Here is a 56299-nt window from a genome sequence, read left to right on the forward strand (position 1 = left end):
GCGGACGGGCGGGTCGTTCGACGTGCTCACGCCCCCACCCCACCACACCGCCGAGGGGTTTCTGCACCACCCGCGAGGGGGTTCCGCACCACCCGCGAGGGGGTTCCGCACCTCCCGCGAGGGGGTTCCGCACCTCCCACGCCCGGCTCTACGGTGACCCCCATGACCGCGATGACGCCGTACCTCCACCTGCCCGGCACCGCCCGCGACGCGCTCACCTTCTACGGCGAGGTGTTCGGTGCCGACGTCCAGCTCCACACGTTCGCGGACTTCAGCCGCACCGACGGCCCGTCCGACGCGATCGCCCACGGCGAGCTGACCGGCGGCCCCGTCACCCTGTTCGCCGCGGACGTCGCCGGCGACGAGGCTCCGCTGCGCTGCGAGGGCCTCCGGTTCGCGCTCCTCGGCACGGCCGACGCCACGACCCTGCGGCGCTGGTTCGCCGCGCTCTCCGAGGACGGCGAGGTCCTCGACGAGCTGCAGCAGCGCCCGTGGGGTGCCTGGGACGGGCGCGTCGCCGACCGGTTCGGGCTCGAGTGGCTGATCGGCTTCGAGGTCGACGACGCCGCCTGAGAACGAAATCAGGTGGCGAGCCGTCGCGCCCCGGGTCAGGATCGAACGCATGACCAGTGATGAGACCCCCACCCTGGCCGAGGCGATCGAGACCGCCACCACCGAGCCGAGCGCCGGCGTCGTGCGCATCGACGAGGCCGGAACCACCGTGACCGAGCAGGCCTGGGGTCTGGCCGACCGCCGCCACGCCGTCGCCATGACCCCCGCCCACCGCGTCGCCGTCGCGAGCGGCGCGAAGGGCTTCACGGCGCTCGCCGTGCTCAGCCTCGTCGCCGACGGCACCCTCACCCTCGACACGACGGCGCGCTCCCTCCTCGGCGAGGACCTCCCCCTGATCGCCGACGACGTGACGATCGAGCACCTGCTCGCGCACCGCTCCGGCATCGGTGACTACCTCGACGACGACGCCGACACCGCCGAGTACCTGCTGCCGGGCGCGATGAGCGGCTACGTCGGGCCCGAGGACTACCTCCCGGTGCTCGCCGGCCACGAGGGCCTGTTCCCCGCCGGCTCCGCGTTCTCCTACTGCAACGGCGGCTTCGTCGTGCTGGCGCTGCTCGCTGAGCGCGCGAGCGGCACGCCGTTCCACGAGCTCGTGCGCACGCGCGTGATCGAGCCGGCGGGCCTGACCGCGACGGCCTACCTGCGCAGCGACGAGCTCCCGGCCGACGCCGCGGTGGGGTACGTGGAGGTCGACGGCGTGTGGCGCACCAACGTCCACCACCTCCCTGTGGTCGGTGGGGGCGACGGCGGGATCTACACGACCGCGGCCGACCTGGTGACCTTCTGGGACGCGCTGCTCGCGGGCCGGATCGTGCCGGGCGACCTCGTGGACGAGCTGCTGCGCGAGCGGTCCGACGACGAGGCGACCGACGGCGAGGGTGGCTACGGGCTCGGGTTCTGGCTGCCGAACCCGGGCGAGGTCATGCTCGTGGGCCAGGACGCCGGGTCGTCGTTCGTCTCCCGCCGCCACATCGCCGACCACCGCACCGTCTCGGTGCTGGCCACGACGGCGGACGCCGCGTGGGACGTGGAGGGCGCCGCGCGCTGAGGGCGGGCGGCTCCGCCGCGGGCCCCCGCGCCTACGCTGGGAGGAACGCGAGGAGCGAGGATGCATCCCAACGATCGAGGCGACGGCGAGCGCCGCGTCCCCCAGACCGACGAGTCCCGCCTCACCGTGGGCGAGGTGCCGTCGCGCGCGGCGGGGATCCCCGGCGTCGTGCACGCGCTCGAGCACACGCTCGGCGAGCTCGGTGCGGTGCGCACCACCCGCACGCTCGCGCGCCTCAACCAGAAGCACGGCTTCGACTGCCCCGGCTGCGCCTGGCCCGATCCCGAGCACCGCAGCGCCGCGGAGTTCTGCGAGAACGGGGCGAAGGCCGTCGCCGAGGAGGCGACCCGCGCCGTCGCGGGCCCGGAGTTCTTCGCGGCGCACAGCGTCGCGGAGCTGCGCACCTGGGACGACCACTCGCTCGGCCGCCAGGGCCGCCTCACGCACCCGATGCTGCTGGAGGCCGGCGCCACGCACTACCGGCCGGTCACCTGGGACGAGGCGCTCGACGTCGTCGCCTCCGAGCTCCTGGCCCTCGCCTCGCCCGACGAGGCCATCTTCTACACCTCCGGCCGCACGTCCAACGAGGCGGCCTTCGCCTATCAGCTGCTGGTGCGCGGGTTCGGCACCAACAACCTGCCGGACTGCTCGAACATGTGCCACGAGTCGTCGGGCTCGGCGCTGACCGAGACGATCGGGATCGGCAAGGGCAGCGTCAGCCTGGCGGACGTCGCGGGGGCGGACGTCATCGTCGTCGCCGGGCAGAACCCGGGCACCAACCATCCCCGCATGCTCTCCACGCTGGAAAAGGCGGCCAGGCGCGGGGCGCGGATCATCGCCGTCAACCCGCTGCGCGAGGTCGGGCTGGAGAAGTTCGCCAACCCGCAGGAGGTCGGCTCGCTCGCGCGGGGCGGCACGCAGCTGGCCACGGACCACCTGCAGATCCGGATCGGCGGCGACCAGGCGCTGTTCCAGGCGTGGGGTCGGGTGCTGCTCGAGGCGGAGGAGGCCGCACCCGGGACGGTGTTCGACCACGAGTTCCTGGCGTCGTCGACCCGTGGGCTCGAGCCGTACCTCGAGCACCTGCGCGCGCTGGACTGGGCCGAGGTGGAGACGGCGACCGGGCTCACGGAGGCGGAGATCCGCTCGACGGCGGAGGCCCTGATCGGCTCGCGGCGCACGGTGTTCTGCTGGGCGATGGGGCTGACGCAGCACCCGCACGCCGTCGCGACGCTGCGCGACGCCGTCAACGTGCTGCTGCTGCAGGGGAACATCGGCCGGCCGGGCGCCGGGGTGTGCCCGGTGCGCGGGCACTCGAACGTGCAGGGCGACCGCACGATGGGGATCTTCGAACGGATGCCCGCGGCCTTCCACGATGCGCTCGACGCCGAGTTCGCGTTCGCCTCGCCCCGCGCGCACGGGCTGGACACGGTCGGGGCGATCGCGGCGATGCGCGACGGCGAGGCTCGCGTCTTCGTGGGGCTCGGCGGGAACTTCGTGCGCGCGACGCCGGACTCGGCGGTCACGGAGGCGGCCCTGGCGCGGATGTCGCTCACCGTGCAGATCTCGACGAAGCCGAACCGGTCGCACGTCGTGAGCGGTCGGCGCGCGCTGATCCTGCCGGCGCTCGGGCGGACCGAGGAGGACGTGCAGGCCGGCGGCCCGCAGCGCGTGAGCGTCGAGGACTCGATGAGCGAGGTGCACGCCTCGCGCGGGCGGCTGGACCCGGCGAGCCCGCACCTGCGCAGCGAGATGTGGATCGTGACGTCGCTGGCCGAGAAGGTGCTGGCCGGGCGGTCGGGAACGCCGCGCGTGGACTGGGCAGGCTGGCGCGGTGACTACCGGCGCGTGCGCGCGGCGATCGCGCGCGTGGTGCCCGGCTTCGCCGACTACGAGGCCCGGCTGGACGTGCCGGGTGGGTTCGTGCTGCCGCACCCGCCGCGCGACACGCGATCGTTCGCGACGGCGTCGGGGCTGGCCGAGCTCACCGTCAACACGTTGACCTACCCGCGCGTGCGCCCCGGACGGTTGCTGCTGCAGACGATCCGCTCGCACGACCAGTTCAACACCACGATCTACGGCCTCGACGACCGCTACCGCGGCATCCGGGGCGGGCGGCGCGTGGTGTTCGTCAACGCCGGCGACCTCGCGGAGCTCGGGCTGGCCGACGGCGATCGCGTGGACCTGGTCTCGGAGTGGTCCGACGCGGTGGACCGGCGGGCGGAGGACTTCCGCGTCGTCGCGTACGACACCCCGCGCGGGTGCGCGGCGGCCTACTTCCCCGAGACGAACGTGCTCGTGCCCCTGGACTCGGTCGCGCTGGGGAGCCGGACGCCGACGTCGAAGTCGATCGAGGTGCGGCTGGAGAAGCGGGGCTGACTGACGGTCAGTCGGTGAAAAATGCTAGGAAGTCAGGCATGAGCGACGACTCCACCGCCCACGACCTCGGCCGCGTCGACGTCGCCACCCTCGCGGACACCCCGGCCCTGAGCCGCGACGTGGCGCTCGACATCGCGGCGGTGCAGGCGGCCTGGCCCGCGTTCGAGGGCGCGTTCGACTCGCTGCAGGGACGCCGGATGATGGGGCTCGCCTACGGCGGGACCGGGATCTACCGGATGTCGTCCGCGCGACTCGAGCGCGATGCCGACAACCCGCTCGACCTGGACGAGACCGTCATCCCGGGGGGCGACTACCTGCGGCTCCGTCTGCGCGGCGCGGCACCCGAGGTCTACGGCCGGATCGGCGACGCGTTCGACGCGCTGTTCGCCCGGGCGGGTGACGACCACGACGAGTCGCGTCCCCACATCGAGCACTACCGCCGGGAGGGCGAGATCGACTGCCTGGTGCCGGTGCGGCCGCTCGCCTGAGCGAGAACGCGACGCCCCGCGACCGCCGCTCCAGGGTGTGGTTGCGGCCCCTCACGGGGGTACTTGCGGTCCCTCGAGGGGGTGGTTGCGGCCCCTCGAGGGGGTGGTTGCGGTCCCTCCAGGGGGTGGTTGCCTCGATCAGCTCAGGGCGCGCCTGAAAAGCAGCTGCGGCGCCTCGGCCGAGCCCGTGCCGGCACCGATCCTGTCGACCTTGCGCTCACCGGTCGCCCGCCAGCCGAGCGCCTCGTAGAAGGCGATCGCGCGGTCGTTGCCCTCGAGCACCCACAGCTTCGCGTCCGTGCAGCCCAGGTCTCCGAAGCGCTCGTCGGCTGCCGCGAGCAGTGCGCGCCCGGCGCCCGTGCGCCACGCGGACGGGTCGACGTTGATGAAGAGCTCCCCCGTCGTCGCACTCTCGTCCTGCCCCAGGGTGGGGCCGGTCCCGACGAAGCCGATGACGACGCCGTCGCGCTCCGCCACGTGCGTGGCCCACCGGCTCGCGCGGTCGCCGTCGCCCTTCGACACCGCCTCTGCCGCCTCCGAGGTGAGCACGCCGCGCCACCCGTCGGACCGCGCTGCGGGGTCGAGACCGTCGAGGAACTCCTGCGGGAGCAGTCCGACGTAGGCGTGCCGCCACGCGCTGACGTGGATCTCGCCGAGCCGATCGGCGTCGTCGGGGAGGGCTCGGCGCACGGTGAGACTCACGGCGTCATCGTGGCACGCCGTCGCGATTCCGGTGCGCAAAACCCCTCGCCGGTGGTGCGCAACCCCCTCGCGGGCTGTGCAGAAGCCCCTCGCGGGTGGTGCAGAAACCCCTCGCGGGGGAGCGGTCAGGCCTCGCCGACCAGACCCGCCACGATCTCCGCCGACAGCGTGACGAGCGGCAGCCCGCCGCCCGGGTGCGAGGACCCGCCCACCAGGTAGAGCCCGCGCAGCGGGCCGGCGTTCGACGGGCGCTGGAACGCCGAGCTCGACCCGTTCGAGGAGGTTCCGTAGATCGAGCCGCCGGGCGCGAGCGTCGCGCGCTCGAGGTCGGCCGGGGACCGCGTCTCCATCCAGCGCACGTGCGGCCGGACGTCCAGCCCGCGCTCGGCCATCACGGCCAGGATGCGCCGTGCGTACGCGTCCGCGAGGCCCGGGGCGTCCCAGTCGGCACCAGCCGACGGATCGTGCCGCGGCGCGTTGACCAGGACGAACCACGCACCCTCGCCGCGCTCGAGGCCCGCGGAACCACCCGGCACGATCGCCGGGTCCTGCGGCGCGGTCACGTACACGGTCGGCGACTCGACGGGTCGCGGACCACCGCCCCGGGGCCCCGCCCAGCCGTACCGCCCGACGCCGAACACGGAGTCGAACTCGTCGTCGTAGTCCGCCGGGAACAGCACGCGATGGTGCGCAGCCCTTTCCCGCAGCTCGGCCGGCAGCCCCTCGAGCGCGAGCAGCAGCACGAAGCCCGACAGCGACGGCGTCGCGCGCCGCAGCGAGCGGAGCTCGGCCCGCGCCGCCGCGCCGTCGAGCAGCTCGCCGTAGACGTGGCTCGCGTCCGCGTTCGCGACGACGACGTCCGCCTCGATCCACTCGCCGTCGGCCGTCACGACGCCCCGCACACCGCCGCCCGCGTGCACGATCCGCGCCACCCGCACCCCGGTCCGGATCTCCGCCCCGCGCTCCACCGCGCGCCGTGCGACCGCCTCGCCCAGCCCCCGCAGCCCTCCCGGCACGTACCAGGAGCCGTACTCCTGCTCGGCGTACGGCACGGTCGCCAGCGCCGACGGCGCCCGCCGCGGATCGCTGCCCGTGTAGGTCGCGTAGCGGTCGAGCATCATCCGCAACCGCGGGTCGCGCAGGTGCCGCGCGCCGAACGCGCGCAGGCTCAGCCACGGCGCGATCGTCATCAGGGTCGACGGCGACGCCGCCAGCTCCGCGATCGTCGCCGAGTCGATGGGCGAGCGAAGGAACGGTCCCTCCGCCACCTCCCAGACCTTCTCGGCCTCGGCGAGGAACGCCGTCCACTGCGCTCCGGCGCCGTCGCCGAGCGCGGCGTCCAGCGCCCCCGCCAGCTCCTCGCGGCGGCCCGGCAGGTCCAGCACCGTGCCGTCGGGGAACGTGTACCGGCACGCGACCTCGAGCCGCTCCAGCTCGAGCCCCACCTCCGGCCCCAGAGGCTCGCCGGTCGCGGCGAACAGGTCCGCCACCACCTGCGGCATCGTCACGAGGGAGGGTCCGGTGTCGAACGTGTACCCGTCGCGTCGGTAGATGCCGAGCTTGCCGCCCACCACGTCCGACGCCTCGAGCACCAGCACCTCGTGCCCGAGCGCCGCCAGGCGCGCCGCGCTCGCGAGCCCGCCGACGCCCGTCCCGATCACCACGACACGACTCATGACCGCCACCCGCTCTCCGTCGCGACGTACACCCGGCCGCGCCACCGCAGCCGACCGCTCACCGCCTTCGCGTAGGCGGGAAGCACGGCGAGGGGACTGACGGGGCCCAAGAACGTCTCGACCAGATCGGCCGGGCGGCGCCGGCCGGTCATGACGTTGACGACGCCGCGATCCAGCAGCCCGACCGTGCGGACCACGCGCAGCAGGGGGGTCGTCGGGAGCAGCCACGGCAGCGTGTACGTCATCAGGAACCACAGGGCCGACCCCGCCATCACCAGCCTCGACTCCATGTGCAGGCCCGGCATGCTCTTGGCCAGCCCCTCGACGGCGGCGCCGTAGGACGTGTACATCCGCACCCCGATCGCCTCGCCCCGAGCACGGCGTCGAAGCGCGCACCTGCGTCGCGCGCGGCCCGCGCCAGCCGGATGTCCTCCACCAGCTCGCCGCGCACGGCGGCGTGCCCCCCGGCCCGCTCGTAGGCCTGGCGTCGGAACGCCATCACCTGACCGTTGGCCGCGACCGCCCCGCGGCGTCGCGACCGGATGACCGGGACCGGCGCGTGCCCGATGAACGCGGCGTCGACCAGCGGCACCACGAGCCGTTCCCCGAACGAGCCCACCCGCTGCTTGGGGAAGACGGTCAGCAGGTCCGTGCCGCGGCGCTGCATCTCGGCCACGAGCGCGGCGAGGGCGCCGGGGTGCCAGGTCACGTCCGCGTCGGTGAAGATCAGCAGGTGCTCGCGGGGGGTCGCGCCCGCGGCGGCGCCGGCGGCGCCCGCCGCGCCCGCCGCGTCGCCGTCGACGGCGTCCTCCCCGAGCACCGCCGCCGCCAGCTGGTGGCAGGCCCACGGCTTGCCGACCCAGCCCTCCGGCAGGTTCGCGCCCGAGATCACGCGCGCGCCGGCGTCGCGGGCCACCCTGGCCGTGGCGTCCGTGGAGTGGTCGTCGAGGACCACGACGTCGTCAGCGCCCTGCGCGAGCAGCGCGGGCAGCGTGGTGACCAGGGTGTCCTCCTCGTCCCGCGCGGGGACGAGGAGGCTGACGCGGAGCCCGGGCGCCGTCGCGCCCGCCGCCGAACCCGCCGCCTCACCCGTCGAGTCCCGCCCCGGCCGCAGCCGGACCAGTCCGCCGGCGTTCGAGAGGATCGAGAAGACGCGGTAGGAGAGGTAACCCAGCGCGAGGGGGCCGGCGACGGCGGTGACGAGTCGCGTCGTCGGGCTCCGGTCACGGCCGGCGCGGCCTCCCAGGACGAAGCGGTCGAGGGCCTCGACGAGGCGCGCGCCCCTCATCGACGCACGCTGGGCACGCCGCTGAACCAGGCCAGCGCCCGCACCTGGAGGCCGACGTCGTCGCGCCGTCCCGCGCTCCCGCGCAGCAGCACGCGGTAACCGACCAGGTCGTGCTCGGGATCGGCTGCGGCGAGGTCGGCGTCGAGCCGCTCGAGCTCGGCCTCGAGCCGGGCCGCGAGCACGACCGTGGCCTCCGGGGCGCGGAGCGTCGCGACGTCGATCGGCTCGCCGAAGCGGACGACCGCCTCGGGCTGCGGCGCCCCCCGCAGCACGAACCGGACCGCGACCGGCACGAGCGGCACCCCGGCCGTGCGCGCGATCCAGGCGGCACCGGGGTGCAGCGGGGCGAGCGCCGGCCCGGCCTGCAGGTCGCCCTCCGGGAAGACGACGACCCAGCGGCCGTCGGTCGCGGAGCGCACGAGCGCGCGCGAGCCGTCCGTGCCGACCGCGCCGACGAGACGCAGGAACGGGAACGTCGCGAGCTGGTGGGCCGTCATCATCGTGCTCGAGCGACGACCGACCGCGCCGGCCAGCCCGCCGAGCAGGTAGCCGTCCCACCACGAGCCGTGGTTGGCGGCGATCACGGCGCCACGGCGCGGCAGCTCACCCGCCACGGCGACCGAGGCGAGCGAGTGCCGCAGGCTGCGTCCGATGCTGCGCAGCACGAACCACCGGGCCAACCACTCCGGCATCAGGGCCGGCATCAGTGCTCGCGTCGGCGACCGGCGTCGAGACCGGCGTCGAGGCCGGCGTCGGGGGCGGGCGTCGTCGTGACCCCCGCCCGTCCGCGTCGGAGCACGAGGACCAGCGGGACCGCGACGAGCCCCATCAGGATGCCGCCCGCGACGGCGACCGACGGGCGCTCCCAGAACGAGGCGTTGCCGATGATGCAGGAGACGTAGGTCCACAGGTAGACGGCGTACGGCACGCGGTCGGCGCGCTGGCGGTCCGGCGCCCCGAGCGGGGCGGCGTCCCAGGCGCGGCGCGCGTGCGTGTGCCAGGCGTCCAGGACGCAGGCGATGAGCACGGCCGTCAGCAGCCAGCCGCCGTAGTTCGTCAGCGGGATGCCGGGCGTGCCGGGCAGCGACGGCTCCGGGTTCGCCCAGCCCCAGTTGCCCGCCTCCACCATCTGGGGGTCGAGGAAGACGTCCCAGGCGGTGAGCGCGAAGCCGGCGAGCCCGATCCGCGCGGCCTTGCGCCAGCCCGTGCCCGGGCCGACGAGCCGGTTCGCGACGACGTAGGACGGGTAGGCGAGCGTCAGCCACGCGAGCAGCACGAGCAGCGAGACGCCCGCGATCTCCGGACCGAGCGAGCCGGTGTAGGCGTACTCGCCGAACGGGAACCCGGTCGCGATGCCGACCGCCTCGGCGGCCCAGGTGAGCACCGCGACGATCCCGAGCATCCCGAGCGCGAACTTCCAGCCACCCACCGAGGTGGCGTGCAGCGTGGCGGTCGCCGTCAGGAGGACGACGCTCGCGACCGTGAGCGGGATGTTCCCGCCGTTCAGGGCGAAGGACAGCTGGACGACGACGGCGCCCGCGAACGTCACCCACGCGGCGCGACCCGCGAGGGCGCGCCCGGGGTGCGACGACGGCGCCGCCGTCGTCGCGCTGCTGGAGGTGGACGTGGAGGTGCCGGTCACGCGGGCACCGCCCCGTCCTGCGGCACCGGCGCCGGGATCGGGATCGGTCCCGCCGAGGTGTCGCCCCGCACGGACTTGAGCACGAGCTCGGCCGAGATGAGGCACATCGGCACCCCGACGCCGGGCGCGGCCGTCCCGCCGGCGTAGTACAGGCCGTCGACGCGGCGCGAGGCCGGGCCGCGGCGGAACATCGCCGACTGGCGGAGCACGTGCGAGGGGCCGAGCATGCCGTCCTTCCAGGAGTGGTAGTCGGCGCCGAAGTCTCCGGGGCCGAGCGTGTGGCGCACGCGGATACGGTCCGCGAGGTCGGGGATCCCGGCCCAGCGCGCGACCTGCGCGATCGCGGCGTCCGCGATGTGCTCGACGGCGGGGTCGGGCTCGCGGGCCGGCTCGCCGTCGTCCGCCGCGTCCCCCCGCGGGTAGCCGGTGCCGCGGCCCAGCCCGATCTCGCCCGAGACGGGCACGAGCAGGAACACGTTCTCGGCGCCCTCGGGGGCCACGCCGTCGTCGCTCGCGGACGGCTTGCACACGTACAGCGAGGTGACCTCGGGCGTCGGGGACCCCTCGAAGACGGCGTCGAGCCCGGCCTCCCAGTCGCGCGTGAGGAGGAGGGTGTGGTGCGGCAGCGACGGCAGCTCGCCGTCGACGCCGAGCATCACGAGCACGCTCGAGGGTCCGGGGACCGCGTTGGTCCAGGCGCGCTCGGGGTAGGTGCGCAGGTCGGGCGCGAGCAGCTCGGTCTCGGTGTGGTGGAGATCCGCGGCCGAGACGACGACGTCGGCGCGCGTGCGGCGCTCCCGGCCGTCGGCGTCGGTCCAGCGCACGCCGCGCACCTCGCCGCTCGCCCCGAGGAGACCGCCGAGCGAGCCGCCGCGGCGTGCCGCGACGATCTCGGAGACCTCCGCGTTCAGCGTGATGCGCGCGCCGGCCTCGAGGGCGAGGAGGTGCAACGACTCGACGAACGCCGTGAAACCGCCCTTCGGGTAGCGGACGCCCTCGACCAGGTCGATGTGGCTCATCAGGTGGTAGATCGCCGGCGCCTTGCGGGGGTCGGCGCCGAGGAAGATCGCGTTGTACTGCAGCATCTGGCGCAGCAGCGGGTGGGTGAACCGCTTCCCCGACCAGGAGCTGAGCGACGTCGACAGCCAGCGCGCGAGATCGGGCGCCGCGCCGAGCACGCGCGGGTTCACCACGGCGCCGACGGCGGAGTAGGGGTTGTAGAGGAACTCCTCCAGCGCCAGGCCGAGCGCGCTGCGCGCCGAGGCGAGGTACCGCCCGAGCTCCTCACCCGCGCCTGGCTCGAGGCTCTCGGCGAGCGCCGTGACCGCCTCCTCCCCGCGCGGGACGTCGAGGCGCTCGACGGCGGGGGCCGCGCCGGTCGTGTCGGCCGAGTCGCCGGCGAGGATCGTGTAGCCGTCCAGCACCTGCAGGTCGACCAGCTCGTCCATCGTGGTGCCGAGCATCTCGGCGAAGTGCTCGTAGACGTCGGCCATGAGGTACCAGGAGGGGCCGGTGTCGAAGCGGAAGCCGGCGTCGTCGATCCAGCCGGCTCGCCCTCCCACCCGGCTCCCGCGCTCCAGCACCTCGACGTCGTGGCCGTCCCTGGCGAGCAGGGCTGCACTCGCCAGTCCGGCGATTCCTGCCCCGATCACGACTACCCGCGCCACGGCGCCTCCTTCATCAGTGTCGAGGCCACGATGCGGGCCTTGACGGGGGCGGGGACGGAGATCCGTCGCCGCGCGAGCTCCGCCGCCGGGGTGGCGGCGATGCGTCGGTTGAGCTCCTCGAAGAGCCCGCACGCCACCGCGACACCGACCCGGCAGTCGCCGGGCAGCAGGGCGATGCCGCGCTTGGCGGCCCGCACGTCGGCGGCCACCTTCTCGACCCAGGCGCGTTTGGCGGCCTCGTCGAACGGGCCGTCGTGCGCCGTGGGCGCCCCGTCGGTGGGCAGGTAGCCCCGGCCGAGCGCGGTGTCCGCGGCGAGATCACGCAGGAAGTTGACGTTCTGGAACGCGGCACCCAGCGCACGGGCGCCCGCCGTCATCACCTCGAGCTCGTCCGGGTGCGGGGTGCGTCCGGTGAGGAAGACCCGCAGGCACATGAGTCCGACGACCTCGGCCGAGCCGTAGACGTACGTCGCCTGCTCCTCCGGGTCGAGGTCGCGCGGGGCAAGATCCATCTCCATGGAGGCGAAGAACGGGCGGGTGAGGCTCGCGTCGATGCCGCTCTCGCGCGCCGCGACGGCGTAGGCGTGGACCACGAGGTTGGTGCTGAACCCGCTGGCGACGGCGCGCTCCACCTCGGCCTCGAGCTCGCGCAACGACGCGAGCTGCTCCTCGGGCGTGAGGCCCGCGGCGGCGCCGACGCCGTCGACCACCTCGTCCGCGACCCGCACCAGGGCGTAGATCGAGGCGATGGAGGTCCGGCAGCGTGGGGCCAGCAGGCGCGTGGCGAGGCCGAACGACGTCGAGTAGACGGCGATCACGCGCGCGGCCGACTGCTGGGCCGCCTCGGTGTAGCGGTGCAGCGCGCCGAGGTCGGCGCCGACGGAGACCCCCGAGTCGGGTCCCCCGGCCTGCGGGGTGGAGGTCACGAGCGCCGTTCCGTCAGGGCGAGCACGATCGCGTCGAGCACGCCGGCGAGCCGGCCGGAGTCGGCGGCGAGGCCGTGGGCGCGGGCCAGCGCGTCGGCGAGGTCCCGCTCGACGGCCGTGCGCGCGCCGGAGGCCTCCAGCAGCGCGAGGATGCGGACGCCGTCGTCGAGGCCCAGGTCCTCGCGGCCGAGGTCGGGCTCGATCTCGGCCCACTGCTCGCTCAGGCTCGCGTAGGCCATCACGGCGGTGAACTTGCCCTCGCGCAGGTCGCTGACGGGGTCCTTGCCGACGAGCGCGGGGTCGCCGAACAGCCCGAGCAGGTCGTCCTGGAGCTGGAAGGCGAGACCGAGCGCCTGGCAGAAGTCCTCGAGCTCGGCGGGGGGCTCGACGCCGGCGACGAGCAGGGCCCACAGCATCGGGAGCCGCACCGTGTACGCACCGGTCTTGGACTGCGACATCGCGAGCACGTCGTCCAGCGTCGGGCGGCCGGCCGCGGACGCCCGGTCGAGGCGCTGCGAGCGGGCGGCGTAGCCGACGTCGGCGAGCTCGCCCGCGACGGAGTGCTGCAGCGTCTCCTGGAGGACGTCGAGGAGACGCAGGCGCGTGGCGTGCGGCACGTCGAGGCGGGCGAGGCGCTCGTGCGCCTGGGAGAGCACGAGGTCGCCCGCGAGGATGCCGGCGGCCTCGCCGACGGCCTGCTGCTGCTGGGCGGTCGCGCCCCGCGCGGCGAGCTCCGGACCGATGCGGGCGATGAGGTTCGGCCGCCCGCGGCGCACGGTGTCGTGGTCGATGACGTCGTCGTGCAGGAGGAAGGCGTGGTGCAGCATCTCGACGGCGACGGCCAGCTCGATCGCCGCCTCGCGCTGCCAGGGTTCGTGCGCCTCGACCGCGTCGGCGACGGCGAGCAGGATCGCGGGGCGCACGAGCTTGCCCTCGCTGAGGCTCTCGCGCAGCACGTCCCAGACCCGACCCAGCTCGGGGCTGTAGCCGGCAGCCTGCGCACCCTGCGTCGTCGTGATCTCCGAGAGGCGACGGCGCACGTCGGCGACGCCCTCGCCGTCGACGAACTCGGCGATGCGTGGTGATGCGACGCGCAGTGCTTCTGGCATTCAGTCCTCCCGATTGCTAACCAACTTAGCAATGGCTCAGACGCCTGTCAGCAAAGCGCCTGGCGGGCGGCGCGATCCTGCGTCGATCCGACGCCGGGAGGCAGGGCGGTGACGTCGTGCCGCCTCAGCGCGTCGCGACGGGCCAGCCGCCCGCCGCGCACCACCCCGCACTTCCGGCGCACCCTCCCACCCGGATGCGCCCGAACCCCGGGCCTGCCACTGACCACCCCGCACTTCCGGCGCATCCTCAGCCCCGGGCGAGCCCGAACCCCGGGCCCGCCGCTCACCTCGGTGCCGCCCGTCAGTGCCCGCCGCGCAGGCTCAGCAGCAGGCTCACCGCGATCCCGACCATCACGAGGGCGACGGCGACGTCGAACACGCGCCACGCCGTCGGGCGGGCGAACACCGGCCGCAGCAGACGGGCGCCGAAGCCGAGGGTGCTGAACCACAGCAGGCTGGCGACGCCGGCCCCCGCGGCGAACGCCCACGGCGAGGCGTAGCTGGCTGACACGGAGCCGAGCAGCACGACCGTGTCGAGGTAGACGTGCGGGTTGAGCCAGGTCAGCGCGAGCGCGGTGAGCGCCACCTTCGTCGCGGGGACGCGCGGCGCCTCGGCGCCCTCGGCCACCAGCGCCTCGGGTCTGATCGCGCGCCGCGCGGCCGTGAACCCGTACCAGAGCAGCACGGCGACGCCGGCGAGCGTCACGACCGTGAGCAGCGTCCGGTTGCTCGCGATCACGGCGCCGACGCCCGCCGTGCCGAGGCAGATGAGCAGCAGGTCCGAGACGGCGCAGATCGCGACGACGAGGAGCACGTGCTCGCGGCGCAGCCCCTGTCGGAGCACGAACGCGTTCTGGGCACCGATGGCGACGATGAGTCCGAGGCCGAAGACGAGTCCGGCGAACAGGGTGGGGATCACAGGAACGACGCTAGAGGCGGCACAGTCCTGCGTACAGCGAATGTTTCTCCGGTTCCATCAGCAGTGCTTCAGGTACGGTCGGGCGATGGACTGGGACCTGCCTCAGCTGCGGGCGCTCGCCGCCGCCGTCGAGGCCGGCAGCCTCGACGCCGCCGCCCGCGCGCTGCACCTCACGCCGTCGGCCGTGAGCCAGCGCCTCAAGGCGCTCGAGCAGCAAGTCGGCGCCGTGCTGCTGCAGCGCACGCGGCCCGTGCGCCCGACGGAGGCGGGCGTCGCCGTCCTCCGCCTCGCGCGCGAGATCGAGGCGCTGACCGCCGACGCCCAGCGCACCCTCTCCCCCGCGCCCGACGGCGGCCCCGCCTGGCCGCGCGTGCGCCTCGCCGTCAACGCCGACTCGCTCGCCACGTGGGTGCTGCCCGCGCTCGCACCCCTCGCCGCCGACGTCCTGATCGAGTTCCTCCGCGAGGACCAGGACCGCACGGCCGACCTGCTGCGCGACGGCACGGCGATGGGGGCGCTGACCAGCCAGGCCGCGCCCGTGCAGGGCTGCACCGTGGAGGCGCTCGGCACCATGCGCTACCACCCGCTCGCCTCGGCGGCCTTCGTGCGGCGGTGGTTCCCCGACGGCGTGACCCCCGCTGCGCTCGCCGTCGCCCCGATGGTGGTGTTCGACGACGCGGACGCCCTCCAGCACGAGGCGCTCCGACGCCGCGGGGTCGACGGCGAGCCGCCGTTCCACGTCGTGCCCGCCTCCGCGCAGTTCGCCGACGCCGTCCGGCTCGGGTACGGCTGGGGCATGCTCCCGGAGCTGCAGGTCGACGCCGAGGCCGAGGGCCTGGTCAGGCTCGACCCGACCGGCGCGTGGCGCGAGGACGTGCCGTTGTTCTGGCAGCAGTGGTCGCTGCACACGCCGAGCCTCGACGCCGTCGCCGACGCCCTGCGCACCGCGGCGCGGGCGCACCTGCGCTGACGTCGCGCCCGAGGACGGCTCAGCCCACGCGGCTCACACCACGCGGCGCAGCCGCAGCACGTTCCACGACACCGGCGGCAGCGTCACGGTCACCCGCGCGCCGTCGAGCGCCGCGGTCACGTTCGCGCGCGGGAGGACGGTGGTGTCGTCGTCGACCGTCGCCGCCCAGTACGGGTCGTCGTGCGCGTACGACGTCGCCTCGACGAGCTCCAGGCCCTCGATCCGGAGATCGACGGCGAGCTCGGCCGCGTCCTCGATCCCGCGGTTCACGGCGAACACCACGAGGTCGCCGCTCTCGGCGTCCCACGTCGCGACCGAGTCGACGAACCCGGCGGTGCCGTAGCGCGCACTCTCGTACGTCGGCACCTCCAGCGCGGTGTGCAGCACGACGCCCCTGGCCAGCGCCGACGCCTGCGCGAACGGGTGGAACGTCGTCTGCTTCCAGATCCGCCCACCCGGCTCGGTCATGATCGGCGCGATGACGTTGACGAGCTGCGCGAGCGACGCGGCGTGCACGCGGTCCGTGTGGCGCAGCAGGGAGATGAGCAGCCCGCCGACCACGACGGCGTCGGCCACCGTGTAGCGGTCCTCGAGCAGCACCGGGGCCACCGGCCAGTCCGTGCCCGACGGCGGACGCGACTCCGCGCGGTCCTGGTACCAGACGTTCCACTCGTCGAGCGAGATGTGGATGCGCTTGGAGTGCTTGCCGGCGGCACGCACGGCGTCCGCCGTCGCCACGATCGAGTCGATGAAGGAGTCCATCCGGACGCCGGCCGCGAGGAACGAGGCCAGGTCGCCGTCGTGCTCCGCGAAGTAGATGTGCGCGGAGATGAGGTCGACGAGCTCATAGGTCTCCGTCAGCACCTCGTGCTCCCAGGCGCCGAACGTCGGCATGTCCGAGGCCGAGGACCCGCACGCGACCAGCTCGAGGTCGGGGTCGATCTGGCGCATCGCGCGCGCCGTCTCGGCGGCGAGGCGCCCGTACTCGGCCGCCGTCTTGTGGCCGGTCTGCCACGGCCCGTCCATCTCGTTGCCGAGGCACCACAGCGAGATCGCGTGCGGCGAGTCGCTGCCGTTGGCGCGCCGCTGCTCCGAGAGCTGCGTGCCGCCGTCGACGTTGCTGTACTCCAGCAGCTCGATCGCCTCCGCGACCCCGCGCGTGCCGAGGTTGACCGCCATCATCGGCTCGACATCGGCCTTGCGTGCCCAGCGCACGAACTCGTCGAGACCGACCGTGTTGGGCTCGCTGGAGTGCCACGCGAGGTCGAGCCGCGTCGGCCGCTCCCCCTGCGGCCCGACGCCGTCCTCCCACTTGTAGCCCGAGACGAAGTTGCCGCCCGGGTAGCGCACGGTCGAGACGCCGAGCTCCCGCACGAGCTCGATGACGTCGCCGCGGAAGCCGTCGGCGTCGGCGGTCGGGTGGCCGGGGTCGTGGATGCCGGTGTAGACCGACCGACCGAGGTGCTCGACGAACGAGCCGAAGGTGCGGCGACGGACGGGGCCGACGACGAAGGCCGGGTCGACGACGAGGCGTGCGTGGGTCACGGTGCTCCTGCGGGTGAGGCGTCGGTGCGGGTCAGACGTCGTGCGGGTCAGAAGTCGGTGTGGCCGAGCTGCGGCGCCGCGACGAAGCGCACGGCCGCGTCGGGGGCGCCGAGGAGCTCGAGCAGCACGATGCTGTCGGCCTGCCCGGTGACGATCTGGCCGGGCACGTACATCGTCGCCGTCGGACCCTTGCTCCAGTACCGACCGAGGTTCACGCCGTTGACCCAGACCATGCCCTTGCCCCAGCCCGAGACGTCCAGGAAGAGGTCGCGGCCGGCGGGCAGGTCGCTCGTCCAGCGCGACAGCGACGGTCCGGCGATCGGGCCGGCGGCCTCGCACTCGCCAGCGAACGTCGACTCCACGGCGAGCGCGTCGACGTCGACCGGGAGCACGTCCCAGCCGAGCAGCGGCTTGCCGGCGAGGGTCGCGGGACCGATGAGCCCCTTGGCCTCCCCGATGCGGGTGCCGTAGTTCACGCGGCCCTGGTCCTCGAGCAGGATTTCGAGCGTCGCGCCGTGGGGGGCAGCGGGCAGCGTCAGGCTGCGCGCACGCTCGGAGCGGTCGATGACACCGACGGCGACGCCGTCGAGGAAGACCTGGGCGCGGTCGCGGACCTCGTCGAACGCGAGCACCGACGGCTCGATGTGCGCGACCGCCGTGCGGTAGCGGACGAACCCGCTGGCGACGGCGACGTCCTCGTGCGTGGGCACCTCGTCCCAGGACGATCCCTCGCCCAGGGTCGCGACGACGTCGAGCAGGCCCACCGTGCGGCGGCCGCCCTCGATCGTGAGCTCGGGGGCCGGGGTGCGGTGCGGCGCGGACTCGGCCGGGACGGGCGCGTAGCGCGAGATGACCTCGCGGAACGCGTCGTACTTCGCGGTCGCGGTGCCGTCCTCGGCCAGCGGGGCGTCGTAGTCGTAGGACGTGACCAGTGGCTGGTAGACGCCCTTGTCGTTGGCGCCGTTGGTGAAGCCCATGTTCGTGCCGCCGTGGAACATGTACAGGTTGACCGAGCCGCCGACGGCGAGCAGCGCGTCGAGGTCACCGGCCGAGGCCGCGGCGTCAGTGACGTGGTGGTGCGCGCCCCAGTGGTCGAACCAGCCGTTCCAGAACTCCATGCACATCAGCGGGCCGGTCGGCTGCGCCGCGCGCAGGACCGCGAGCTTCTCGGCGGTGCGCGAGCCGAACGTCACCGTGCGGTGCAGCTCGGGGAGGCTCCCGCGCTCCTGCATCTCGGCCTCGGCCTGGTCGCACGTGAGGAGCGGGACCTCGACGCCCGCGTCCCGGTTCACCCGCACGAGCTCGCGCAGGTAGTCCTTGTCGTCGCCGTACGCGCCGTACTCGTTCTCGATCTGGACGGCGACGACGGGGCCGCCGCGCGTGATCTGGCGCGGAGTGACGATCGCGAGCACCTGCTGGAGGTACTCCGTGACCGCCGCCATGTACTGCGGCTCGTTGCGTCGCACGCCGACGCCGGGGATCCGCATCAGCCAGGCGGGCAGGCCGCCGTTGTCCCACTCGGCGCAGATGTAGGGGCCGGGGCGCACGATCGCGTGCATGCCCTCGGCCTCCACGAGGTCGAGGAACCGTCCGAGGTCGCGCTGGCCGGTGGTGTCGAAGACGCCCCGCTCCGGCGCGTGCGCGTTCCAGGCCACGTAGGTCTCGATGGTGTTGAGACCGAGCTGGCGCGCCTTGCGGATGCGGTCCGCCCACATGTCCGGGTGGACGCGGAAGTAGTGGAGGGCACCGGACAGGATGCGGTGCGGCTCGCCGTCGAGCAGGAAGTCCTGCTCGCCGATGGCGAAGGTGGGCATGGGGGAACGTCCTCGGGTCCGGTGCTGGGTCGGGTGGGTGGTGCTGTGGTGCTGGTGGTGCGGGGTGGTGCCGGAATGCAGGAACGGGTGGCGACGTCGCCCTCGCGAGCGACCTCGCCACCCGTTCCCCGGGAGTCAGGCGATCAGTTGACCGTGAAGCCCTGCTCGTTGCCGTACTTGATCGTCGCGTCCTGCCAGGCGGCGAGACCGTCGGTCAGCGTGGTGCCGCCGATGTAGGCCTGGCCGACCGAGTCGTTGAAGATCGAGTTCGTGTAGACCTGGAAGGGCAGGTACTGCCAGCCCGGCGCGACGGCCTTGGCCGACTCGGCCAGGACCTCGTTGAGCTTCTGGTTGCCGAAGTACGGGAACTCCTTGCCCAGGAACTCCTCGTCCTCGAGCTCCGCGACCGTGGCCGGGAACGCGCCACCGTCGACGCGGAGCTGGACGCCCTCGTTGACAGCGGCGAACTCGAGGAACGCGTAGGCGAGCTCGGTGTCGGCAGACGCGGACGTCACCGACAGGGCGGAGCCACCGTTCTCGGCGGTGACCAGGTCGGCCCCGGCCTCCCACTGCGGCATGGGGGCGACGCGCCAGTCACCCTCGGCGGCGGGGGCGCCGTTCTCGAGGTTGGTGGGCATCCAGGCGCCGATGGTGAGCGACGCGATGGTGCCGTCGCCGAGGCCCTTGTTCCAGTCGTCGGACCAGGAGCTGACCGGGGCGAGAAGGCCCTCGTCGATCATCGTCTGCCAGACGTCGGTGAACTGCTTGACCTCGGGGGTGTCGAAGTTGACCGTGGCCTCGGTGCCGTCGACCTCGTACGGGTGGCCGCCGGCCTGCCAGATCATCGACGTCGTGAAGCCGGCGTCGCCGGTGTCGTTGGTGATGTAGAGGTTCGGGTCGGCAGCGTGGAGGGCGCGGGCCGCCTCGAGGTACTCGTCCCACGTGGTGGGGACCTCGACGCCGTGCTCGGTGAAGACGGCCTCGTTGTAGAACAGGGCCATGGGTCCCGAGTCGATCGGCAGGCCGTAGACGCCGCCGTTGACGTTCACGGAGCCCCACGGGCCGGGGGTGAAGGTGGACTCGAGGTCCGCGGCGCCGAGCGGGCCGATGTCCGCGAGGCCCTCGCCGATCGCGAACTGCGGGACCGCGAAGTACTCGATCTGGGCGATGTCCGGAACGCCGGAGCCGGCGCCGATCGCGTTCTGGAGGGCGACGTACTGGTCGTTGCCGGTACCGGCGTTGACGAGCTCGACGTCGACCTCGGGGTTGGCCTCCTCGAACGCGTCCACGACGCTCTCGATGGTGGAGTCCCAGGCCCAGATCAGCAGCTCGCCGGAGAGGTCGCCCTCGCCGGCCGAGCCGGAACCGGAGCCCTCGGAGGAGCCCTCGTCGGCGCGGTCGGTGCCGCCGCAGGCCGAGAGGGTCATGGCGAGGGCCGCGATCGCGGCGGTGCTCGCCAGGACGCGGCGCTTGGTGCTCATGGACATTGCTTGTCTCACTTCGTTGTTGGAAACAGGGCGTTGTGACGGGGTACAGCGGGGCTCAGCGTCAGCCTGCGGGGGCCGGGAAGCTGGGCTCGTTCAGGGGGTCGGACTGGTGACCGCTACTCCTTGACGGAGCCGGCGGCGAGGCCGGACTGCCAGAAGCGTTGGAGGAAGAGGAAGGCGATGATCAGGGGGATGATCGTCAGGAGGGAGCCGGTGATGACGAGGTCGAAGATCGCCTGTCCGCCGACGGTGGAGGCCTGGGCGTTCCACGCGTTCAGACCGATCGTCAACGGGTACCAGGCGGGGTCCTTCAGCATGATCAGCGGGAGGAAGTAGTTGTTCCACGTCGCCACGGTCGTGAACAGCAGGACCGTGACCGTCCCCGGCGCCAGGAGCGGCAGAGCGACCTGCCAGAACGTGCGGAACTCACTCGACCCGTCCATGCGGGCGGCTTCCATCAGCTCGGTGGGGACGGCCTGGGTGGTGAAGGTCCACATCAGGTAGAGCCCGAACGGGGAGATCAGCGAGGGGATGATGACCGACCAGGGCGTGTTGGTCAGGCCCATCTGGGAGAACATCAAGAACGTCGGGACCGCCAGCGCCGTCCCGGGCACCGCGACCGCGCCGATCACGATCGCGAAGATGGCCTTCTTGCCGGGGAAGGTGAACTTCGCCAGACCGTAGCCGCCCAGGATCGCCAGCAGCGTCGCCCCACCCGCACCCAGGACCACATACATGAGCGTGTTCGCCAGCCAGCGCAGGAAGATCCCGTCGTTGTAGGCCAGCGTGTTGGCGATGTTCTCGAACAGGGCGAAGGAGTCCCCGAAGGAGAACCCGAACGTGGACAGCAGATCCGGCTGCGTCTTGGTCGCACTGATCAGCAGCCACGCCAGCGGCAGCAGCGCGTACAGCAGCACGATCGCGGTCAACACCGTCAGCAGGACGTTCCTGCGGGGCTTGTCGTTGCTGTGAGCCTTGCGGGACCGCAGCCGCGGACCCGCGGAGCGGGACTTGGTGGTGGAGACGCCCACGGTCGTGGTGGGGGTGGTGGTGGTCATCAGGCGTCCTTCCGCATGCCGCGCAGCTGGACGACGTAGGCGATGACCATGGTGAAGATCCCCATGATGATCGCTACCGCAGCGGCGTAGTTGTACTGCTGACCGGCGAAGGACAGGTTGTAGGCGTACAGGTTCGGGGTGAAGTAGGTCGTGATCGCGTTCGGCGCCAGCTTCTGCAGGATCGAGGGTTCGTTGAAGAGCTGGAAGGACCCGATGATCGAGAAGATCAGCGCGACCGCGATCGAACCCTGGATCGCGGGCATCTTGATGTGACGGATCACGTGATGCTGACGCGCCCCGTCCAGCTCGGCCGCCTCGTACAGCGAGACCGGGATCGTGCGGAGGCTGGAGTAGAAGATCAGCATGTTGTAGCCCACGAACGACCACGTCACGATGTTCCCGATCGCCAGCAGCACCCACTCCGGCCCCAACGGGTTGGGGATGCTCCACCCGAAGAAGTCGTTGATGTAACCCACCAGCCCGAACCTCGGCCCGTACATGAACCCCCACATCAGAGCCGCGACCACCGCCGGCACCGCGTACGGCATGAACACACTGATGCGGAAGAAGTCCTTCCCGTACAGGCGGCCCGAGTCCACCGCCAGGGCCACGAGCATCGCGATCCCCAACATGATCGGAACCTGCACCACCAGGAACAGGCTCACCCGGCCCACACCGTTCCAGAACTGCGCATCACCGAACGCCCGGACGTAGTTGTCCAACCCCACGAACACCGTCCCCCCCACCAGCTGGGAACGGAACAAGGAGATGTACAGGGAATAGGCCAACGGTGCGATGAACACCAACGTGAACACCGCCATGAACGGCCCCACAAAACCCCACCCACCCCACGCCACCCGCGGACGACGAGCACGGAACGGGACACCAGCACCCACGACATCCGCCTGCTGAGGAGGCACCACGGCCTGCGTCACTTCCGACTCCTTCGTTGGAGAATGATGACGTCACCATCCTGACCCGAGGACTCTCGCACCTCGACCGGGCTGCGGTCAACCCGTCCAGGTCACAGTTTGGTGACGTCACCATCTGCGAACCGAACGCACACGCACCGCCCGCACGCCCCGCCGTCGTTCGGGACCACGCGCCGCCGCACGGCTCCGTTGCTAGAGTGCCGCGCATGACGACGACGACAGGCGGACCCTCCGGCCGCACCCGCCCGGGGCCGTCTATTGGTGACGTCGCCAGACTCGCGGGGCTGTCGCAGCAGACCGTCTCGCGCGTGGCCAACGGCGCCGACAACGTCCGCCCCGCGACGCGTGACCGCGTGCTCGCGGCCATGGACCAGCTGGGCTACTCGCCCAATCATGCCGCGCGGGCGCTGCGCTCCGGGTCGTTCCGCACCATCGGCGTCATCGCCCACCGCCTCTCGCGCACCGGTGAGGGCCGCACGATCGAGGCCGTGGTCGAGGCCGCCCGGGTCGAGGGCTTCACCGTCAGCCTCGTCGACGTCGCCTCGCCCAGCCAGACCGACATGGCCGACGCCGCCGCCCGCCTCACGCACCAGGCGATCGACGGCCTCATCATCATCCGGGCCGAGGACGCCACGCCGGCCTCGCTCGCCCTCCCGCCGCGCATGCCCGTGGTGGTGTCGGACTCCCGCTTCATCGGCCACCTCCCCGCCGTCGGTGCGGACCAGGCGGCAGGGACGACGACGGCGGTCCAGCACCTCCTCGACCTCGGCCACCGGACCGTGCACCACGTGCGGGGTCCGCTCGACTCCGGTCCGGCGCAGATCCGCGCCGACGCGTGGGCCGCCCGCCTCCGCTCGGCCGGGCGCCCGGTTCCCGAGCCCGTCGTGGGCGACTGGACCTCGGCCTCCGGCTACGCCGCCGGACAGCGCCTCGTCCTCGACCCCGAGGTCACCGCGGTGCTGTGCGCGAACGACGAGATGGCCGCCGGCCTGATGCTGGCGCTGCACGAGGGCGGCCGGCGCGTCCCTGAGGACGTCAGCGTCATCGGCTACGACGACATCCCGCTGGCGCCGTACCTCTGGCCGCCCCTGACCTCCGTCAACCTGGACTTCCACACGATCGGCCAGGAGCTCGTGACGGCGCTGCTGACGCAGATGCGCGGCGGCGTCGGACTCTCCGGCCACCACGTGCTCGTGCCGACGCGCCTGGTCGTGCGCTCGAGCACGGCCGCGCCGCACGGCTGACCCCCGCCGTCGCCGAACCGCACCCGCACCCCCACCGAGACGTGCGGAGGGCCCGCCACCGCAGCGCGGTGACGGGCCCTTCCGTGTGATGGCGGTATCGCCCCCCTGCGGCGATACGACCTGCTCGACCGCCGGCGCTCATCACCCCCCTGCGGTGATGCACGACCTGGTCGAGCGGTGCTCATCGCCCCCCTGCGGCGATGTGCGGCGTCGTGCTCCCTGACGAGCTCGACACCTACCTAGACGGGCGAGGTCGCCAGATGTGACGGCGACGCAGGTGTGACCTGCGTCACACACTCTGTCGGGTGCGGTTCGGCCGCGAGATTGCCCGAGATTCCGCCGTTCGGGGACGGCGACGGCCCCGGTGACGAGGATCGATCTCCTCGTCGCCGGGGCCGTCGGGGTCGGGGGGCAGCCCGTGCGGATCGGTTACGACCGGCGTCGCGAGAGCGCCTGCAGCACCAGCCAGACCACGACGGCGACGACCGCCACCACCACGAGCTTCCAGAGCATCCACATCAGCCGGAACCCGACGTCGACGATGAACCACGCGATGACGACGGCGAGGATCACGCCGAGAATGGTGCCGAGGCGGTTCTTCATGTGGTCAAGGCTACGGGGCGGGGCCGGCGCAGCCGCCGCACCACCCGCGAGGGGCTTGCGCACCACCCGCGAGGGGCTCAGGCAGAGTGCCGTCGCCAGAAACCCCTCGCCGGTGGTGCAGAAACCCCTCGCGGATGGTTGAGGTCAGGAGGGCGAGGCCGGGACGTCCGCCGGCTTCTCGTGGTGGCCGCCGAACTGGCTGCGCATCGCCGACTGGACCTTGTCCTGGAAGTCGTTCAGGTCACGCGAGGAGAACCGGGCGTTCAGCGACGCCTGGATCACGTTCGCGGGCACTCCCTCCTCGACCGCGGCGACGACCGTCCACCGGCCCTCGCCCGAGTCGGACACCCGGCCGCCGAACGTCGACAGGTCGGGGTCGGCCGCGAGCGCCGCAGCGGTGAGGTCCACGAGCCAGGAGCCCACGACGCTCCCGCGGCGCCACACCTCGGCGACCTCCGCGACGTCGATCTCGTACTGGTAGTGCTCCGGGTTGCGCAGCGGGGTGGTCTCGGCGTCGATCTCCTGGCTGCGGAGGCCGACGTCGGCGTTCTTGATGATCGACAGGCCCTCGGCGACGGCCGCCATCATCCCGTACTCGACCCCGTTGTGGACCATCTTCACGAAGTGGCCGGCGCCGTTCGGGCCGCAGTGCAGGTAGCCCTCCTGCGCGGTCCCGCCGGCCGTGCGACCGGGGGTCGGCTCGGCGTCGCCCGCTCCCGGCGCGATGGTGCGCCAGATCGGGTCGAGGCGCTCGACGACGGCGTCCTCCCCGCCGATCATCAGGCAGTAGCCGCGGTCGAGTCCCCAGACCCCGCCGGACGTGCCGACGTCGACGTAGTGGATGCCCCGCGGGCGCAGCTGCGCGGCGCGCGTCAGGTCGTCGCGGTAGTAGGAGTTGCCGCCGTCGATGATCGCGTCGTCGGGCGCGAGCAGCTCCGCGAGCTGGTCCACCGTCCCCTGCACGTACCCGGCGGGCACCATGACCCAGAGGTTGCGGGGGCCCTCGAGCTTGTCGACGAGCTCCGCCAGGCTGCTCGCGGGCACGGCGCCCTCGGCCGCGAGCGCCGCGATCGCCTCGGGGGCGACGTCGAACACCACGCACTCGTGGCCGGCCCGCATCAGGCGTCGCACGAGGTTGGCCCCCATGCGGCCCAGTCCGATCATTCCCAGCTGCATGCCCACTCCTTCGTCACGATCGATTCGTCGTCGCACCCACCACCCTGCACAGGACTACACCACCAGACCCGACGGCGAAACACACGCGGGGCGGCACCCGTCGCCCGGGCGGGCCCGCGGACACCGCCCACCCCGGCCCGGTACTACCCTCGGATCCGTGCCCCGTCCTCCCAGCGACCGCCCTGCCCGCATCGCCGACGCCTCGCTCGAGATCATCGCGACGTCCGGTCTGCACGCTCTCACCCACCGGACGATCGACGCCCGCCTCGGCTTCCCGGCGGGGACGACGTCGTACTACGCGCGGACCCGCGCCGAGCTCGTCAACCGGGCCCTCACGGCGCTCATCGAACGATTCGACGAGGCGACCCTCGACTTCCCGATCGACGAGATCACGACCGACGAGCAGGCCGTCACGGCGGTGACGACCGTGACCGCGGTGCTCACCTCGCAGGTGACCGACCAGATCGCGCGCTACGTGCTCCTCATCGACCTGCGCGACGACCCTGAGCTGCACCCGCTGATCAACGCGACCTCCCGCGTCCAGCAGCGCGTCACCACGCTCGTGGCCGACCTCCTCGAGCAGGTCGGCATCCCCGACCCGAAGGTGCACGCGCTCGGCCTCACCGCGCTGATCGACGGTCTCGTGCTGGCGAAGCTGGCCGGCGGGAGCCCGGTCTCGATCGAGGACGCCATCCGCGTCTACTGGGCGGGCCTGCCCCGCTCCTGAACCACCGCGCCCGTCGGGCCCACCGCCGTCGACCACCTATGGTCGTCCGGTGAACGTCTGGCTCGAGGTCATCGGTTGGGTGGGTTCCGGACTCGTCGTCTGGTCCCTGATGCAGGCACGCGTCCTGAGGTTCCGCTGGATGAACCTCGCGGGCTCGGTGATCGCGGCGGGCTACAACGCCTGGGTGGGCATCTGGCCGTTCGCCGCCATGAACGCCATCATCGCGGTGATCGACGTCTACTGGCTGGTGCGCCTGTACCGGGAGGCCCACGACGCCGCCGTCTACGAGGTGGTCGAGGTCGAGCCCGACGACGCCTACCTCCAGCACGTGCTCAAGGTCCACGCCGGCGACATCGCCCAGTTCCACCCCGCCTTCGACGCCGCCGCCGGCCCGGCCGGCCCCACCGACGCCGACCCCCGCTCCGCCTTCCTCGTGGTGCGCGGCGACGAGACGGTCGGCTCGGTCATCGTGCGCGACCTCGGCGACGGCTCCGCCTCCGTCGAGCTCGACTGGGTGAAGCCGCGCTTCCGCGACTTCACCGTCGGGGAGTTCGTGCACCGCTCGAGCGGCGTGTTCACCGCCAAGGGCTTCCGCCGCGTGGTGTGGGACGACCCGTCGTCGAGCTCGCGGGCCTACCTCGAGCGGCTCGGGTTCGCGCCCGTGCCGTCGTCCTCGTCCGCCGGCGCGACGGCGACCGGAGTCGGGACGCGCTGGGAGCGTGTCGTCGCCTGACCCTCAGCCCCGCACCCGCTTCTCGCTCGGTGTCCAGCCGCGCGCTCGCGCCTTGACGACGGTCCCCGCGAGGAACGCCTCCACCTCACCGGCGCGCTCCTCGAGCCGGCCGCGCGCGACGTCGTCGACCTCCTGCAGCAGATCGAGCCCGATCGTCCCGTCGTCGCGGATCGCCCACCCGCCGACGACGGCGCCGTCCACCCACGCCGTCGGCCCGGCGTTGCCGTTGCGGTCGAACACCTCGGCGCGGTGCGGGCCCAGGTGGAAGTCGCGGTGCTTCCACCCCATCGCGCTCGGGTCGAGCGCCGGGAGCAGCGCGACCCACGGCTCGGGCGCAGCGACCTCCGCGACGTCGCCCGCCACGACGTACGCCTCACCCTCGGCCACCTCGACTCGGGCGATCGCCCCGCCGTCGCGAAGCGCCGCGAGCGTCGCCCGCGTGTGCGTCTTCGTCCAGCCGGTCCACCACTCCAGGTCGTCCACGGTCACCGGTCCGTACCGCGCGACGTAGGCGCCCGCGACGATCGCCGAGCCGGTCGCCAGATCGGGCGACGGCGGGAGCTCGCCGAGCCAGGCCGCCGTCGGCGCCCACCGGAACTGCGTGGAGGTCCAGCCGCCGGCCACCGTCGCGCGCACGACCAGGCCCTCGCTGGACCACAGCGTGAGGAGACGGCTCGCGACCGACTGCTCGACCGCCGTCGCCCCCTCCCCGAACCGCATCCGCGTGGCCAGCAGCGGATCGGCGGCCGCGAGGTCCTTGCTGGCGAAGACGCCGGCGTCGGCGAGGAACGCCCGCCCGACGTCCTCCGCGCGAGCGAGCCACGCGGCCGGGTCGGTCGTGACGCCGCCCTCGACCAGCAGGGCGTGGGTGCGACGACGCTGGGTCGCCGCGACCGACGTCGCCGTCGCGGCCAGGAAGGCCGGGGCGAGCGCGGTGTCGACGGCGAACACCGTGCGCCGCATCGTCAGCAGTCGCACGAGCGTGCGATCGGCGTAGAGGGCGCGGTGCAGGTCGTCGACGTCGGTCGCCCGCGTGCGCGCCAGGACGCCGAGCGTCATCGCGGCCGGGTCCGTGCTGTGGAGGGCGACGACGGCGGTCGCCGCCTCCTCCGACGTGGCCACCGGGGCGGCGAGCGCGTGCCGGCGGCCGAGGCGCGCGCGACGCTCGGTCGGGGCGATGAGGCGCGTCATGCGACGACGGTAGGGCACGGGTACGACAGCGCTCAGGGACGTGCGGGCCGCGCGTGCAGCGCGGGCTGCTGTCGCCTGGCAGCATGGCGGGCGGGCCGACCGCCCGATACCGACGAGGGAGACGACGTGCCGTCCACGTTCACGCTGGTGACGGAGTCGTCCGCGCCGGCCGAGGCGCTCTTCGACGCGTCGCTCGACATCGACCTGCACGTCGCGTCGATGAGCCGGTCCGGCGAGCGCGCGGTCGCGGGCGTGACGACGGGCCGGATCGGGCTCGGCGAGAGCGTCACGTGGCGGGCGCGGCACGTCGGGATCTGGTTCACGATGACGTCCAGGGTCACCGCGCTCGAGCACCCCACCCGGTTCGTGGACGAGCAGGTACGGGGCCCGTTCCGGTCGTTCTCGCACGTGCACCTCGTCGAGTCGACCCCCTCGGGGTCCAGGCTGACCGACGTCGTCACGCTGGCCTCGCCGGTGCTCGGGGTGCTGGCGGAGCGGCTGTTCCTCGTGCCCTACCTTCGCCGACTGATCCGCGAGCGCAACCGCGTGCTGCCGGGGGTCTGACGGACGTGCCGATGGAGAGCTGGATCGAGCACCGTCGTCCAGGGGACAAGGAGATCGTGGGCTGGATCCTGCTCGGTGACGACGGCGCTGGCCACGACGTCGCGGCGATCGACCGCCTCGGGCGGGTGGTGTGGCGCGGGACCGACTACCTCGAGGCCGAGCAGGTGCTCGAGGAGCGCGGCATCGGCTGGCTCGCTGACCTGTGGCAGCTCACGCTCCCCAGCGGCGCTGTGCGGCGCGTGCGCATCGTCGAGGTCTCGCCGCGCGGGGTGCGCGTCAAGGAGGACGACTTCGGCGACGTCACGGCGTCGCTCACCTTCCACGACCTGCCGTTCCCCGCGCCCGCCGTGCTGGCGCCGTTCGCGGGCGACCGCGGGCTCATCGACGGCCTGTGACGGCCCCTAGCACTCCACGACGTTGACCGCGAGGCCGCCCGTCGAGGTCTCCTTGTACTTCGTCGACATGTCGAGGCCCGTCTGCCGCATCGTCTCGATGACGGTGTCGAGCGAGACGACGTGCGACCCGTCCCCCTGGAGCGCGAGCCGCGCCGCGGACACGGCCGTGCAGGCCGCGATCGCGTTGCGCTCGATGCACGGCACCTGGACGAGCCCGCCGACCGGGTCGCACGTGAGCCCGAGGTTGTGCTCCATCGCGATCTCGGCGGCGTTCTCGACCTGCTCGGGCGTCCCGCCCAGCACCGCGCACAGCGCACCGGCCGCCATCGAGCACGCCGATCCGACCTCCCCTGGCAGCCCGCCTCGGCCCCGGAGATCGAGGCGTTCCGCTTGTAGAGGTTGCCGATCGCTCCGGCGACGAGCAGGTAGCGGCGCATCGTGCGCCGCACGGCATCGGGATCGAGGACGAGCGCGGGGTGGGTGCGAAGGAAGTGACGCCCGACGGCGGGGATGATCCCGGCGGCACCGTTCGTCGGGGCGGTGACGACGCGCCGACCGCCCGCGTTCTCCTCGTTCACGGCCATCGCATAGGCCTGCAGCCACTCGATCGACAGGTCGCCGACCGGCTCCCCACGCCGCGCCTCGGCTTCGAGCGCCTCCAGCCGCTCGCGCTGCCGCGAGGCCCGACGGCGAACGTTCAGCCTGCCGGGCAGGTGGCCCTCGCGCCGGAGGCCCGCGTCGATGCAGGCGGACATCGCCGACCAGATCGCGTCCAGGCCGGAGCCGACCGTGGCCTCGTCGGCCAGCGCCAGCTCGCACTCCCAGGCGATCTCGGCGACATCGCGCCCCGTGCGGGCGCACAGCCGGAGGAGCTCGTCGGCCGTGGCGAAGTCGGGCGCCGGCGCCTCCGTGCGCGCCTCGGTGAGGGCGCGGTCCAGCTCGGTGTCGCCGTCGTCGGGCAGATCGGTCTCCCACACGACGAACCCGCCGCCCACCGAGTAGGCGACGCGTTCCGCGACCGCCTCGCCGTCGGCCGCGGCGGTGAACCGCAGGCCGTTGGGGTGTCCGGGAAGGCGCGTCAGCGGCGCGAGCCGGACGTCGCGCTGCGCGACCGTCACCTCGCGGCGCTGCGTGGGACCGGCGAGGATCAGCCGGCCGCCGTCGCCCAGCGCCTCCCAGGTGCCGGGCACCTCGTCGACGTCGCACGTGCGGGGATCGAGTCCCCGCAGACCGGCGACGACGGCGTCCGGCGTCCCGTGGCCCTCCCCCGTCGCGCCGAGCGACCCGCAGAGCACGACGGCGACGCCGTCCACCCGGGGCAGCAGCCCGTCCCGCTCGAGCATCGCCACGAACGACGAGGCCGCCCGCATCGGTCCGACCGTGTGCGAGCTCGACGGCCCGATGCCGACCGAGAACAGCTCGAGCGCGCTGATGTACGCCACCGCGAGACCTCCTCCCCGGGGCTCGGCCGGCCCCGCTGATCGAGCAGGGCCGCGCTGCCCCGCCGGTCTCCACGGTAGCCCCGGGGTCCGACACGGCCCGCCCCGCGCCCCGTAGCGTGCACGGATGACGAGCGTCGCGGAGAACTACGTCCGGTGGGCCGAGCTGGAGGCTCGCGGCTCCTCGGCCCGCTACGAGGACTGGGCCCGGTCCGTGGCCGAGGACGCTGAGCTGCTGCGCCGGATCGGGGACCTGCCCCGGACCAAGCGCCAGCCCAACCTCGTCTTCGCGGCCGCGCGGGTCGCGGGGTGGCGCCACGGCCGTACGCCGCCGTCCGGGAGTCGTTCCTGGAGCTCTGGAGCCGGATCGAGCAGATCGCGCTCACCCGCTCGACGCAGACCAACGAGGCCGCGCGCTGCGCCGTCCTCCTGCCCCACCTGGCGCGGATCGAGGGTCCGGTGGCGCTGCTGGAGGTGGGCGCCTCCGCCGGGCTGTGCCTCTACCCCGACCGCTACTCCTACCGGTTCGCCACGGAGGACGGCGGCCGGTGGCTGGATCCGGTCGACGGCGAGTCGAGCGTGGTCGTCGGCTGCGCGGTCGCCGATGCGACGTCGATCCCTACGCGGCTCCCCGACGTCGTCTGGCGAGCGGGGCTCGACCTGAACCCCCTCGACGCGGCCGACCCCGACGACGTGGCGTGGCTCGAGGCCCTGATCTGGCCCGAGCACGACGAGCGCCGCGCGCGACTGACGGCCGCCTGTCGCATCGTGGCCGCCGATCCTCCGGCGGTGGTGCGCGGCGATCTCGACGACCTCGGACCGCTCGTGGCACAGGCACCGCCCGAGGCGAGTCTCGTCGTCCTCCACAGCTCGGTGCTGGTCTACGTGGGCGCGGACGAGCGCGACCGTTTCGTGCGTCGGATGGCCGACCTCGCGGGCACGTGGATCTCGAACGAGGCGCCCCAGGTCCTCGCTCGCACCCGTGACCTCCCCGTGGACGGGCGGACGGTCGTGTCGGTGGACGGTCGGCCCGTGGCGCGCGCCGATCCTCACGGGAGGTCGTGGGAGCTCCTGCCGTAGATTCGAGGTCGGCGCGTCACGTTGTCCACAACTTTGCCAAACGCCTTCCCACGAGCGTTCACCGCGCCTATACTCATACACATGTACGAATCAGGCGATGGGACGGGCGGTGACGATCGCGGACCGTCTGCGCCCTCGCCGTCCGGCACCGGGCTGGATCGGCCGGCGTCGTGGGACGAGGCCGTCGAGACGATCGCGCGGGAGCGGCGCTCGTCGGCCACGGTGCGCGACGGCGACGCCCCGGTCGGCGGGAGCCGTGCCCTCGCGCTGGCCACGGCGCTCGACGTCGACGCACCGGTCGACGCTCACCTCGTCGCGGCCCTGGAGTCGCTGGGTCCGCTCGCGCACGAGGGCGGCGGGGACCTCACCGACGCCGAGACGCTCGAGGTGGCGGCCGCCTGGGCGAGGGTGGTGGCCGCGGGCGAGGCCCAGGTGCGGCGCTGGCTGGCGGTGCTCTCACGTCGACCCGCGAGCTCGCCGACCTGGCGTGACGCGCGAGGCCGTCGGAGCGACGACGCAGCGGACGAGGTCCGCTTCCGGCTCGGCGTCTCACGCCGGCGGGGACAGCAGCTCATCGACGAGGGTCGCGCACTCGGCAGCACCCTGGGGCAGGTCGACGACGCCTTCGACCGAGGCTGGATCGATGCGGGCAAGGCCGCGATCTTCGTCGACCTGCTCGCCTGCCAGCCCGTCGAGGTCGCGGAGGCGGTCTGCGACGAGGTCGTGCCCGTCGCGGCCGACATCGACCACGCGGCGCTGCGCCGCCGGATCCAGCGCGTGCTCGTCCAGGTCGATCCGGACGGGGCAGGCGAGCGCCACGAGAAGGCCGCCCGACGGCGACGGGTCAACGCCGTCCGTCCGCTCGCCGACGGGATGGCCCAGTTCTCCGCCGTGCTGACCGCGCCGGCCGCGATCGCCCTCGTCCAGGCGTGCGAGGCCACGGCCCGTGCCGCGCGCGCCCGCGGGGACGGACGCACCCTGGAGCAGCTCTGCGCCGACGCCCTCACCGCGATGGGCGCCAACGCCCTGACCGCGGGGCAGCTCGAACTTCCCGAGGGCCTCGTGCGGTTCTCCGGCCGCACGGCTCGGGTCCAGGTCGTCGCGACGGCGGCCGTGCTCCGGGGCGATCCGGCGCCGGTGTCCGCGGTTGTCGTCGCCGAGCACGACCTGTGGAACGAGCCCGGTGATGGGGCGACGCCTGGCGTCCTCTCGGTCCTGACCGGGGCGGACCCCGGCGACGACCCGTACGTGGACTGGGAGCCGCGACGGTTCCACCGACCCGGGATCGACGCCCCCGAGCTCATCGGCTACGGCGCGATCCCGCCGTCGCTGGTGCGCGCGCTCGCCAGAGGCGGTGGCTTCACCGGCGGAGGTGGCGGTGGCGGTCCGAGGGCCGGCGGCTCCGGCGGCTCCGGCGATGGCGTCGCCCGACCGGCCTGGCTCCGCATCACCGCACCGGTCCGTCCCGACGAGGAGGCCCCGCCGCCGACGAACGGCTACCGCCCCTCGGCACCGCTCGACGACTGGGTCCGCCGACGCGACCTGTGGTGCACCGCGCCCGGGTGCGAGGTCCCGGCCGCCGCCGACGACGTCGATCACGTCATCCCCTACCCGGCGGGCCCGACGTCCGAGGAGAACCTGCACGCCCTCTGCCGCCACGACCACCTGCTCAAGACCCGAGGCTCGCTCACGGTCACCCGCCACCCCGACGGCACGACCACGTGGCGCACGCGCCTCGGTCAGGCCTTCCACCGGGACGCGCAGGGCGTCCTCACCCGCCGCGGCCTCGGAGCCCCCACGGTTCCCCGGAGGCGCCGCCGCGCCGGCGACCGGCCCGTGACCCCGGAGCGGCTGGCCGAGATGGTCGCCGCCCACGAGGCCTGGGAGCGTGGGGACGATCCCGAGCTGCCCGCTCCCCGGGACGACGGGCCCTGGGCACACCCGCCCGACGACGGGTGGTCGCCGGATCGCGCGTGCGCCCCGGACGAGCGGTGGTGGGTCGACGACGACGAGCCGGATCTCGGCGCGCTCCCCGTCGATCCCGGAGGGCCTGACCCGTGGCCGACGATCGCCGCCTGACGCCTCGGTCGCTCGGTGACTCTGTGGCTGGCCGCCTCACGCCCCCGGCAGGAACCCCGTCCCGGGGTCGCGGTCGGTCAGGCAGTAGGCCAGTCCTGCGGGGTCCACGAGCGTCGTCCAGCGCGCCCCGCTCCCGACGACCCGTGCGCCCCACGCCTCGTGGGTGGCGACGGCGGCCGCCCTGTCGGCGCTGGCGAGGTCCAGGTGGGCGGTGACGCGCTCGCGCGGATCCTGACCGAGTCGCTGGAGCAGCAGTCGCAGCGGCAGGTGACCCGGTCGGCGCAGCGGCACCAGATCCGCGCCACTCGCGAGCGTCGGAGCCTCCCAGCCCGTGAGCCCGACCCAGAACGCGACCTCGCGCTCGAACACCGCGGCCGGCACGTCCAGGCACAGCTGATCGACGAGCACGCCGTCCACGGCGGACGGTCGAGCCGCCTCGCCCTCGTCGCGGACGAGGCAGAACACGAACCCTCCGGGCGACGCCAGGACGACGTGCGTCCCGGCGTCGTGCCGCACCGTGGCGCCGAGCGCGAGAGCCTCGGTCAGGGCGCGTAGCAGCCCGCCTCCACGACTCCCCTCCGCGCTGCCGACGTGCAGGTCGAGGTGCACGCGCGGCCCGAGGTCGATCACCTGCAACCGCAGAAAAGGATCCACGTCGACCTCGACCGGCACGAAAGTCGCGAACTCGTCCGCGTCGCCGCGGCGGGCCGAGAGATCGGACGCGGTCGCACGGCCCCAGAACGTCACCTCGGCCTCGTGGACGGCCCCCGGCACGTCGAGCATCGCCGTCGTCCAGCGAACCTCCACGGGTCTACTCCCCCGCGGGCTGGATCAGGTCCCACCGCTGCCCGGCCGGGTCGGCGAACACGGCGACCGTGCCGTAGACCTCGTGCCGCGGCTCCTCGAGGAACGTCACGCCGGCGGCCGACATGCGCGCGTGCTGCGCGGCGAAGTCGCTGGTGCGCAGGAAGAAGCCCACGCCGTCGCCCGCCTGGCGCCCCAGGGGGTCGCCCGGACCAGCGACGGCGAGCCGCAGCCCCGGCCCCTCGGCCGACGGCGCCACCACGACCCAGCGCGACCCGCTGGGCCGCGTCTCGTCCTCCCGCAGCTCGAAACCGAGCGCGTCGACGAAGAAGGCGATCCCGTCGTCGAGGTCGTGGACGAGGTAGGTGGCGAGCGTCAGCGTGAGCATGCCCCGATGCTGCCACGCCCCCGTCACGCCACCGCTGCCTCGCCGCCGCCCCCCTCGCCACGCCGGGCAGTTCTCCCCATCCGCGGAACCCCACCGCGGCGGCGGCCAACCCTAGGGTGAGGCCCATGTCGAGCGACTGGTCCCAGAACCGAGCCATCAACGACCTCGAGGCCGCGATCTCCGCGCAGGCCGCCGCGGCCGCGTCGCGGCAGCGCGCCGTCGAGCGCCGCATCGCCGCCGTCCAGGGCGACATGGTCACGAAGGTCAACGCGCTCACGTTCCAGCTCAACGCCCTGGTCGAGCTGGGCGACCTGCGCGACGAGCTCACGCTCTACATCCCGATGCGCCGCGCTCGCGATGCGGCCGTGGCCCTCACCCGCGCGGTGCTGCGGGGCGACGGCGACCTCACCTACCTGCGCGAGTCGCCCGACCTCGCGTCCGACGGCGACTACTGGCTCGTGCCCGCGGCCCTCGCCATCGTCGACGGCCGTCAGGGCGTGCTCCACGACGACGCCGCCGCCACCGCGCTCCGCCTCGACCGCGGCCGCGCCGCGCCGTTCCTCGTCGCCGTCACCACCCTCCTGGGCCACCCCGAGCTGACCACCCACCTGCTCGGCGACTGCTTCGATGGTCGCGGCTCGTCCGGGTCGACGGCGTTCGGCAGCGCCGACGGTCTCGCCGCCGAGCCGTCGGCCCCGGCCGCGTCCTCGTCCTCGTCCTCGTCCTCGACCAGGTCGTCAACCACGCCCTCACCCGCATCGCCGTCGCCCGCCGTCACGAACACCGAGCGCACCATCTGGCGCGCCACCGCCGCAGGGGTCCTGGGCGCGGACGCCGTCCCCGCGGTCCAGCGCGCCGTCGGCGACCGCCTCGCCGGCGCGCGGGCGGAGGCGTGGACGGAGGGCGCCGCCAACCCGCTCGCGGAGGCGCCCCGCCTGGGTCATCTCACCTCCGACGGCCCCGACCCCATCGCCTCGCAGGGCACGGGCGCCATCCTCGGCGCCTGGGCGACGTGGGCCGAGCGGATCGGCGAGCACGAGCTGCGCGGGGGCCGCGCCGTCGGACCGGCCGACCTCGGCTCCGCCCCGCTCACCGGCACCCCGACCGGCGACGACGACCCGTTCAGCCCGCCCGCGGTGCACCGCGACCTCGAGCGCGTCGTGATGTCGCTGGCGGGCGAGGGCGGACCGCGCGAGCGCGAGATGCTCGAGCGGATCGACCTGCTCCAGACCCACCTGGGCAAGGCGGCCGACCGCGAGGCGCAGTGGTGGTCCGCCCCGCACGCCGGCGGGGTCGTCGAGCTCGTCGTGCGGGACGCCCGCGGTCGCGACATCGACGCCGCCGCGCTGGTGGCCCCGCTGCTCACCCCGCAGCTGCGCACGGCGACCGACAACCACCGCGACCGCCTGCTGGCGACGCCGCCCCCGAGCACCGCCGTCCGGCTCGTCGGGACCTCGGTGGCGGTGACGGCGACCGACGACGGCGAGGTCGCCGCCGAGCGTGCACGCTCGTCCTACCTGTCCCAGCCCCTCCCGAAACCGAACCTCGTCGCGGTCGGCGTGCTCGCCGCCGTCGGGCTGGTCGGGGCGATCCTCGCAGCGACCCAGGTCTCCCCCGGGTGGCTCGTCCTCGCCGTCCCGATGCTCGTGGCGGCCGGCGTCGTCTACCTGCGCGGCCTCCAGACCGCGCGGGCCGAGAAGGAGCGCCGCACGCAGGCGGTCCAGCGGTTCGCCGACGCACTCCACGACGCTCGCGCCAAGGTGCGCTCCGAGGCCGACGCCCTCACGGCCGACCAGGAGTCCGTCCGTCTGGGGCACGCCGCCGTCGCGGAGTCGCTGGCCCGGGTCAGGCCGGTGGCGTGAGCTGCGGCTCCTCGCGCACCCGCTGGAAGAGCACGTGGTCGCGCCACGCGCCGTCGATCCGGAGGTAGGACGGCGCCTCGCCGTACCGGGTGAAACCGTTCTTCGCGAGGACGCGCTGGGACGCCGCGTTGTGCAGCAGCGTGCCGGCCTCGACCCGGTGCAGCCCGAGCCGACCGAAGGCGAGGTCGACGACGTCGCCCACCGCCGCCGTCGCCAGCCCCCGGCCGCCGGCGTGCTCCGCCACCCAGTAACCGATCGTCCCGGAGAGGAACGCCCCGCGCACGATCCCGGTGAGGGTGATCCGGCCGACGATCGCGCCGTCGTCGTCGAGGATGACGAGCGGCACGATCGTGCCGGCGCCGTAGGCGGTCAGCAGCGCGCGCGTCACGAGATCCTGCCCGCGCACGGTGAAGTACGCGTCCTCGTGGGTGGGTTCCCAGGGCTTGAGGAACGCGCGGTTATCGCGCAGCGCCGCGGTCAGCTCCGGGACGTCGCCGACCGTGAGCAACCGCGTGACGCTTCCGTCGGAGCGACCCGGCTCGTTCATCCCAGCTGCACCGCGGTGTCGAGGTCGTCGTCGGGCAGCACGTCCGCCGTCGCCGTCACCTCCATCGCGAGGAGATCCGCACGGCCGTGGTGCACCGAGAGGAACGCGGTGGAGGAGGCGTCCTGGCCGGTCGCGATGCGCACGAGGCTGCTGCGCGGCGCGAGGGTCGTGGCGTCGACGACGTACCAGCCGCCGTCGACGTACGCCTCGGCGACGGCGTGGAAGTCCATCGGGTGCAGGCCCGGGGCGTAGACCGAGACGAGCCGCGCCGGCACGTCGAGCGCGCGCAGCAGCGCGACCGTGAGGTGGGCGTAGTCGCGGCAGACACCGCGGCGCGCGAGCAGGGTGCGCACGGCGCCGTCGGTCGGGAGCGAGGAGCCCGACACGTAGGCCAGGCGTGTGCCCACCCACGAGCTCACGGCGGTGAGCAGCGCGGGGCCGGTGATGCCGGCGAACTCGGCGAACGCCGTCGGGCCAAGCGAGTCGGACTCGCAGTAGCGCGACGGCCGCAGGTAGGTGAGGAGGTCGAGGTCGTCGACCGGCGCCGGAGCCGTGCGGCCCTCGAGCGTCGCGTCGTAGGTGACGAGGACGCGGCCGAGCGGGGCGTCGACGACGTGCAACCGTGTTCCGCCGGCGCCCTCGAGCTCGCGGACCTCGACCGGTCGGCCGTCGGCCGTCACGGTGAGGCGCTCGTCCGCCTCGCGGCTCGCGACGGCGATCTCCAGGGCCAGGGTGGCCGGGACGGTGACGTCGAGCTCGAGCCGGGAGGTGACGGTGCGGCGCATCTCGGCGCTCACGCGAGCCGCGCGGGGAAGCCGCCCGTGGCGATCGGGCCCCAGCGGTCGATGGTGATCCGGATCAGGCTCTTGCCCTGGGTGACCATCGCGGCGCGGTACTCGTCCCAGTCGGGGTGCTCGCCGCTGATCGCGCGGAAGTAGTCGACGAGCGGCTCGACGGAGTCCGGCAGGTCGATGACCTCGGCCGTGCCGTCGACCTGGACCCACGGGTCGTTGAACTCGGCCCCGAGCGACATCAGGGAGGCGGCGGGCGTACGCCGCAGGTTCACGGCCTTGGCGCGCTCGGGGTAGGTCGACACGACGACCCGGCCCTCGTCGTCGACCCCGTAGGTGACGGGGCTGAGCTGGGGCGAACCGTCGCGGCGTGTCGTCACGAGCACGCCGTTGTTCCGGGAGCGGAGGAAGTCCAGCAGCGCGGGGCGCTCGACGCGGTCGTTGGTGGCGATGGTGCGAGGCATGGTTCCAGTCTGGCCCCCGGTCGCCGACCCGCGCCCGATGAGTTCGCAGCACCCGCGAGGTCTGAGTAGCATCCGGCATCCGCTCGCTGCGCAGCGGACCGAACGACCCGCGAGGAGCACCCTATGACCGACGCCGTGACCCACACGCTCGAGCGACCCGGCGCGACCCTCGTCTACGACGTCCGGGGCGATCTCGCCGGGCGCACCGCACCCGTCCTCCTGCTCATCGGTTCGCCCATGGGAGCGAGCGGTTTCCCGACGCTCGCATCGCAGCTCGACGACCGCGTCGTCGTCACCTACGACCCCCGCGGCGTCGAGCGCAGCGTCCGGTCCGACGGCGGTGGCGAGCTCGGGCCGAAGGACCACGCCGCGGACCTCGCGGCGCTCATCGCGGCGCTGGACGTCGGTCCGGTCGAGGTCTTCGCCTCGAGCGGCGGGGCGGTGAACGGTCTCGCGCTCGTCGCCGCGCACCCCGAGCTGGTGACCACGCTCGTGGCGCACGAGCCGCCGCTGTGCGCGATCGTGCCGGACAGCACGAACGCGCTCGCCGTGGTCGAGGACATGTACGCCACCTACCAGGCGCAGGGCATGGGGCACGCGATGGCGAAGTTCATCGCCTTCACCGGATTCAGCGGCCCGGTCCCCGACGACTACCTCGACCGTCCCGCCCCCGACCCCGCGATGTTCGGGCTGCCCGCCGAGGACGACGGCTCCCGCGGCGACGCGCTGCTCGGTCAGAACCTTCGTCACATCTGCGGCTACCTGCCCGACGTCGAGGCGCTGCGGGCCGCGACGACCCGCATCGTGGTGGGTGTCGGCGAGGAGTCCGACGGGCAGCTGGCGCGTCGCGGCGGCGAGGCCGTGGCGGAGCTCCTCGGCCTGGAGCCGGTCGTGTTCCCGAGCGGGCACGGCGGCTTCCTCGGCGACGAGTACGGCATGCCGGGCAAGCCGGTCGAGTTCGGCGCGCGGCTGCGCGAGGTGCTGGCGTGAGCGGGGACGGCGGGACGGCCGGCGAGCTCGCGCCCAGCCGACTGATCTGGTCGATCGAGGTCGTGGTGCTGCCGGTGAGCGACCTCGACCGTTCGGTCGCCTTCTACCGCGACCGGGTCGGGTTCGTGCTGGACCACCGCACGACGAACGAGCACGTCGACATCGCCCAGCTCACGCCGCGCGGGTCCGGCTGCTCGATCGTCATGGGCACGCTGCCCTCGCAGCAGGAGATGGCGCCGGGCACGATGCGCGGGCTGCAGCTCGTGGTGGCCGACGCCGAGGCGGCGCGCGCCGAGCTGCTCGGCCGCGGCGTCGAGGCGAGCGAGATCAGCGTGTTCGACGAGCGCGACGGCGGGACGTTCTTCGGCTTCGCGGACCCGGACGGCAACACCTGGGCCGTCCAGCAGATCCGTGCCCGCGCCGAGAAGCCGCTGCTGCCGCTCACCGACGACGGGCGCAGCTGGGCCTGACGACTAACCCGCGGGCGGGCCGTCCAGCAGCGTCGGGAGAACGCACTCGGCTCAGGCGTGGTACTGCCCGATGCGCAGGTGCGCCTGCAGGGCGGACAACAGACGGATCGACCCCACGATGAGACAGATCAACGCGGCCAGCGCGCAGAGGCCGGCCGCAGCCGCAACAGCGAGGGCGACCTCCGGAACCACCGTGACGGGGCCCGCGAGGCCGGCGCGCGCCGCCACGATCCACAGGAGGCCCGACACCACCGGGAGGACGAGCCCACCCACCACCAGGGGACCGACGAAGGATCGCGACGCCGACGGGTAGTGCGCCAGCACCTCCCGCACGTGCATGCTCTGGTACTGGTCCACCGCCCAAGTCTGACAGCGGAAGGCTCGTGCCGCTCGGCCAGACGACGGCTACCGGTGGGACGACTAACCCGCGGGCGGGCCGTCCAGCAGCGTCGGGACGTACTCCAGCAGCTGCGCCCCGCCGTCGAACGTCCGGCTCTCCACCAGCTCGAGGGCGACGTCGGGGTAGGCGTCGTAGATGCGGTCCTTCCCGCCGACGCCCGTGATCACGGGGAAGACGACGACGCGGAACCGGTCCACGAGCCCCGCCGCCAGCAGCGTCCGGCAGAGGCTGACGCTGCCGATCGTGCGCAGCTCGCCGTCGCCCTCGGCCTTGAGCCCGTGGACGTGCTCGACGGCGTCGCCCCGCACGAGCTCGGCGTTCACCCAGGTCAGGGGCGCGGTCAGCGTCGAGGAGAAGACGATCTTCCGGGTGCGGTCCAGGGCAGAATCCCCCTCCTCGCCGCCCGCGAACCTGTGCATGAGCCGGTACGTCGTCGCGCCCATCAGGAGCGGGTGCTCGGGCTGCTCGCCGAGCCAGGCGAGGTAGTCGGGGCTCTCCATGCCCCAGAACCCCGGCCAGCCGTCGGCGGCGCCGTAACCGTCGAGCGAGGTGATGAAGTCGACCATGAGCGTGCGCATCGGTGTTCCCTTCGTCGGTTGCCCTGTCACGGAGTCCGACCGCGAGCGCCGGCGAACCTCATCGGTCGACAGGCGTACCGTCGTCGGAATGCTGCCCGTCACCGAGGCCCAGATCCGCGCCTCCTTCGCCAACGCCTCGAAGCGCGAGGCGAGCCAGGCCACCCTGCCCGACCTCGAGACGATCGCCTGGGACCGTCTCGACTACCTCGGCTGGCGCGACCGGAAGTCACCGCTGCTCGCCTACGCCGTCGTGCCCGTCGCCGCCACGGACGGCGGGGACGGGACCGAGCTCGTCGGCGTGCTGCTGCGCTCCACCGAGCGCCGGGCCGACGCCCCGCGCCGCAAGACGGTCTGCGCCTGGTGCGAGGACGTCGTGAAGACCGACGACGTCACGCTGTACGTCGCCCGCCGCGGCGGCGCGGCCGGCAAGAAGGGAGACACGATCGGCACCCTCATCTGCACCGACTTCACGTGCTCGGCGAACGTCCGCCGTCGTCCCACGAGCGCCGAGGCGGGCGGAGACGTCGAGGAGGCGCGCGAGCTGTTCGTCGCGCTGCGCGTCGAGGGTCTGCGGGAGCGCTCGGCCCGGTTCGCCGTCGAGGTGCGCCGGACGCGCTGACGCCCCGCCGCCGCACCTCGCAGAAAAGCCGGCGGCCGCCCACCGAGGTGGACGGCCGCCGTACGAGGTGGCTGGCCCGACAGTCGCCTCGCGGCGAGCGGCCGCTCGTGGCGGCGAAGGTGAGGCCCGGGGACATGTACCGAGCCAGCCACGGGGTACAAGGCGCGGGGCGGCCGAACTATTCCCGCGCGTCGGGACGATCTCGCCGCGCGCACCCGACGCGGGTGCCCCTACTGTGGCCGTACGGATGCCGGCGCGCCGTCAGGGGGACACTGACGACACATCGAGGACGTGCCCATGACGGCCGATCGACCCGCCTCCCTGCCCGCCGCACCACGCCGCCGCCGTTACGGGTTGACCATCCAGTCGAAGCTGCTCGTGATGCTGCTCGGCGTGAGCCTCGCCTCGTCGGTGATCGTCGGGGTCATCGGCTTCGTCAACGGTCGCGACTCCCTCCGGGACGACGCCTTCGAGCAGCTGACCACCATCCGCGAGCTGCGCACCGAGGAGATCGAGCGCGAGTTCGCCTCGATCCAGAACGGCGTCGTGCTCGACTCGCGCAACGCGAGCGCGGTCGAGGGGGCGACGGCGCTGGTCGACGCCTTCGCCGACCTCCAGGCCACGCCGCTCGAGCCCGACCAGGACGCCGTCGTCGAGGCCTTCTACGAGGAGACGTTCGTGCCGGCGCTCGAGGAGCGTTCGGGCCTCGACTACGCACCGGAGGCCTTCGTCCCCGCATCGCCTGCTGGCCGCTACCTCCAGTACCACTACACGGCCCAGCGGGCGCTGGACGACTTCGACGCCGGCCTCGCGCTCACCGACGCCGGTGACGGCAGCGCCTGGTCGGCGGCGAACGCCGAGTACGGCCCGTACTTCACGGGCCTGGTGGACGCTCTCGGCTACGAGGACGTCCTCATCACCGACCGCGAGGGCAACGTCGTCTACTCCGCCTACAAGAGCGTCGACCTCGGCGTGAACCTCAACGAGGAGCCGTACGCGAGCTCGACCCTCGCGACGGCGACGAACGAGGTGCTGCGCAACGGCTCCCTCGACGAGGTCGTCACCACCGACTTCGAGCGCTACCTGCCGTCGCTGAACGTGCCGACGGCGTGGGTCGCCTCCCCCATCGGGTCGGCGACGGAGATCGTCGGCGTGCTCGCCGTCCAGGTCCCCATCGACCAGATCAACGCCGTCATGACGGGCAACGGCCGCTGGGCCGAGCAGGGCCTCGGCGAGACGGGCGAGGTCTATCTCGCCGGATCCGACCTGCTGATGCGGAGCACCTCCCGGCTCCTGGCAGAGAACCCCGAGAGCTATGTCGACACGGTCGTCGCGAACGGCACGCCGCGCGCCGTCGCCGAGCGGATCGCCGAGGTGAACGGGACCGTCCAGCTGCAGCCCGTCGACTTCCCGAGCACGCGGGCGGCCGTGGCGGGCGAGACGGGGACGGCGCTGACCGCCGACTACACCGACAGCTCGAGCCTCGTCGCCTACGCCCCGCTGGACATCGACGGGCTGAGCTGGGTCATCGTCGCCCACATGGACGCCGACGAAGCCTTCGCCCCCGTCGCCGACTTCACCCGGAACATCGTCATCTCCACGCTGGCGATCCTGCTCGCGGTGAGCGTGCTCTCGCTGCTGCTGGCCCAGGTGTTCACGCGGCCGGTGAAGAAGCTGGTCGACGCCGTGCGTCGCGTCGCGGGCGGGGACCTCGCCGTCGCCGTCCCGCAGGGCTCGCGCGACGAGTTCGGCGACCTCGGCGCGGCCTTCAACGACATGGCCGCGAGCCTGCGGGTCAAGCAGGAGCTCATCGACGAGCAGCGCGTGGAGAACGCCAAGCTGCTGCACACGCTGATGCCCGAGACGATGGCGGCGCGGTACCGCGAGGGCGAGGAGACCATCGCCGAGGAGCACGAGAACGTCTCGGTCGTCTACGCCGAGCTCATCGGCTTCGACGCGCACGCCGAGAAGCTCAACGGCCAGGAGGAGATCACCGAGCTCAACCTCCTCATGCGCGGCTTCGACGACGCGGCGGTGAGCTGCGGCGTCGAGAAGGTCCGCACGTTGCGCGGCGGCTACCTGGCCAGCTCGGGGCTGATCGTCCCGCGGGTGGACAACGTCCGTCGCGCCGTCGACTTCGCTCGCCAGATGCGCGAGGTCGTCGCCCGCTTCAACGCCCAGACCGGCGCGTCGATCGAGCTGCGCGCCGGCGTCGACACCGGCACCGTGACCAGCGGCCTCGTGGCCCGCACGAGCCTGGCGTACGACCTGTGGGGCGACGCCGTGAACCTCGCCCACCGGGTGCGCAGCGTCACGGGCGAACCCGGCGTCTACGTGAGCCAGTCGGTGCGGGACCGGCTGGCCGACACCGTGCCGTTCAGCGAGGTCGGTTCCGTCGAGCTGCACGGCGTGCGGCAGCCCGTCTGGCGGGTGGGGTGACCGTGGACGGCTTCTCGGACGGCTGGCTCTGGTGGGCGATCGGCGTCGCCGTCCTCGTCCCCGCCCTCCTCGTGGTGCTCACGGAGATCATCGGTGCCCTCACCCGACGCGGCCACGCGGCCGCCAAGCCGCTGCGTCTGCTGCGCAACTGGGTGATCCCCGCGGCCGCGCTGCTGGCGCTGCTGGCGTTCGCCTTCCGGTCCGACGCGGAGAACGCGTGGCCGCGGGTCGTCGCCACGGTGCTGGGCTTCCTCGTCATCCTGCTGCTGCTGTCCGCGCTGAACGTCGCGCTCTTCTCGAACGCCAAGGAGGGCACGTGGCGCGAGCGGATCCCGACGATCTTCGTCGAGATCGCGCGGCTGGTGCTCGTGGTGGTCGGCCTGGCGATCCTGTTCCAGTGGGTCTGGGGCGCCGACGTCGGCGGGCTCGTGGCCGCGCTCGGCGTCACCTCGATCGTCATCGGGCTCGCGCTGCAGAACGCCGTCGGAGGGGTCATCTCGGGCCTGCTGCTGCTGTTCGAGCAGCCGTTCACGATCGGCGACTGGCTCGAGGTCGGCGCGGTGCAGGGGCGCGTCATCGAGGTGAACTGGCGCGCGGTGCACATCGACACCGGAGCCGGGATCCAGATCGTGCCCAACTCCACGCTGTCGGGTGCCTCGTTCACGAACAAGAGCCAGCCGCGCGGAGCGTTCCACGCGACCACGACGGTCAAGTTCTCCACCGACGACCCGCCGCACGAGGTCGTGGCGCTGCTCGAGGAGGTGGCGGACTCGCTGCCGTCGCGAGCCACGGGCGAGCGGGCCGCGGCGGACTACCTCGGCGCGGGCGCGTACAGCGTGACGCTGCCGATCGCCGCGCCGTCCCTGCAGCAGCAGGCGCTCAGCACCTACCTGGCGTGGCTCTGGTACGCCGCCCGACGGCGGAGCCTCGCCCTCGACGGCGACTCGACCGATCCCCTGGCCGAGCCCGCACGCCTGGCCGCGGCGCTCGACGTCGTCGCCCCGACGCTGCACCTGGGTGAGGCCGAGCGCGAGCTGGTGGTCGCGACGTCGCGGCTCGAGCGGTACGGGACCGGCGAGATCGTGCAGGCCGCCGGCCGCGTCCCGCGCGAGGTCCGGTTCGTCGTGGAGGGACGGGCCCGGGTCGCGGTGGAGGCGGACGGCGGCCTGATCGACATCGCCACGGCCGAGCCGGGCGACTACGTGGGGCAGACGGCGCTGACGCGCGAGAAGGCGCTGGCCGCCGCCGTCGCCGCCGACGTGCTGACCGTGCTCGTCGTCCCCGTGGCCACGCTCGACAAGCTCGTGGCGGCGCGACCGATGCTCGCGCAGGAGATCGGTCGCTCGACCGAGCTCAAGCGGAAGCTGGCGGCGGAGGCTCTCGCAGGCGTCAGCCTCGCAGCAGCTCCGCCAGCCCGACCGGTGCGCGGCCGGTGAGGGTCGCGACGTCGTCCGTCACCACGTCAAGCTCGCCCGCGGCGATCGCCGTGTAGGTCGAGACCCACGCGTCGACCTGCCAATCCGGGGCGCCGTAGGAGGCCCGCGAGGCGTAGGCCTCCTCGAGCGACTCACGGAGGTACGTCGTCGGACGGCGGGTGACCTCGGCGACGATGGCCGCGACCTCCTCGAGCGACAGCGCCTCGGGGCCGGTGAGGTCGTACGCCCGGCCCGCATGGGCAGCGGGGTCCAGGAGCACGGCGGCGGCGCTGCGAGCGACGTCCGCCCTGGCGACCGCCCCGACCCGTCCGTCACCTGCCGGACCGCGCACGACGCCGTCCTCGCCCGCCATCAGCGGGAGGAAGTCGAGGTAGAACGAGTCGCGCAGCATCGTCCAGGCCATCCCCGAGGCGCGCAGGTGCTCCTCGGTGGCCCAGTGGTCGCGTCCGAGCGTGAACGTCGCGTCGGGCGCTGCCCCGAGGAACGAGGTGTAGACGACGTGGCGCACGCCGGCCGACGCGGCGGCGTCGACGATCGTGCGGTGCTGGGCGACCCGGTCGGCGCTCTCCGAGGCCGACACGAGGAGCAGGACGTCGACGCCGTCGAGCGCGGTTCGGGCCGCGATCGCGTCGCCGTAGCTCGCCACGGCGACCTCGTGACCGGCTGGCGCTCGGCCGGCGTCGCGCACCACCAGTCGCGGGCGGACGCCGGCCTCGTTCATCAGGGTGGTCACGGCGCGGCCGACGTTCCCGGTCGCACCGGTGACGGCGATGGTGGGGCTGGTCATGGTCCTCGTCTCCTCGATCGTTCTCTCGTCGTCCGGCCGGTCGCCTCAGTAGGCGACCGTGAACCGAGCCCGGCGGTGCGCCGGCGTCTCGATCTCGTCGACGATCGCGCGGGCCAGGTCGGCGCCGGAGACGAACGAGACGCCGTCGTCGTCCGTCAGCAGCACGTCACCGCCGAGGCGGTAGCTGCCGGTGTCCTCGCCCGGGGCGAACGAGCCGTAGCCCGCGGCGGGGCTGACGTAGAAGAAGTCGAGGTCCGACGGCGTCGCGCGCAGGTCCTCCAGCGCGCCGAGCATCTCCTCGGACTCCACGCGGGCGACCTCGGGGAACTCCGGCGTCGTGATGAGCAGCGGGCCACCGGGGGCGACCTCGAGCGAGCCGGCGCCGCCGACGACGCCGATCCGCACGCCGGCGGCCGGGGCCGCCTCGGCCAGCGCGGCCACGAGGGGGCGGACAGCGCCGACGAGCTCGCCGCGGGCGGCGAGGCCGGAGACGACGACGTCGGTGTCCTGCAGGACCGTGGCGGCGAAGTCGGCGTCCAGCGCCGAGGCGGTGACGTAGGTGACGCCGTCGACCGGCTCGCTGGGCGCGTTGCGGGAGTAGGAGGTGACCTGGTGGCCGCGGCGGGCGGCCTCGCGGGCGACGTGGCCGCCGGTGTAGCCGGTGCCGCCGAGAACGGAGATGCGAGCCATGGGGGTTCCTTGCTGTGAGGGTCGGTCTGTTCACAGTCACCATAAGTGCGTAGCATTCATCGGGGAAGTAGGCACCTGGCGGTAACCGAGACGGAGGCGACGTGGACGCGATGTGGGACCCCTACGTGAAGGACTGCCCGACACGCGCGCTCCTGGACCGGATCGGCGACAAGTGGACCGTCCTGGTGGTCGGCACGCTGGCCGGCGGACCGCTGCGGTTCTCTGAGATCGCGCGCCGGGTCGACGGCGTCTCGCAGAAGATGCTGACCCAGACGCTGCGTGCGCTCGAGGCCGACGGGCTCGTCGTCCGCACCCAGTACCCGCAGATCCCGCCGCGCGTGGAGTACGAGCTCACCGCCGTCGGGCACACGCTGCGCGACCCGCTGCGCGCGCTGGAGGAGTGGGCGAAGGAGTACATGCCGCAGGTGCTCGAGCACCGCGAGGCCGTCGCGGTGCGATGAACCCGTCGGGGGTGTTCGGCCGACGCGGGGGCACGATGGGTGGGCGGGGGCGCATCGACGAGGAGACCACCGTGCGAGCACTCACCTGGCAAGGCCGCGAGAAGGTCACCGTGGAGAACGTCCCCGACCCCCGGATCGAGGAGAGCACCGACGCCGTCGTGCGCGTGACCTCGACGGCGATCTGCGGCTCGGACCTGCACCTCTACACCGTGCTCGGGATGTACCTCGACAAGGGTGACGTGCTCGGGCACGAGGCGATGGGGATCGTCGAGGAGGTGGGCTCCGGCGTCACGAACCTCCGCGTCGGCGACCGCGTCGTGGTGCCGTTCAACATCTCGTGCGGCTACTGCTGGATGTGCACGCACGGACTCCAGAGCCAGTGCGAGACCACGCAGGTGCGCGAGCAGGGCTCCGGGGCAGCGCTGCTCGGCTACACGAAGCTCTACGGCCAGGTGCCGGGTGGGCAGGCCGAGTACCTCCGGGTGCCGCACGCGGACTACGGGCCGGTCGTCGTGCCGCAGGACGGCGAGCCCGACGAGCGCTACCTCTTCCTGTCCGACGTCCTCCCGACCGCGTGGCAGGGCGTGGAGTACGCGGCCGTGCCCGACGGCGGGACCCTGCTCGTGGTCGGCCTCGGACCGATCGGCCAGATGGTGGCCCGCGTCGGGCTGCACCGCGGGGCGGGCCTGGTGATCGGCGTCGACACCGTGCCGGAGCGCCTCGCGATGGCCAGGCGGCACGGCGTCACCGTGATCGACGCGTCCGCCGTCGACGACGTCCCGGCCGCGGTCCGCGAGCTCACCGACGGGCGCGGCGTCGACTCGGTGGTCGACGCCGTCGGGATGGAGGCGCACGGGTCGCCCGTGGCCGAGGCGGCCCAGAAGATCACCGGGCTGCTCCCCGACGCTGTCGCCGCCGCGATGATGGAGCACGCCGGCGGCGACCGGACGTCGGCCCTGGTGACCGCGTTCGACGCCGTCCGCCGCGGCGGCACGGTCTCGCTCTCGGGCGTCTACGGCGGCGCGGCCACGCCGTTGAACATGATGCAGCTCTTCGACAAGCAGCTCTCGATCCGGATGGGGCAGGCCAACGTGCGGCGCTGGACGGACGGGCTGCTCGCGCTCGCGTCCGACTCGAGCGACCCCCTCGGCGTGCTCGACCTGCGCACGCACCGCGTCTCGCTCGAGGACGCGCCCGCGTTCTACAAGACGTTCCAGCGCAAGGAGGACGGCTGCATCAAGGTCGTGCTCGACCCGGCGCTGCCGGCGGCCACGGCCTGACGGCCCCCTCGAGGGGGTGCTTCGCGCCCCTCGCGGGGGTGGTTCTCGCCCCTCAAGCGGCGGGAAGTACCCCCGGAAGGGCCGCAAGTACCCCCTCGAGGGGCGGGAATTACCCCCTTGAGAGCGCTCAGGGGCGGCGGCGCGGCCGGCGAAGCGACGGCGGGAACCACCACCGCCACGGCCCCGGCGGGGCGTGGTGCTCGAGCCCGGCGGCGACGTCGGCCACCGCCGCGACGAGCGGGGCACCCGCGTCGCGGTCCTTCGACCCGCCCGCGCCAGCACCAGCACCAGCGCTCGACGGCGACTCGAACCACCCGCGCTCGGCCTCGCGCACCAGCAGCCCCAGCCGCCCGCGCGCCCCGGCGCGCAGGTGCGCGTCGTCGGCGACCTGGTCGGCACCCGCGCGCAGCGTGAGCGTGCCGGCCACGGGTCGCGCGTGGTCGAGCGCGAGGTCCTCGATCTCCTCCCAAGCCGCGATCGCCGCGGCCGGCCCGCCCTGCGCCACCCGCGCCATCCGCCGTCGCGCGCGCCAGAAACGGACGGCCTGCGGCCCGGTCACCAGGGCCAGCAGCACCAGGAGCGTCACCTCGCCGCGGCCGACGTGCGCCCACGGGTCCACGGCCGGGTCCGCCCCGTCCTCGCCCGTCCCGGTGCCGCCGCCGTCGGTGGGCGGCGCGGCCGTCGGGTCGACCTCACCCGGCTGCTCGGCGGGGTCGCCGGCCGTGGGGTCGGGCGCCGTCGGCTCGACGGGCTCCGACCCGGGGGCCGACGCCGTCGGGTCGGGCTCGGCCGTCCCCTCGCCGCCGGGGACCGGCACCGGCGGGAGCCCGATGATCCCGGGGGCCGCGTCGCCGCCCTGACCACCGCCTCCCGGCGTCGGGTCGAAACGCACCCAGCCCGCGCCGTCGAACCGCACCTCGACCCACGCGTGCGCGTTGTGGCTCGAGACCGTCGTCAGCCCGGTCTCGTCCGTGATCCCCGAGCCGAAGCCGATCACCACGCGCGCCGGGATGTCGAGCGCGCGCAGCATCACCGCCATCGCCGAGGCGTACTGCTCGCAGTACCCGCGGCGCAGGTCGAGGAAGTCCACGAGCGCGTCACCGCTCGTGCCCTCCGGCACCGAGAGGCTGTAGACGAACCCGTTCGTCGGCGTGAGGAACCACTGCTGCAGCGCGAGCGCCTGCGCGAACGGGCCCTCCTGCCCGGCCGTCGCCTCTCGCGCCAGCTCGGTCACCGCCGGGTCGAGGTCGCCGACCTCGATCTCCTCGCGCGACGGCGAGACCGTGTCGCCCGCCAGCTGCTCCACCGACGGCAGCGCCCCGTCCACGAGCAGCTGGTAGACGCCCGGGTCCGTGGTGCCGTTGCGGTGCCAGGTGTCGAGCACCTCGTCGTACCGCCACGGCGGATCGGCCGCATCCACCTCCGACGTGCCCTCGAGCACGGGGAGGAACCGGCCCTGGTAGCCCGTGGCCTCGAGGACCACCGTCCCGGGGACCGACGCGCGCTCCGCCTCCGGCAGGAGCCGCCCGCCGGACCCGTCCACGCGGTCGACGTCGGGCTCGGCGGAGAGCGACCAGCCCGCGTTGTTCGTCCACTCGGTCAGCGCGACGCTGCGCAGGTAGCGCGGCGAGACGGAGCTCCGGTACGTCACCAGCTCGACGTCCTCGCCGCGGATGAGATCGCCCACGAGCCCCGTGAACGGTGACGAACCGCCCGCGCCCACCACCGTGACCCTGTCGAGCCGACCCGCGGTCGAGATCATGGTGGCCTGCGAGGTGGCCACCAGACCGAGCACGACGGCGACGGCGCCGATCGCGACGACGACACCCCGGTCGGCCCCCGACCCCGCGTGCCCGCGGCGTACGGTCCGCGAGCCGGGCCGACCGCGCGCCGGCGGTCCCGCCGACGCCAGCATCGCGACGTACGCGGCGGCGGGCAGCACCATCGCCTGCCACGGCAGCAGTCCGGGCGCGAACGTCGAGCCGGTGACGAAGGCCGCGAGCGCCGGGACGGCCACGAGCGCGGGCAGCCGCACCGCGAGCGCGTCGACCACGATCGCGAGCAGTCCGACGACGGCGGTCAGCACGAACTCGACCGCCGGCACGACACCGGCGGGCGCCCCGGAGACCTGGATGTGCTCGGCCGCGACGCGCACCAGATCGGCGACGGCGCTCGGCGTCGACACCTCGAAGAGGACGGCGACGAGGAGCGCGAGTCCGACGACCTGCACGAGCGTGGCGACGATCGCCGGCGCGACCCGGCGCAGCCCGATCCCCAGGCCGACGACCCACGCGACCGCCAGCACCGGGCGCAGCCACCACGCGCTGCCGACCAGCACCTCGTCGACGGCGGCCAGGCTCGCCAGCAGCGTGACGGCCGCCAGCACCTGGGTCACGGCGGTGCGGGCGGTCGTCGGAGCCCCGCCACCGGGGCCGCCACCGCTTCCGCTCCCGGACAGGCGACCCGGTCGGCGCCGCGGGGCGGGCGCGACGGCGGGGCGCCGGGCCGCGAGGCCGGTCCGCGGACGCTCGGGCCGCGTCGCCGTCGTCATCGCACGCCCTCCTCGTGGGCGGGACCGCGCGCCGCGACCGACGTGAGGGTGCACGCGCCACGCCACGCGTGGGCGAGGTGGGCGCCGCCGTCGGGCGTCGCGGCGTCGCCGACGTCCACGGGGACCACGCGCCAGCCGGCCGCGCGCAGCACGGCCGCGCACTCGGAGCCGTCGCGCACGCCCGCAGCGTCGTCGAGCACGAAGGCGATCGCAGCCCCGCGGCGCAGCCCGGCCAGCGTGCGCGCCTCGGCACCGCTCAGCGGTCCGACGACGGCGACCACCGCGTCGGTCCCGGCGGGCGCGGTCGGGTGCAGCTCGCCGCGCCTGGTCCCGGCCGCGGCGAGCACGCCGAGCAGCTCGTCGGCGACGTCGTGCCCCTGGACCAGGACGTGCCCGGTGTGGTCGACGACCGTGAGGTCGACGTCCTGCTCCAGCAGGTGGTGGCCGATCGAGGCGCCCAGCGTGACGGCGACCTCGAGGCCGTCCTCGCCGTCGTCGCGGTCCTCCGGGGGGCCGAGCCGGTAGGCCGACGTGCGGTGGTCGAGCACGAGCAGCGCGGTGCCGAGCGTCGTGGCCGCCGCCACGCGGACCACGAGGTCCTCCTCGAGCCGGGCGGACGCGCGCCAGTGCACGCTGCGGATGTCGTCCCCCATGCGGTAGGCGCGCACGCCGGCGTCGGGATCGCCGCCGGCCGCCGTCGCGCTCGAGGTGCCGGTCGCCGAGCCGCGGCCGTTCAGCCCGCGCGGCAGGCCGACCAGCGGGACGACCGTGGGCAGCACGAGCACCTCGGTGCGTGCCGGGAGCCGTCGGCGCACCTGGGAGAGGCCGAGCGGGTCGGTCTGGCGCAGCAGCGGCGAGCCGATCGTGTAGCTGCCGCGGCGCCGCGCCTCGATCGGGATCCGCAGCTCGCCCCACTCCCCCGGAGCGATCGGCGGCACCGTGCGACGCGCACCAGGCATGAGGAGCCGGACGCCGGGCTGCAGGACGTCGAGCGGCCGTGTGGTGCGGTCGTACGTGTTGCGCAGCCGGACGCGCACGACGCCGCCCTCGCCGGCCTGCAGCCGCTGCGGCACCACGCGGTGCTCGACGGCGAGGCTCACGCGGCGGAGCCCGGTCGCCGCCCAGGCGAGGGCGGGCAGCACGAGGGCGAGCACGCCGACGAAGATCAGGTCCCGCTCGCGCAGCACGAACGCGCCCGCCACGGTCAGGACGCCGACCGCCACGAACCAGCCCCCGCGCGTGGTGAGCGAGTGGCCGGTGCGGACGCGGCGGCGCCGGCGAGGTGCCGTCGGCGCTCGCCGGGCCCGGGTGCTAGCGCCGCTCACCGCGGGGCACCGCCGTGCGCTCCACCAGCTGCTCGACGAGCTCCTGCGCCGTGTGACGGGCGCGGCCCGGCCCGACGGGGGCGAGCAGCAGGCGGTGGGCGAGGACGGGCACCGCGAGGCGAGCGACGTCGTCGGGCACCACGTAGTCGCGGCCCTCCATCGCCGCGGCCGCCTTCGCGGCGCGGGACAGGTGCAGGGCTGCGCGCGGCGAAGCCCCGAGGAGCACCTCGGGCAGCTCGCGCGTGCCGCGGACGAGGGTGAGGAGGTAGTCGCGCACCTGCGCCGCGACGTGGACCTGTGCGACGGCGTCGGCCAGCCGCTGGACCAGCGGGCCGTCGGCGACCTGACGCACGTCGTCGAGCGGATCGGCGGTGTGTCGGTCCTCGAGCATCGCGAGCTCGGCGGCGCGGTCGGGATAGCCGATCGTGGTCTGCGCGAGGAAGCGGTCGCGCTGGGCCTCGGGCAGCGGGAAGGTGCCCTCCATCTCGACCGGGTTCTGCGTCGCCAGGACGAGGAACGGTCGCGTCAGCGGGTAGGTCGTGCCGTCGACCGAGACCTGGCTCTCCTCCATCGCCTCCAGCAGCGCCGACTGCGTGCGCGGCGAGGCCCGGTTGATCTCGTCGGCGACCACGATCGAGGCGAACACCGGACCGGGGCGGAACTCGAACTCCGACGTCACGCGGTTGTAGATGCTCACGCCCGTGACGTCGCTCGGCATGAGGTCGGGCGTGAACTGGATCCGCGAGACGGGCGCGTCCACGGCGCGCGAGAGCGCCTTGGCCAGGCTGGTCTTGCCGGTGCCGGGCACGTCCTCGATGAGGAGGTGGCCCTCGGAGAGGAGGCAGACGACGGCGAGGCGGACCACGTCCTCCTTGCCCACCAGCACGCGGGAGACCTGCACGCAGATGTCCTCGGCGACGTCGGCGACCTCGCGGACCCGGTCCGAGGCGGTGCTCGCGACGGCGCGGCGGGCGCGGACGGGGGGTTCCTCGGAGCGGACGGGCGGTGCGAACTGGTCCTGGCTCGTCAACGTGCGCTCCCTGCCATCGGTCGGGCGAGGTGCCACGTGCACCGGCGCTCGGGACGTCCAGTCTCGCAAACATCGGCGGGTTTCGGGTACCTGCGGGCGTGCACGGATCGGGTCGGGTCCGGCGCGCCGCGAGCCGGCCGGGGTTCGCCCGCTACGGTGGCCCCACCCGCCGCGCCACGGCACCGGAGAAGAGGAACGCCCATGCTCGGAGTCCACTCAGAGGTCGGTCGGCTCGCGCAGGTCGTGCTGCACGAGCCCGGTCTCGAGCTGTACCGCCTCACCCCCGGCAACGTCGAGGAGCTCCTGTTCGACGACGTCATGTGGGTCCAGCGGGCTCAGGAGGAGCACCGGGGCTTCCAGAAGGCCCTCACCGATCGCGGCGTGACCGTCCACCTCTTCCGCGACCTGGTCACGACGGCGATCGACGCACCGGGAGCGCGCGAGTTCCTGCAGACCGAGCTCGTCACGGCCCAGCAGTTCGGCGGCGGCCTCGAGCGGCACCTCGTCGAGCTGGTGGGCGAGATGCCGGCGGCGGACCTGGCCGGCGTGCTCATCGGCGGTCTGCTCAAGCGCGAGGCGGCCGCACAGCTCACGCGCGCGTCGAGCCTCCTGCTGGAGGTGCTCGGCGAGGACGACTTCCTGCTCTCCCCGCTGCCCAACCACCTGTACCAGCGCGACAACTCCGCCTGGATCTACGGCGGCGTCGCGATCAACCCGATGGCCAAGCTCGCGCGCCAGCGCGAGGGCATCAACAGCCGGCTCGTGCTCAACTTCCACCCCGCGTTCGCGACGGAGCCGTTCACCTTCTACCGCGGCAACGACTCCGTCCACCACGCGCCGGCGACGGTGGAAGGCGGCGACATCCTCGTCGTCGGGAACCGCACGGTGATGATCGGGATCGGTGAGCGAACGGCGCCGCAGGGTGCGGAGGCGCTCGCCCACGCACTGTTCGCGGCCGACGCCGTCGACCGGATCATCGCCGTCGAGCTGCCGAACCAGCGCGCGTTCATGCACCTCGACACCGCGATGACGATGATCGACACCGACGCGTTCAGCGTCTACCCCTACCTGCCCGAGTCGCTGCGCTCATACACGCTGGTGGCGAGCGACGCCGGATCGCCCGCCGGGGAGTTCCGGGTCGCCGAGAACGCGGAGCTGTTCCCTGTCGTGGCGGACGCGATCGGCGTCGAGCGGATCCGCGTGCTGCAGGCGCCGACCGACACGTTCGAGGCCGCGCGCGAGCAGTGGGACGACGGCAACAACTTCCTCGCGGTCTCCCCCGGCGTCGTGCTCGGGTACGAGCGCAACACCACGACGAACCTCTACCTGGCCGACCAGGGCATCGAGGTCGTGGGGCTGGTGGGCTCGGAGCTGGGCCGCGGCCGCGGCGGTCCGCGCTGCATGAGCTGCCCGATCGAGCGCGCCGCGGTCTAGCCCCCCTACGCCGGCGAGGGGTTTCCGCACCACCGGCGAGGGGGTTACGCACCACCGGCGAGGGGTTTCCGCACCACCGGCGAGGGGTTTCCGCACCACCGGCGAGGAGTCAGTGCGCGCGGCGTCCCCGCCACAACCCGCAGGCCAGCAGCACGCCCCAGACGATGAACAGCGGGTCCCACAGCCACGCGTGCCCGATCATCGCGGGCCGGTCGATCGCGCCGCCGTCGTTGACGACGCCCGCGAGCACCAGGTTGCCGACCACCGTGTTCGCGCCACCCCATCCCACCAGGACGACGACGGCGAGCCACGCCAGCGTCCGTGTCACGCGGCGCCAGGGCCACCGCCGCGCGTCGAGCCACGCGGGCCCGACGGCGGCCACCGCCTTCACCACGACCAACGGCGCGAGGAGCCAGAGGCGCCCGTCGAAGGTGGTGAGCACGCGTTCGCCGAGCGTCTCCAGCAGCCAGGTCCCGCCGGCCGCCCAGTACGCGCTGATCGCGGCGTGCAGAAGGCCGACGACCGCGGCCGCCGCGAGGAGGGCCCGTCCCGGGCGCGACGGCGGGGGTGCGGTCGTGCGCGCATCGTCCACGCCTCCACACTTCTTCCGGTCACCGGCCCACGACAACCCCGACCTCGGAGCCGTCCCCCGGCCATGGCAGCACGAAGCCCCCAATCCTCGCGAGGACGGGGGCTTCGCTCCCCGGTCGATCTGGACCGGGGCAGGGTGGCGGCGCCGGCACGTGAGGGGCGTGGTGACCCGCGACTGGTCGCAGGAACCCGGCAGACACCACCCGTCTGAGGCGACCCAGGGGGCCGCGGTACGGGAACCGTCCGAGACGGCGGTGGGGCAGTCACGAACCTGGGCTCCTGACCGTCCTTGGTCATCGTGCACCCATCGCGCAACATTTAGATGAAACTGGGCACCGGCCGAGAAATGAAACGCGTCACAGCGCGCTACCGGGATGATCGGATCGCACGAAAGCGGAGCAAACATTGCCGACGCAATTTTCCGGGCCCGCCGCACCCCGCCCAGACTGAGCCGAAAGAGCGGGACCGGTTCACCGACAAGTCAAAAATGATCAACGGACACCAAGAAGCATTTTCTCGGACCGAGCGGGCCCACCGCCGGTCGCGCCGCTTCCGCGCCGGCCGCAACGTTGCTAGCGTCGGGGCACGCCGGGGTCGACGGCGTGGGGACCCCCCTCCGAGACCTGCGAGCACCACACACCATTCCATGACGGTTGCGCGCCCGAACGCCCGCCCGGGCATTCGCGACAAAGTCACTTGTCGCGCGCCGGCACGTGACCGCGACGTGGCAGCCCGCGGTCGTCAGATTCTTTGGAGGGCAGCTCTGTGAATGACACGTCACAGGAGGGTGCAGCGTCATCCGCGAACCCCTCGGGAGCTGGCGCGGAAAAAGTCGACAATGCTGGCCCGACCCACCGATTCCTCACCGTCGACGAGGTCGCCGAGCAGCTGCGGGTCAAGCCGGC

53 protein-coding genes and 2 pseudogenes (2 of these 55 cut by a window edge) are annotated in these 56299 nt (G+C 73.5%); 22 read left to right on the forward strand and 33 right to left on the reverse strand.

Translation table 11 applies throughout. The annotated features are described in order from the left end of the window. Positions 1 to 30, reverse strand: the 5' portion of a protein-coding gene (locus tag C8046_RS10395; protein ID WP_158277196.1) for a DUF2809 domain-containing protein. Its footprint begins 405 nt before the window's first position; 30 of the gene's 435 nt are visible here — the first part of the coding sequence; the start codon lies at positions 28 to 30; its stop codon lies off the left edge, out of view. Positions 31 to 162: 132 nt separating this feature from the next. Between C8046_RS10395 and C8046_RS10400 the strand changes: the two genes are divergently transcribed. From C8046_RS10400 to C8046_RS10415, 4 genes are read left to right on the forward strand one after another with little or no spacing between them, the layout of a single operon-like run. After that, a complete protein-coding gene (locus C8046_RS10400) occupies positions 163 to 573 on the forward strand; it encodes a VOC family protein (RefSeq protein ID WP_109229379.1) in 411 nt (136 codons plus the stop codon). Positions 574 to 622: 49 nt separating this feature from the next. Next, a complete protein-coding gene (locus tag C8046_RS10405) occupies positions 623 to 1624 on the forward strand; it encodes a serine hydrolase domain-containing protein (RefSeq protein WP_109229380.1) in 1002 nt (333 codons plus the stop codon). A gap of 60 nt (positions 1625 to 1684) precedes the next feature. Continuing rightward, positions 1685 to 4003, forward strand: coding sequence for an FdhF/YdeP family oxidoreductase (locus C8046_RS10410; RefSeq protein WP_109229381.1), 2319 nt, complete (start codon positions 1685 to 1687; stop codon positions 4001 to 4003). Positions 4004 to 4041: 38 nt separating this feature from the next. After that, positions 4042 to 4491, forward strand: coding sequence for a GyrI-like domain-containing protein (locus C8046_RS10415; RefSeq protein WP_109229382.1), 450 nt, complete (start codon positions 4042 to 4044; stop codon positions 4489 to 4491). Positions 4492 to 4629: 138 nt separating this feature from the next. Here C8046_RS10415 and C8046_RS18465 read toward each other — a convergent pair whose 3' ends face one another. The 10 genes from C8046_RS18465 to C8046_RS10460 all read right to left on the reverse strand — a co-directional run bounded on the left by C8046_RS18465 (position 4630) and on the right by C8046_RS10460 (position 14420). Continuing rightward, positions 4630 to 5193, reverse strand: a complete 564-nt coding sequence (locus C8046_RS18465) for a GNAT family N-acetyltransferase (protein ID WP_158277197.1) — start codon at positions 5191 to 5193, stop codon at positions 4630 to 4632. A 125-nt stretch (positions 5194 to 5318) separates the two neighbouring features. Continuing rightward, a complete protein-coding gene (locus tag C8046_RS10425; RefSeq protein WP_109230882.1) occupies positions 5319 to 6869 on the reverse strand; it encodes a phytoene desaturase family protein in 1551 nt (516 codons plus the stop codon). Further along, entirely contained in the window at positions 6866 to 7159 is a 294-nt protein-coding gene (locus C8046_RS18720) for a hypothetical protein (RefSeq protein WP_199224437.1), read from the reverse strand. Before C8046_RS18720 ends, C8046_RS10425 begins: the two co-directional genes overlap by 4 nt. Further along, positions 7141 to 8157, reverse strand: a complete 1017-nt coding sequence (locus tag C8046_RS10430; protein ID WP_199224438.1) for a glycosyltransferase — start codon at positions 8155 to 8157, stop codon at positions 7141 to 7143. The genes C8046_RS18720 and C8046_RS10430 overlap by 19 nt, the downstream gene beginning before the upstream one ends. Continuing rightward, positions 8154 to 8861 carry a lysophospholipid acyltransferase family protein gene (locus tag C8046_RS10435; protein WP_109229384.1) on the reverse strand — a complete coding sequence of 236 codons (708 nt, stop codon included), beginning with the start codon at positions 8859 to 8861 and terminating at the stop codon, positions 8154 to 8156. Before C8046_RS10435 ends, C8046_RS10430 begins: the two co-directional genes overlap by 4 nt. After that, on the reverse strand, positions 8861 to 9799 hold the full coding sequence (locus C8046_RS10440; RefSeq protein ID WP_109229385.1) for a carotenoid biosynthesis protein: 939 nt from the start codon (positions 9797 to 9799) through the stop codon (positions 8861 to 8863). Before C8046_RS10440 ends, C8046_RS10435 begins: the two co-directional genes overlap by 1 nt. Beyond that, entirely contained in the window at positions 9796 to 11466 is a 1671-nt protein-coding gene (gene crtI, locus C8046_RS10445) for a phytoene desaturase family protein (protein WP_109229386.1), read from the reverse strand. The genes C8046_RS10440 and crtI overlap by 4 nt, the downstream gene beginning before the upstream one ends. Beyond that, positions 11454 to 12392 (reverse strand): phytoene/squalene synthase family protein, encoded by a 939-nt coding sequence (locus C8046_RS10450; protein WP_235866281.1) that lies wholly within the window; start codon positions 12390 to 12392, stop codon positions 11454 to 11456. The genes crtI and C8046_RS10450 overlap by 13 nt, the downstream gene beginning before the upstream one ends. Further along, positions 12389 to 13501 (reverse strand): polyprenyl synthetase family protein, encoded by a 1113-nt coding sequence (locus tag C8046_RS10455; RefSeq protein ID WP_109229387.1) that lies wholly within the window; start codon positions 13499 to 13501, stop codon positions 12389 to 12391. The genes C8046_RS10450 and C8046_RS10455 overlap by 4 nt, the downstream gene beginning before the upstream one ends. A gap of 301 nt (positions 13502 to 13802) precedes the next feature. Further along, positions 13803 to 14420, reverse strand: coding sequence for a LysE/ArgO family amino acid transporter (locus C8046_RS10460; RefSeq protein WP_199224439.1), 618 nt, complete (start codon positions 14418 to 14420; stop codon positions 13803 to 13805). A gap of 85 nt (positions 14421 to 14505) precedes the next feature. On the opposite strand from C8046_RS10460, the gene C8046_RS10465 reads away from it, so the two are divergent. Beyond that, positions 14506 to 15390 (forward strand): LysR family transcriptional regulator ArgP, encoded by an 885-nt coding sequence (locus C8046_RS10465; RefSeq protein ID WP_109229388.1) that lies wholly within the window; start codon positions 14506 to 14508, stop codon positions 15388 to 15390. A 33-nt stretch (positions 15391 to 15423) separates the two neighbouring features. Here the strand turns inward: C8046_RS10465 and C8046_RS10470 are convergent, their stop codons facing one another. From C8046_RS10470 to C8046_RS10490, 5 genes are all read right to left on the reverse strand, one after another. Continuing rightward, positions 15424 to 16935: an alpha-N-arabinofuranosidase gene (locus C8046_RS10470; RefSeq protein WP_109229389.1), complete on the reverse strand. Its 1512-nt coding sequence runs from the start codon at positions 16933 to 16935 to the stop codon at positions 15424 to 15426. Positions 16936 to 16982: 47 nt separating this feature from the next. Next, the gene (locus C8046_RS10475; protein ID WP_109229390.1) at positions 16983 to 18749 is read right to left on the reverse strand and encodes a glycoside hydrolase family 35 protein; all 1767 of its coding nucleotides are present in this window, start codon (positions 18747 to 18749) and stop codon (positions 16983 to 16985) included. A 143-nt stretch (positions 18750 to 18892) separates the two neighbouring features. Then, on the reverse strand, positions 18893 to 20230 hold the full coding sequence (locus C8046_RS10480) for an ABC transporter substrate-binding protein (protein ID WP_109230885.1): 1338 nt from the start codon (positions 20228 to 20230) through the stop codon (positions 18893 to 18895). A gap of 122 nt (positions 20231 to 20352) precedes the next feature. Then, positions 20353 to 21294: a carbohydrate ABC transporter permease gene (locus tag C8046_RS10485; protein WP_109229391.1), complete on the reverse strand. Its 942-nt coding sequence runs from the start codon at positions 21292 to 21294 to the stop codon at positions 20353 to 20355. Next, positions 21294 to 22190, reverse strand: coding sequence for a carbohydrate ABC transporter permease (locus tag C8046_RS10490; RefSeq protein ID WP_235866456.1), 897 nt, complete (start codon positions 22188 to 22190; stop codon positions 21294 to 21296). The genes C8046_RS10485 and C8046_RS10490 overlap by 1 nt, the downstream gene beginning before the upstream one ends. 242 nt (positions 22191 to 22432) lie before the next feature. Between C8046_RS10490 and C8046_RS10495 the strand changes: the two genes are divergently transcribed. Then, positions 22433 to 23470 (forward strand): LacI family DNA-binding transcriptional regulator, encoded by a 1038-nt coding sequence (locus C8046_RS10495; RefSeq protein ID WP_109229392.1) that lies wholly within the window; start codon positions 22433 to 22435, stop codon positions 23468 to 23470. Between the two features lie 429 nt (positions 23471 to 23899). On the opposite strand, the gene C8046_RS18725 is transcribed toward C8046_RS10495, so the two are convergent. Both C8046_RS18725 and gnd read right to left on the reverse strand, forming a co-directional pair. Next, positions 23900 to 24073 (reverse strand): hypothetical protein, encoded by a 174-nt coding sequence (locus tag C8046_RS18725; RefSeq protein ID WP_199224440.1) that lies wholly within the window; start codon positions 24071 to 24073, stop codon positions 23900 to 23902. Positions 24074 to 24217: 144 nt separating this feature from the next. After that, entirely contained in the window at positions 24218 to 25249 is a 1032-nt protein-coding gene (gnd, locus tag C8046_RS10500; protein WP_109229393.1) for a phosphogluconate dehydrogenase (NAD(+)-dependent, decarboxylating), read from the reverse strand. Between the two features lie 157 nt (positions 25250 to 25406). On the opposite strand from gnd, the gene C8046_RS10505 reads away from it, so the two are divergent. Both C8046_RS10505 and C8046_RS10510 read left to right on the forward strand, forming a co-directional pair. Further along, positions 25407 to 25976 carry a TetR/AcrR family transcriptional regulator gene (locus C8046_RS10505; RefSeq protein WP_109229394.1) on the forward strand — a complete coding sequence of 190 codons (570 nt, stop codon included), beginning with the start codon at positions 25407 to 25409 and terminating at the stop codon, positions 25974 to 25976. Between the two features lie 49 nt (positions 25977 to 26025). Then, positions 26026 to 26709, forward strand: a complete 684-nt coding sequence (locus C8046_RS10510) for a hypothetical protein (protein WP_109229395.1) — start codon at positions 26026 to 26028, stop codon at positions 26707 to 26709. Between the two features lie 3 nt (positions 26710 to 26712). Here C8046_RS10510 and C8046_RS10515 read toward each other — a convergent pair whose 3' ends face one another. Beyond that, positions 26713 to 27900 carry a winged helix DNA-binding domain-containing protein gene (locus C8046_RS10515; RefSeq protein ID WP_109229396.1) on the reverse strand — a complete coding sequence of 396 codons (1188 nt, stop codon included), beginning with the start codon at positions 27898 to 27900 and terminating at the stop codon, positions 26713 to 26715. A gap of 126 nt (positions 27901 to 28026) precedes the next feature. Here C8046_RS10515 and C8046_RS10520 point away from each other — a divergent pair, with 126 nt between their 5' ends. Both C8046_RS10520 and C8046_RS10525 read left to right on the forward strand, forming a co-directional pair. Further along, positions 28027 to 28464 carry an SRPBCC family protein gene (locus tag C8046_RS10520; protein ID WP_109229397.1) on the forward strand — a complete coding sequence of 146 codons (438 nt, stop codon included), beginning with the start codon at positions 28027 to 28029 and terminating at the stop codon, positions 28462 to 28464. A gap of 11 nt (positions 28465 to 28475) precedes the next feature. Next, a complete protein-coding gene (locus C8046_RS10525; protein WP_109229398.1) occupies positions 28476 to 28859 on the forward strand; it encodes a hypothetical protein in 384 nt (127 codons plus the stop codon). A 6-nt stretch (positions 28860 to 28865) separates the two neighbouring features. Here the strand turns inward: C8046_RS10525 and C8046_RS10530 are convergent. Beyond that, positions 28866 to 30301, reverse strand: a pseudogene (locus C8046_RS10530) (L-serine ammonia-lyase). 124 nt (positions 30302 to 30425) lie between these two features. Between C8046_RS10530 and C8046_RS10535 the strand changes: the two are divergent. Beyond that, positions 30426 to 31378 (forward strand): annotated as a pseudogene (locus C8046_RS10535) (DUF2332 domain-containing protein). An 81-nt stretch (positions 31379 to 31459) separates the two neighbouring features. Beyond that, the gene (locus C8046_RS10540) at positions 31460 to 33457 is read left to right on the forward strand and encodes an HNH endonuclease signature motif containing protein (protein WP_109229399.1); all 1998 of its coding nucleotides are present in this window, start codon (positions 31460 to 31462) and stop codon (positions 33455 to 33457) included. Positions 33458 to 33493: 36 nt separating this feature from the next. On the opposite strand, the gene C8046_RS10545 is transcribed toward C8046_RS10540, so the two are convergent. Next, positions 33494 to 34264: a VOC family protein gene (locus tag C8046_RS10545; protein WP_109229400.1), complete on the reverse strand. Its 771-nt coding sequence runs from the start codon at positions 34262 to 34264 to the stop codon at positions 33494 to 33496. Between the two features lie 4 nt (positions 34265 to 34268). Continuing rightward, entirely contained in the window at positions 34269 to 34649 is a 381-nt protein-coding gene (locus C8046_RS10550) for a VOC family protein (RefSeq protein ID WP_109229401.1), read from the reverse strand. 125 nt (positions 34650 to 34774) lie between these two features. Here C8046_RS10550 and C8046_RS10555 point away from each other — a divergent pair, with 125 nt between their 5' ends. Further along, positions 34775 to 36511, forward strand: coding sequence for a hypothetical protein (locus C8046_RS10555; protein ID WP_109229402.1), 1737 nt, complete (start codon positions 34775 to 34777; stop codon positions 36509 to 36511). Here C8046_RS10555 and C8046_RS10560 read toward each other — a convergent pair. From C8046_RS10560 to C8046_RS10570, 3 genes are read right to left on the reverse strand one after another with little or no spacing between them, the layout of a single operon-like run. Next, entirely contained in the window at positions 36495 to 37058 is a 564-nt protein-coding gene (locus C8046_RS10560; RefSeq protein ID WP_109229403.1) for a GNAT family N-acetyltransferase, read from the reverse strand. The genes C8046_RS10555 and C8046_RS10560 overlap by 17 nt on opposite strands. Then, entirely contained in the window at positions 37055 to 37843 is a 789-nt protein-coding gene (locus C8046_RS10565) for a transglutaminase-like domain-containing protein (protein ID WP_109230887.1), read from the reverse strand. The genes C8046_RS10560 and C8046_RS10565 overlap by 4 nt, the downstream gene beginning before the upstream one ends. A gap of 8 nt (positions 37844 to 37851) precedes the next feature. Further along, positions 37852 to 38313 (reverse strand): PPOX class F420-dependent oxidoreductase, encoded by a 462-nt coding sequence (locus C8046_RS10570; protein ID WP_109229404.1) that lies wholly within the window; start codon positions 38311 to 38313, stop codon positions 37852 to 37854. 123 nt (positions 38314 to 38436) lie between these two features. Between C8046_RS10570 and C8046_RS10575 the strand changes: the two genes are divergently transcribed. Together C8046_RS10575 and C8046_RS10580 are read left to right on the forward strand one after the other, a co-directional pair. Beyond that, positions 38437 to 39303 (forward strand): alpha/beta fold hydrolase, encoded by an 867-nt coding sequence (locus tag C8046_RS10575; RefSeq protein WP_109229405.1) that lies wholly within the window; start codon positions 38437 to 38439, stop codon positions 39301 to 39303. Further along, positions 39300 to 39773, forward strand: a complete 474-nt coding sequence (locus C8046_RS10580; RefSeq protein WP_328587590.1) for a VOC family protein — start codon at positions 39300 to 39302, stop codon at positions 39771 to 39773. Before C8046_RS10575 ends, C8046_RS10580 begins: the two co-directional genes overlap by 4 nt. A gap of 51 nt (positions 39774 to 39824) precedes the next feature. Here the strand turns inward: C8046_RS10580 and C8046_RS10585 are convergent, their stop codons facing one another. Further along, on the reverse strand, positions 39825 to 40130 hold the full coding sequence (locus tag C8046_RS10585) for a hypothetical protein (protein ID WP_109229406.1): 306 nt from the start codon (positions 40128 to 40130) through the stop codon (positions 39825 to 39827). 63 nt (positions 40131 to 40193) lie between these two features. Then, the gene (locus C8046_RS10590; protein WP_109229407.1) at positions 40194 to 40751 is read right to left on the reverse strand and encodes a dihydrofolate reductase family protein; all 558 of its coding nucleotides are present in this window, start codon (positions 40749 to 40751) and stop codon (positions 40194 to 40196) included. A gap of 88 nt (positions 40752 to 40839) precedes the next feature. Between C8046_RS10590 and C8046_RS10595 the strand changes: the two genes are divergently transcribed. From C8046_RS10595 to C8046_RS10605, 3 genes are all read left to right on the forward strand, one after another. Further along, positions 40840 to 41370: an FBP domain-containing protein gene (locus C8046_RS10595; RefSeq protein ID WP_109229408.1), complete on the forward strand. Its 531-nt coding sequence runs from the start codon at positions 40840 to 40842 to the stop codon at positions 41368 to 41370. A 297-nt stretch (positions 41371 to 41667) separates the two neighbouring features. Further along, positions 41668 to 43809 carry an adenylate/guanylate cyclase domain-containing protein gene (locus tag C8046_RS10600; protein ID WP_109229409.1) on the forward strand — a complete coding sequence of 714 codons (2142 nt, stop codon included), beginning with the start codon at positions 41668 to 41670 and terminating at the stop codon, positions 43807 to 43809. After that, positions 43806 to 45245, forward strand: a complete 1440-nt coding sequence (locus tag C8046_RS10605) for a mechanosensitive ion channel family protein (RefSeq protein WP_199224441.1) — start codon at positions 43806 to 43808, stop codon at positions 45243 to 45245. Before C8046_RS10600 ends, C8046_RS10605 begins: the two co-directional genes overlap by 4 nt. Here the strand turns inward: C8046_RS10605 and C8046_RS10610 are convergent. Then, a complete protein-coding gene (locus C8046_RS10610; RefSeq protein ID WP_109229410.1) occupies positions 45199 to 46032 on the reverse strand; it encodes an SDR family oxidoreductase in 834 nt (277 codons plus the stop codon). The two genes, C8046_RS10605 and C8046_RS10610, sit on opposite strands and share 47 nt — an antisense overlap. Before the next feature lie 45 nt (positions 46033 to 46077). Next, positions 46078 to 46722: an NAD(P)-dependent oxidoreductase gene (locus C8046_RS10615; protein WP_109229411.1), complete on the reverse strand. Its 645-nt coding sequence runs from the start codon at positions 46720 to 46722 to the stop codon at positions 46078 to 46080. A gap of 110 nt (positions 46723 to 46832) precedes the next feature. Between C8046_RS10615 and C8046_RS10620 the strand changes: the two genes are divergently transcribed. Both C8046_RS10620 and C8046_RS10625 read left to right on the forward strand, forming a co-directional pair. Continuing rightward, positions 46833 to 47183 carry a winged helix-turn-helix transcriptional regulator gene (locus C8046_RS10620; RefSeq protein ID WP_109230890.1) on the forward strand — a complete coding sequence of 117 codons (351 nt, stop codon included), beginning with the start codon at positions 46833 to 46835 and terminating at the stop codon, positions 47181 to 47183. 71 nt (positions 47184 to 47254) lie between these two features. Continuing rightward, on the forward strand, positions 47255 to 48463 hold the full coding sequence (locus tag C8046_RS10625) for a zinc-dependent alcohol dehydrogenase (RefSeq protein WP_109230891.1): 1209 nt from the start codon (positions 47255 to 47257) through the stop codon (positions 48461 to 48463). Between the two features lie 127 nt (positions 48464 to 48590). On the opposite strand, the gene C8046_RS10630 is transcribed toward C8046_RS10625, so the two are convergent. Genes C8046_RS10630 through C8046_RS10640 form a run of 3 tightly spaced genes read right to left on the reverse strand, consistent with a single transcriptional unit; the run spans position 48591 to position 53369 of the window. After that, positions 48591 to 51014, reverse strand: coding sequence for a transglutaminaseTgpA domain-containing protein (locus tag C8046_RS10630; RefSeq protein WP_109229412.1), 2424 nt, complete (start codon positions 51012 to 51014; stop codon positions 48591 to 48593). After that, positions 51011 to 52339: a DUF58 domain-containing protein gene (locus C8046_RS10635; RefSeq protein ID WP_146197130.1), complete on the reverse strand. Its 1329-nt coding sequence runs from the start codon at positions 52337 to 52339 to the stop codon at positions 51011 to 51013. The genes C8046_RS10630 and C8046_RS10635 overlap by 4 nt, the downstream gene beginning before the upstream one ends. Beyond that, positions 52326 to 53369 (reverse strand): AAA family ATPase, encoded by a 1044-nt coding sequence (locus C8046_RS10640; protein ID WP_109229414.1) that lies wholly within the window; start codon positions 53367 to 53369, stop codon positions 52326 to 52328. Before C8046_RS10640 ends, C8046_RS10635 begins: the two co-directional genes overlap by 14 nt. A gap of 201 nt (positions 53370 to 53570) precedes the next feature. Here C8046_RS10640 and C8046_RS10645 point away from each other — a divergent pair, with 201 nt between their 5' ends. Next, positions 53571 to 54803: an arginine deiminase gene (locus tag C8046_RS10645; RefSeq protein ID WP_109229415.1), complete on the forward strand. Its 1233-nt coding sequence runs from the start codon at positions 53571 to 53573 to the stop codon at positions 54801 to 54803. 109 nt (positions 54804 to 54912) lie between these two features. Here the strand turns inward: C8046_RS10645 and C8046_RS19435 are convergent, their stop codons facing one another. Further along, on the reverse strand, positions 54913 to 55395 hold the full coding sequence (locus tag C8046_RS19435) for a DUF3995 domain-containing protein (RefSeq protein WP_109229416.1): 483 nt from the start codon (positions 55393 to 55395) through the stop codon (positions 54913 to 54915). A gap of 764 nt (positions 55396 to 56159) precedes the next feature. On the opposite strand from C8046_RS19435, the gene C8046_RS10655 reads away from it, so the two are divergent. Further along, positions 56160 to 56299, forward strand: the 5' portion of a protein-coding gene (locus tag C8046_RS10655; protein ID WP_109229417.1) for a helix-turn-helix domain-containing protein. 160 nt of this gene lie beyond the right edge of the window; the window shows 140 of its 300 coding nt (coding positions 1-140); it begins with the start codon at positions 56160 to 56162; the stop codon falls past the right edge of the window.

It is taken from the genome of Serinibacter arcticus, from assembly GCF_003121705.1.
In the GTDB taxonomy this organism is placed as follows: Bacteria; Actinomycetota; Actinomycetes; order Actinomycetales; family Beutenbergiaceae; genus Litorihabitans.

Excerpts from the sequence above, each read along its gene's own strand:
- C8046_RS10645 (WP_109229415.1), top strand. The coding sequence starts at position 53,571 with ATGCTCGGAGTCCACTCAGAGGTCGGTCGGCTCGCGCAGGTCGTGCTG.
- C8046_RS10565 (WP_109230887.1), bottom strand. The coding sequence starts at position 37,843 with ATGCGCCGCACCGTCACCTCCCGGCTCGAGCTCGACGTCACCGTCCCG.
- C8046_RS10400 (WP_109229379.1), top strand. The coding sequence starts at position 163 with ATGACCGCGATGACGCCGTACCTCCACCTGCCCGGCACCGCCCGCGAC.
- C8046_RS10540 (WP_109229399.1), top strand. The coding sequence starts at position 31,460 with ATGTACGAATCAGGCGATGGGACGGGCGGTGACGATCGCGGACCGTCT.
- C8046_RS10475 (WP_109229390.1), bottom strand. The coding sequence starts at position 18,749 with ATGCCCACCTTCGCCATCGGCGAGCAGGACTTCCTGCTCGACGGCGAG.
- C8046_RS10630 (WP_109229412.1), bottom strand. The coding sequence starts at position 51,014 with ATGACGACGGCGACGCGGCCCGAGCGTCCGCGGACCGGCCTCGCGGCC.
- C8046_RS10405 (WP_109229380.1), top strand. The coding sequence starts at position 623 with ATGACCAGTGATGAGACCCCCACCCTGGCCGAGGCGATCGAGACCGCC.
- C8046_RS10425 (WP_109230882.1), bottom strand. The coding sequence starts at position 6,869 with ATGAGTCGTGTCGTGGTGATCGGGACGGGCGTCGGCGGGCTCGCGAGC.
- C8046_RS10555 (WP_109229402.1), top strand. The coding sequence starts at position 34,775 with ATGTCGAGCGACTGGTCCCAGAACCGAGCCATCAACGACCTCGAGGCC.
- C8046_RS10465 (WP_109229388.1), top strand. The coding sequence starts at position 14,506 with ATGGACTGGGACCTGCCTCAGCTGCGGGCGCTCGCCGCCGCCGTCGAG.
- C8046_RS10495 (WP_109229392.1), top strand. The coding sequence starts at position 22,433 with ATGACGACGACGACAGGCGGACCCTCCGGCCGCACCCGCCCGGGGCCG.
- C8046_RS10590 (WP_109229407.1), bottom strand. The coding sequence starts at position 40,751 with ATGCGCACGCTCATGGTCGACTTCATCACCTCGCTCGACGGTTACGGC.
- C8046_RS10480 (WP_109230885.1), bottom strand. The coding sequence starts at position 20,230 with ATGAGCACCAAGCGCCGCGTCCTGGCGAGCACCGCCGCGATCGCGGCC.
- C8046_RS10560 (WP_109229403.1), bottom strand. The coding sequence starts at position 37,058 with ATGAACGAGCCGGGTCGCTCCGACGGAAGCGTCACGCGGTTGCTCACG.
- C8046_RS10415 (WP_109229382.1), top strand. The coding sequence starts at position 4,042 with ATGAGCGACGACTCCACCGCCCACGACCTCGGCCGCGTCGACGTCGCC.
- gnd (WP_109229393.1), bottom strand. The coding sequence starts at position 25,249 with ATGCAGCTGGGAATGATCGGACTGGGCCGCATGGGGGCCAACCTCGTG.
- C8046_RS18725 (WP_199224440.1), bottom strand. The coding sequence starts at position 24,073 with ATGAAGAACCGCCTCGGCACCATTCTCGGCGTGATCCTCGCCGTCGTC.
- C8046_RS10455 (WP_109229387.1), bottom strand. The coding sequence starts at position 13,501 with ATGCCAGAAGCACTGCGCGTCGCATCACCACGCATCGCCGAGTTCGTC.
- C8046_RS10575 (WP_109229405.1), top strand. The coding sequence starts at position 38,437 with ATGACCGACGCCGTGACCCACACGCTCGAGCGACCCGGCGCGACCCTC.
- C8046_RS10430 (WP_199224438.1), bottom strand. The coding sequence starts at position 8,157 with ATGAGGGGCGCGCGCCTCGTCGAGGCCCTCGACCGCTTCGTCCTGGGA.
- C8046_RS10550 (WP_109229401.1), bottom strand. The coding sequence starts at position 34,649 with ATGCTCACGCTGACGCTCGCCACCTACCTCGTCCACGACCTCGACGAC.
- C8046_RS10595 (WP_109229408.1), top strand. The coding sequence starts at position 40,840 with ATGCTGCCCGTCACCGAGGCCCAGATCCGCGCCTCCTTCGCCAACGCC.
- C8046_RS10435 (WP_109229384.1), bottom strand. The coding sequence starts at position 8,861 with ATGCCGGCCCTGATGCCGGAGTGGTTGGCCCGGTGGTTCGTGCTGCGC.
- C8046_RS18720 (WP_199224437.1), bottom strand. The coding sequence starts at position 7,159 with ATGGAGTCGAGGCTGGTGATGGCGGGGTCGGCCCTGTGGTTCCTGATG.
- C8046_RS10515 (WP_109229396.1), bottom strand. The coding sequence starts at position 27,900 with ATGACGCGCCTCATCGCCCCGACCGAGCGTCGCGCGCGCCTCGGCCGC.
- C8046_RS10620 (WP_109230890.1), top strand. The coding sequence starts at position 46,833 with ATGTGGGACCCCTACGTGAAGGACTGCCCGACACGCGCGCTCCTGGAC.
- C8046_RS10570 (WP_109229404.1), bottom strand. The coding sequence starts at position 38,313 with ATGCCTCGCACCATCGCCACCAACGACCGCGTCGAGCGCCCCGCGCTG.
- C8046_RS10610 (WP_109229410.1), bottom strand. The coding sequence starts at position 46,032 with ATGACCAGCCCCACCATCGCCGTCACCGGTGCGACCGGGAACGTCGGC.
- C8046_RS10485 (WP_109229391.1), bottom strand. The coding sequence starts at position 21,294 with ATGACCACCACCACCCCCACCACGACCGTGGGCGTCTCCACCACCAAG.
- C8046_RS10615 (WP_109229411.1), bottom strand. The coding sequence starts at position 46,722 with ATGGCTCGCATCTCCGTTCTCGGCGGCACCGGCTACACCGGCGGCCAC.
- C8046_RS10600 (WP_109229409.1), top strand. The coding sequence starts at position 41,668 with ATGACGGCCGATCGACCCGCCTCCCTGCCCGCCGCACCACGCCGCCGC.
- C8046_RS10410 (WP_109229381.1), top strand. The coding sequence starts at position 1,685 with ATGCATCCCAACGATCGAGGCGACGGCGAGCGCCGCGTCCCCCAGACC.
- C8046_RS10525 (WP_109229398.1), top strand. The coding sequence starts at position 28,476 with ATGGAGAGCTGGATCGAGCACCGTCGTCCAGGGGACAAGGAGATCGTG.